The 46,782-nt window shown below is 66.8% G+C and carries 44 protein-coding genes and 2 tRNA genes; 26 read left to right on the top strand and 20 right to left on the bottom strand.

Translation table 11 applies throughout. The features are described from left to right. The first annotated feature begins 152 nt into the window (after window positions 1–152). Window positions 153–497, top strand: a complete 345-nt coding sequence (locus BST47_RS28200; protein ID WP_083129124.1) for a hypothetical protein — start codon at window positions 153–155, stop codon at window positions 495–497. Between the two features lie 21 nt (window positions 498–518). Here BST47_RS28200 and BST47_RS28195 read toward each other — a convergent pair whose 3' ends face one another. Next, window positions 519–1,124 (bottom strand): YqgE/AlgH family protein, encoded by a 606-nt coding sequence (locus BST47_RS28195; protein WP_083129123.1) that lies wholly within the window; start codon window positions 1,122–1,124, stop codon window positions 519–521. A gap of 137 nt (window positions 1,125–1,261) precedes the next feature. Between BST47_RS28195 and BST47_RS28190 the strand changes: the two genes are divergently transcribed. Both BST47_RS28190 and BST47_RS28185 read left to right on the top strand, forming a co-directional pair. Then, window positions 1,262–2,548, top strand: a complete 1,287-nt coding sequence (locus tag BST47_RS28190; RefSeq protein WP_083129122.1) for an MFS transporter — start codon at window positions 1,262–1,264, stop codon at window positions 2,546–2,548. A gap of 9 nt (window positions 2,549–2,557) precedes the next feature. Next, window positions 2,558–3,334 carry a TIGR03084 family metal-binding protein gene (locus tag BST47_RS28185; RefSeq protein WP_083129121.1) on the top strand — a complete coding sequence of 259 codons (777 nt, stop codon included), beginning with the start codon at window positions 2,558–2,560 and terminating at the stop codon, window positions 3,332–3,334. On the opposite strand, the gene BST47_RS28180 is transcribed toward BST47_RS28185, so the two are convergent. Both BST47_RS28180 and BST47_RS28175 read right to left on the bottom strand, forming a co-directional pair. Next, the gene (locus BST47_RS28180; RefSeq protein WP_083129128.1) at window positions 3,335–3,823 is read right to left on the bottom strand and encodes a pullulanase; all 489 of its coding nucleotides are present in this window, start codon (window positions 3,821–3,823) and stop codon (window positions 3,335–3,337) included. A gap of 5 nt (window positions 3,824–3,828) precedes the next feature. Beyond that, window positions 3,829–5,328, bottom strand: coding sequence for a CCA tRNA nucleotidyltransferase (locus BST47_RS28175; protein WP_083129120.1), 1,500 nt, complete (start codon window positions 5,326–5,328; stop codon window positions 3,829–3,831). Between the two features lie 54 nt (window positions 5,329–5,382). On the opposite strand from BST47_RS28175, the gene BST47_RS28170 reads away from it, so the two are divergent. From BST47_RS28170 to BST47_RS30820, 5 genes are all read left to right on the top strand, one after another. Next, on the top strand, window positions 5,383–6,162 hold the full coding sequence (locus tag BST47_RS28170; RefSeq protein WP_083129119.1) for an NUDIX hydrolase: 780 nt from the start codon (window positions 5,383–5,385) through the stop codon (window positions 6,160–6,162). Between the two features lie 17 nt (window positions 6,163–6,179). Beyond that, window positions 6,180–8,579, top strand: coding sequence for a DUF6049 family protein (locus tag BST47_RS28165; RefSeq protein ID WP_107529116.1), 2,400 nt, complete (start codon window positions 6,180–6,182; stop codon window positions 8,577–8,579). Beyond that, window positions 8,576–12,418 carry a murein biosynthesis integral membrane protein MurJ gene (murJ, locus tag BST47_RS28160; protein ID WP_083129118.1) on the top strand — a complete coding sequence of 1,281 codons (3,843 nt, stop codon included), beginning with the start codon at window positions 8,576–8,578 and terminating at the stop codon, window positions 12,416–12,418. The genes BST47_RS28165 and murJ overlap by 4 nt, the downstream gene beginning before the upstream one ends. A gap of 135 nt (window positions 12,419–12,553) precedes the next feature. After that, complete coding sequence (locus tag BST47_RS28155) at window positions 12,554–13,009, top strand: 3-keto-5-aminohexanoate cleavage protein (RefSeq protein ID WP_083129117.1); 456 nt, start codon at window positions 12,554–12,556, stop codon at window positions 13,007–13,009. 41 nt (window positions 13,010–13,050) lie between these two features. Next, the gene (locus BST47_RS30820) at window positions 13,051–13,281 is read left to right on the top strand and encodes a 3-keto-5-aminohexanoate cleavage protein (RefSeq protein ID WP_474623430.1); all 231 of its coding nucleotides are present in this window, start codon (window positions 13,051–13,053) and stop codon (window positions 13,279–13,281) included. On the opposite strand, the gene BST47_RS28145 is transcribed toward BST47_RS30820, so the two are convergent. Continuing rightward, window positions 13,278–13,706 (bottom strand): DUF5946 family protein, encoded by a 429-nt coding sequence (locus BST47_RS28145; RefSeq protein WP_165799857.1) that lies wholly within the window; start codon window positions 13,704–13,706, stop codon window positions 13,278–13,280. The two genes, BST47_RS30820 and BST47_RS28145, sit on opposite strands and share 4 nt — an antisense overlap. Before the next feature lie 139 nt (window positions 13,707–13,845). Between BST47_RS28145 and sigM the strand changes: the two genes are divergently transcribed. From sigM to BST47_RS28120, 5 genes are all read left to right on the top strand, one after another. After that, complete coding sequence (gene sigM / locus BST47_RS28140) at window positions 13,846–14,445, top strand: RNA polymerase sigma factor SigM (RefSeq protein WP_083129114.1); 600 nt, start codon at window positions 13,846–13,848, stop codon at window positions 14,443–14,445. A gap of 27 nt (window positions 14,446–14,472) precedes the next feature. Then, window positions 14,473–15,081 (top strand): RsmA family anti-sigma factor, encoded by a 609-nt coding sequence (locus BST47_RS28135; RefSeq protein WP_083129113.1) that lies wholly within the window; start codon window positions 14,473–14,475, stop codon window positions 15,079–15,081. Window positions 15,082–15,171: 90 nt separating this feature from the next. Continuing rightward, window positions 15,172–16,146 (top strand): thioredoxin-disulfide reductase, encoded by a 975-nt coding sequence (gene trxB, locus BST47_RS28130; RefSeq protein WP_083129112.1) that lies wholly within the window; start codon window positions 15,172–15,174, stop codon window positions 16,144–16,146. 11 nt (window positions 16,147–16,157) lie between these two features. Then, window positions 16,158–16,499, top strand: coding sequence for a thioredoxin (trxA, locus tag BST47_RS28125; protein WP_083129111.1), 342 nt, complete (start codon window positions 16,158–16,160; stop codon window positions 16,497–16,499). 226 nt (window positions 16,500–16,725) lie between these two features. Then, a complete protein-coding gene (locus tag BST47_RS28120; RefSeq protein ID WP_083129110.1) occupies window positions 16,726–17,922 on the top strand; it encodes an N-acetylmuramoyl-L-alanine amidase in 1,197 nt (398 codons plus the stop codon). Between the two features lie 14 nt (window positions 17,923–17,936). Here BST47_RS28120 and BST47_RS28115 read toward each other — a convergent pair whose 3' ends face one another. From BST47_RS28115 to rpmH, 9 genes are all read right to left on the bottom strand, one after another. Continuing rightward, window positions 17,937–18,689 (bottom strand): acetyltransferase, encoded by a 753-nt coding sequence (locus BST47_RS28115; protein ID WP_083129109.1) that lies wholly within the window; start codon window positions 18,687–18,689, stop codon window positions 17,937–17,939. A 217-nt stretch (window positions 18,690–18,906) separates the two neighbouring features. Next, window positions 18,907–19,869, bottom strand: a complete 963-nt coding sequence (locus tag BST47_RS28110) for a ParB/RepB/Spo0J family partition protein (protein WP_083129108.1) — start codon at window positions 19,867–19,869, stop codon at window positions 18,907–18,909. A 108-nt stretch (window positions 19,870–19,977) separates the two neighbouring features. Beyond that, window positions 19,978–20,976, bottom strand: a complete 999-nt coding sequence (locus BST47_RS28105; RefSeq protein WP_083129107.1) for a ParA family protein — start codon at window positions 20,974–20,976, stop codon at window positions 19,978–19,980. Beyond that, the gene (rsmG, locus tag BST47_RS28100) at window positions 20,973–21,659 is read right to left on the bottom strand and encodes a 16S rRNA (guanine(527)-N(7))-methyltransferase RsmG (RefSeq protein ID WP_083129126.1); all 687 of its coding nucleotides are present in this window, start codon (window positions 21,657–21,659) and stop codon (window positions 20,973–20,975) included. Before rsmG ends, BST47_RS28105 begins: the two co-directional genes overlap by 4 nt. Before the next feature lie 70 nt (window positions 21,660–21,729). Then, entirely contained in the window at window positions 21,730–22,275 is a 546-nt protein-coding gene (locus BST47_RS28095; protein WP_083129106.1) for a Jag family protein, read from the bottom strand. 100 nt (window positions 22,276–22,375) lie between these two features. Next, complete coding sequence (gene yidC, locus BST47_RS28090; protein ID WP_083129105.1) at window positions 22,376–23,485, bottom strand: membrane protein insertase YidC; 1,110 nt, start codon at window positions 23,483–23,485, stop codon at window positions 22,376–22,378. Then, on the bottom strand, window positions 23,478–23,819 hold the full coding sequence (gene yidD / locus BST47_RS28085) for a membrane protein insertion efficiency factor YidD (protein WP_083129104.1): 342 nt from the start codon (window positions 23,817–23,819) through the stop codon (window positions 23,478–23,480). Before yidD ends, yidC begins: the two co-directional genes overlap by 8 nt. Then, the gene (gene rnpA, locus BST47_RS28080; RefSeq protein ID WP_083129103.1) at window positions 23,816–24,172 is read right to left on the bottom strand and encodes a ribonuclease P protein component; all 357 of its coding nucleotides are present in this window, start codon (window positions 24,170–24,172) and stop codon (window positions 23,816–23,818) included. Before rnpA ends, yidD begins: the two co-directional genes overlap by 4 nt. A 19-nt stretch (window positions 24,173–24,191) precedes the next feature. Further along, window positions 24,192–24,335: a 50S ribosomal protein L34 gene (gene rpmH / locus BST47_RS28075; protein WP_083129102.1), complete on the bottom strand. Its 144-nt coding sequence runs from the start codon at window positions 24,333–24,335 to the stop codon at window positions 24,192–24,194. Between the two features lie 566 nt (window positions 24,336–24,901). On the opposite strand from rpmH, the gene dnaA reads away from it, so the two are divergent. From dnaA to BST47_RS28025, 10 genes are all read left to right on the top strand, one after another. After that, window positions 24,902–26,398: a chromosomal replication initiator protein DnaA gene (gene dnaA, locus BST47_RS28070; protein ID WP_083129101.1), complete on the top strand. Its 1,497-nt coding sequence runs from the start codon at window positions 24,902–24,904 to the stop codon at window positions 26,396–26,398. 561 nt (window positions 26,399–26,959) lie between these two features. Further along, window positions 26,960–28,153, top strand: coding sequence for a DNA polymerase III subunit beta (gene dnaN, locus BST47_RS28065; RefSeq protein WP_207568718.1), 1,194 nt, complete (start codon window positions 26,960–26,962; stop codon window positions 28,151–28,153). Window positions 28,154–28,181: 28 nt separating this feature from the next. Further along, window positions 28,182–29,075: a phosphogluconate dehydrogenase (NAD(+)-dependent, decarboxylating) gene (gene gnd / locus BST47_RS28060; protein WP_083129099.1), complete on the top strand. Its 894-nt coding sequence runs from the start codon at window positions 28,182–28,184 to the stop codon at window positions 29,073–29,075. Then, window positions 29,076–30,257, top strand: coding sequence for a DNA replication/repair protein RecF (gene recF / locus BST47_RS28055; protein WP_083129098.1), 1,182 nt, complete (start codon window positions 29,076–29,078; stop codon window positions 30,255–30,257). It begins immediately after the preceding gene. Then, window positions 30,254–30,802, top strand: a complete 549-nt coding sequence (locus BST47_RS28050; RefSeq protein WP_083129097.1) for a DUF721 family protein — start codon at window positions 30,254–30,256, stop codon at window positions 30,800–30,802. Before recF ends, BST47_RS28050 begins: the two co-directional genes overlap by 4 nt. 219 nt (window positions 30,803–31,021) lie before the next feature. Further along, window positions 31,022–33,049: a DNA topoisomerase (ATP-hydrolyzing) subunit B gene (gene gyrB / locus BST47_RS28045; protein ID WP_083129096.1), complete on the top strand. Its 2,028-nt coding sequence runs from the start codon at window positions 31,022–31,024 to the stop codon at window positions 33,047–33,049. Window positions 33,050–33,083: 34 nt separating this feature from the next. After that, the gene (gyrA, locus tag BST47_RS28040) at window positions 33,084–35,591 is read left to right on the top strand and encodes a DNA gyrase subunit A (RefSeq protein WP_083129095.1); all 2,508 of its coding nucleotides are present in this window, start codon (window positions 33,084–33,086) and stop codon (window positions 35,589–35,591) included. 41 nt (window positions 35,592–35,632) lie between these two features. Then, window positions 35,633–36,679 carry a DUF3566 domain-containing protein gene (locus BST47_RS28035; RefSeq protein ID WP_083129094.1) on the top strand — a complete coding sequence of 349 codons (1,047 nt, stop codon included), beginning with the start codon at window positions 35,633–35,635 and terminating at the stop codon, window positions 36,677–36,679. A 159-nt stretch (window positions 36,680–36,838) separates the two neighbouring features. Then, window positions 36,839–36,912 (top strand) — tRNA-Ile (locus BST47_RS28030). 141 nt (window positions 36,913–37,053) lie between these two features. After that, window positions 37,054–37,126: transfer RNA gene (locus tag BST47_RS28025), tRNA-Ala, on the top strand. Window positions 37,127–37,159: 33 nt separating this feature from the next. On the opposite strand, the gene cwsA is transcribed toward BST47_RS28025, so the two are convergent. Further along, window positions 37,160–37,591 carry a cell wall synthesis protein CwsA gene (gene cwsA, locus BST47_RS28020; RefSeq protein ID WP_083129093.1) on the bottom strand — a complete coding sequence of 144 codons (432 nt, stop codon included), beginning with the start codon at window positions 37,589–37,591 and terminating at the stop codon, window positions 37,160–37,162. 107 nt (window positions 37,592–37,698) lie between these two features. Between cwsA and BST47_RS28015 the strand changes: the two genes are divergently transcribed. Further along, window positions 37,699–38,226, top strand: a complete 528-nt coding sequence (locus tag BST47_RS28015; RefSeq protein ID WP_083129125.1) for a peptidylprolyl isomerase — start codon at window positions 37,699–37,701, stop codon at window positions 38,224–38,226. A 3-nt stretch (window positions 38,227–38,229) separates the two neighbouring features. On the opposite strand, the gene BST47_RS28010 is transcribed toward BST47_RS28015, so the two are convergent. Together BST47_RS28010 and crgA are read right to left on the bottom strand one after the other, a co-directional pair. Further along, window positions 38,230–38,646, bottom strand: coding sequence for a PH domain-containing protein (locus BST47_RS28010; protein WP_083129092.1), 417 nt, complete (start codon window positions 38,644–38,646; stop codon window positions 38,230–38,232). A gap of 155 nt (window positions 38,647–38,801) precedes the next feature. Then, entirely contained in the window at window positions 38,802–39,065 is a 264-nt protein-coding gene (gene crgA, locus BST47_RS28005; RefSeq protein WP_083129091.1) for a cell division protein CrgA, read from the bottom strand. 82 nt (window positions 39,066–39,147) lie between these two features. On the opposite strand from crgA, the gene BST47_RS28000 reads away from it, so the two are divergent. Together BST47_RS28000 and BST47_RS27995 are read left to right on the top strand one after the other, a co-directional pair. Next, the gene (locus BST47_RS28000; RefSeq protein ID WP_083129090.1) at window positions 39,148–39,897 is read left to right on the top strand and encodes a DUF881 domain-containing protein; all 750 of its coding nucleotides are present in this window, start codon (window positions 39,148–39,150) and stop codon (window positions 39,895–39,897) included. A gap of 28 nt (window positions 39,898–39,925) precedes the next feature. After that, window positions 39,926–40,600 (top strand): aminodeoxychorismate/anthranilate synthase component II, encoded by a 675-nt coding sequence (locus BST47_RS27995; protein WP_083129089.1) that lies wholly within the window; start codon window positions 39,926–39,928, stop codon window positions 40,598–40,600. On the opposite strand, the gene pknB is transcribed toward BST47_RS27995, so the two are convergent. From pknB to BST47_RS27975, 4 genes are read right to left on the bottom strand one after another with little or no spacing between them, the layout of a single operon-like run. After that, window positions 40,578–42,452, bottom strand: a complete 1,875-nt coding sequence (pknB, locus tag BST47_RS27990) for a Stk1 family PASTA domain-containing Ser/Thr kinase (protein ID WP_083129088.1) — start codon at window positions 42,450–42,452, stop codon at window positions 40,578–40,580. The two genes, BST47_RS27995 and pknB, sit on opposite strands and share 23 nt — an antisense overlap. Beyond that, entirely contained in the window at window positions 42,449–43,798 is a 1,350-nt protein-coding gene (locus BST47_RS27985; protein ID WP_083129087.1) for a protein kinase domain-containing protein, read from the bottom strand. The genes pknB and BST47_RS27985 overlap by 4 nt, the downstream gene beginning before the upstream one ends. Window positions 43,799–43,820: 22 nt before the next feature. Further along, entirely contained in the window at window positions 43,821–45,296 is a 1,476-nt protein-coding gene (gene pbpA, locus BST47_RS27980; protein WP_083129086.1) for a D,D-transpeptidase PbpA, read from the bottom strand. Beyond that, window positions 45,293–46,705, bottom strand: coding sequence for a peptidoglycan glycosyltransferase RodA (locus tag BST47_RS27975; RefSeq protein ID WP_083129085.1), 1,413 nt, complete (start codon window positions 46,703–46,705; stop codon window positions 45,293–45,295). Before BST47_RS27975 ends, pbpA begins: the two co-directional genes overlap by 4 nt. Window positions 46,706–46,782: the final 77 nt, after the last annotated feature.

The following is a 46,782-nucleotide window of genomic DNA, read 5'->3' as shown; positions in this document are numbered from 1 at the left end:
CGCTCCCGCCCCGCAAGGTCAGCCGGCGGCGCCCGCCCCCACGGCTCCGGCCACTGGACCAACTGGATAAAAGGGCCTGTTCCCCCGGGCGAAGCCTGGCGCCCGGGGGGACGCCCAAAAACCGCTAACCGCCGCCTCGTATTCTGTGGCGCATGTTCATCGTCGCGGTGTTGTGCCTGTGCGCCGCGGTCGCGATCGCGGGTCTCGGTGTTTGGCTGCTGGCCCGGCCACGGTCGGCGGATCCGATCCAATCTGTGCTCCGCGGGGTAGCCCCGACCCAGCTCGCCGCCGCGGCGATGCTGGCCGCCGCCGGCACCGTGGCGCTGTCAAGCCACCCCGACACCGCGCTCGTCGTGGTCGTCGTCTGCGTGGTCGGTGCCGTGAGCACCGTCGCGGCCGGCTGCTGGCAGGCGGCCAAGGTCATCGCAAGCCGAGAGGCGGTCGGTGCCGACGCTTGCGCTGGTGCCTGCGCGACATGCACGCTGTCCTGCAGCTGAACGGTTGCCGCGCAGCGCTTTTCAGTTGCGGCTGATATCGACCGGGTGTGTCGCGAGTAGCGACAGCGGCAGCGGCTGACGGCGCAGGACCCGGGCCCACAAATCCATCCGGGGCTCGGAGAGCACGTCAGTTGGCAACGCGGACAGCACAATCCAGTCGTCGCGCTCGATCTCACCCTCCAGCTGACCGATGGTCCACCCCGAGTAACCGGCGAAAATCCGCACCCCTTCGACCACTGGTGCGATCGAATCGGGGTCGGCGTCGAGATCCACCATCACCATGCGGCCCTGCACGTGCCGCAGCCCGGGCAGGCCGGTCGGGTCCATACCGACCCGCAGGGTCGCCAGGCACAGTGCGGCGTCGCGCTTGACCGGTCCCCCGATGAACATGGTCTTCGGTTTGGTGGCCAGCTTCGCCCACTGCGGCAGCACGTTGTAGACCGCGGTCTCGCTGGGCCGGTTCAGCACCACACCGAGCGTGCCGCCGTCGTTGTGCTCGACGATGTAGATGACACTGCGCCGGAACGTCGGCTCGAGCAGGTCGGTGTTGGCGAGCAGCAGTGTGCCCGCGCGGACCCGGTGTTTCGCAGGCGCTATGAAGTCCTCCGGGTCCTCTGAGTGCGCCATCACACCATCATCGCATCAGCAACCAGCGAACGTGGCGAACAAAGCCGGTCCGGCGGGATATTTGTACTGTGGGTCGGGGGGCCGCCGAACATCGATCGCCGCAAGCCGCCCGGCGATGCAACAGGGACGGGATTGTCGTGGTCGAGGCACGTTCGCCGCTCGCCCTGTGGCATTCGGTACGCGCCCTTCCCGAGTTTCGACGCCTGCTCGAGCTTCGGCTCGTCAGTCAGTTCGGTGACGGTCTGTTCGCCGCCGGCCTGGCGGGCGGGCTGCTGTTCAGCACCGAACGGGCCGCGACGCCGTGGGCCATCGCCGGTTCATTCGCCGTGCTCTATCTGCCGTACTCGCTGCTCGGCCCGTTCGCAGGCGCGCTGCTGGACCGCTGGGACCGCCGCCTGGTGCTCATTGGCGCCAACATCGGGCGCCTGCTCACGGTGGTGGTCGTCGCCGCGCTGCTCGCGGCCAGCGCTCACGATCTGGCGATTCTGGTGGCCGCGCTGATCGTCAACGGCTTCACCCGATTCGTCTCCTCGGGTCTGTCGGCGGCGCTGCCGCACGTGGTGCCGCGAGAGCAGGTGGTGTCCATGAACTCGGTCGCCACCGCGACCGGCGGGGCCGCCGCCTTCCTCGGCGCCATCTTCATGCTCCTGCCGCGCTGGCTCTTCGGGGCAAACGACGTCGGCGCCTCGACGATCATCTTCATCGTCGCGGTGCCGGTGGCGTTTGCGCTGTGGCTGTCGTGGCGCTTCCCGCCGCATCTGCTCGGTCCCGACGACAGCAAACGCGCGGTCCACGGATCGATCGTGTACGCGGTGGCCACCGGTTGGGGACATGGCGCCCGCACCGTCGCGGCGGTGCCGTCGGTGGCCGCAACGCTCGCGGGGCTGGCGGCGCACCGCATGGTGCTCGGCATCAACAGCCTCCTGGTGCTCGTCCTCGTCCGGCATGCCGACGTCGATGTGCCGGACGTCGCGGGTCTGGGGACGACGGCGTTGTTCTTCGCGGCCGTCGGCACCGGACAGTTCCTGGCCGCCGCGGTCATGCCGGTCGCCGTCGCGCGGTGGGGCCGATACGCGACGGCCAACGGGGCGTTGGCGATCGCCGCGGTGATTCAGGTACTGGGCTCAGGCCTGCATCTGCCGGTGATGATGGTGTGCGGCTTCCTCATCGGACTGGCGGGCCAGGTGGTCAAGCTCTGCGCCGACAGCGCGATGCAGCTGGACGTCGACGACGCGCTACGCGGCCACGTGTTCACCGTCCAGGATGCGCTGTTCTGGATCGCATTCATCCTCGCGGTGACGGCGTGCGCCGCGGTGATTCCTCCCGGCGGTCACCAACCGGCGCTGGCCCTCGCGGGTGCCGGCATCTACCTGCTCGGATTGGCCGCGCACGCCACGCTCGGGCGGAGCCGACGCCAAGGCTAAGGTGACGGCATGGCTGGTGCCGAGCCTATGGTCGCTGACCTGCGCGCCGAGAGCGACGAACTCGACGCGCTCGTGGCCGACCTTCCCGCCGCACGTTGGAGCGAGTCCACACCGTCGCCGGGATGGACCATCGCCCATCAGATCGCGCACCTGTTGTGGACCGATCGCGTCGCACTCACCGCCGTCACGGACGAAGCCGGATTCGCCGCCGTATTGGAGGAGGCGTCGAAGGACCCGTCGGGATTCGTCGATGCGGGCGCCGAAGAGCTGGCGTTGACGCCGCCGGACGCCCTGCTGGCCGATTGGCGCCGCACCCGCAGCCGTCTGCACGACGAGCTGTTGACGGTGGCCGACGGACGTAAGCTGCCGTGGTTCGGTCCGCCGATGAGCGCCCCGTCGATGGCTACCGCACGGCTGATGGAGACGTGGGCGCATGGTCTCGACGTCGCCGACGCCCTCGGTGTCGACCGGCCCGCCACCGCACGCCTGAAGTCGATCGCCCACATCGGCGTGCGGACCCGCGATTTCGCCTTCGCCGTCAATGGCCTTGCGCCACCGGCAGATCCGTTCCTCGTCGAGCTGAGCGCCCCGGACGGGTCGACGTGGTCGTGGGGGCCGGGCGACGCGGCGCAACGAGTCACCGGCTCGGCGCAGGACTTCTGCATGCTGGTCACGCAGCGCCGGCCACGGTCGCAGCTCGATGTGACGGCCACCGGTGCGGACGCCGAGCGGTGGCTCGGCATCGCGCAGGCGTTCGCCGGACCACCCGGGCCCGGGCGGGCGTGATCAGAGCTCGTCGGCTCCATCGGCCTTGCCGTCGGCATCACCGTCGCTCAGCTTGATGTCCCACCGGCCGTCGCCGTCGGTGTCGACGAAGGCGTGCTCGACGCTCACCGCGCGGTCGGCCAAGCCGTCGCCGTTGAAGTCCACTAGCCGGTCGTCGACCTCACCGTCGGCGTCGACGTCGACCACCAAACCCCCGGCGTGCTCAACCCCGTCGAGCCCGAACCACCTCAACGACCCGGCCCGGTCCAGGCTCACCGCCCAGGTTCCGGTGCCGTCGTCGGTGAAGTACGCCGCGTCGGACAGGTGATCGCGCACCAGCTGATCGGCCACGCCGTCGGCATCCAGGTCGGCCATCGCATCGTCGAGCAGACCGTCCCCGTCGAAGTCCAGACCGACGGCGTCGAGCGCACCATCGCTGTTCAGGTCGACATCCGGGGCAGCGCTCCAGATGGTGGCCGACCCGTCACCGTCGCCGAGGCAGTACTCCATACCGATCAGACGGTCTGGTCGCCCCGCGCGTTCCACCATCTGGTCAATTCCTCGACGGCTTCGTCATGTGACAGCGGGCCGCGGTCGAGTCGGAGCTCCTTGAGATACCGCCACGCCTCGCCGACCTGTGGCCCGGCCGGGATGTCGAGTAGCCGCATGATCTCGTTGCCGTCCAGATCCGGCCGCACGCGCGCCAGATCCTCCTTTGCGGCAAGCTCGGCGATGCGCGCCTCGAGATCGTCGTAGGCCGCCTGCAGGCGCGCCGCGCGCCGCTTGTTGCGGGTCGTGCAGTCGGCGCGAACCAGCTTGTGCAGTCTCGGCAACAACGGGCCGGCGTCGGTGACGTAGCGCCGCACTGCCGAATCGCTCCACCTGCCTGTCCCATTGCCGTCGGCGTAACCGTGGAACCGCAGGTGCAGATAGACCAGCTGCGAGACGTCCTCGATCATCTGCTTGGAGTACTTCAGCGCGCGCATCCGCTTGCGCGCCATCTTGGCGCCCACCACCTCGTGGTGGTGAAAGCTCACCCCGCCGTCGGCTTCGTGCCTGCGCGTGGACGGCTTGCCGATGTCGTGCAGCAGCGCTGCCCAGCGCAACACCAGATCTGGGCCGTCCGATTCCAGGTCGATCGCCTGCCGCAGCACCGTCAACGAATGCCAGTAGACGTCTTTGTGCTGATGGTGTTCGTCGATCGCCATCCGCATGCCGCCGACCTCCGGCAGCACCACGTCGCCAAGCCCGCTCTGCACCATCAGGTCGATACCGGCGACCGGGTCCGCGCCCAGCAGCAGCTTGTCCAGTTCGGCGGCCACGCGTTCGGCGGAGATGCGCTGCAACTGAGGTGCCATCTCGACGAGCGCCTCCACTACCCTCGGCGCAACGGTGAACCCGAGCTGCGAGACGAACCGGGCCGCGCGCAGCATCCGCAGCGGGTCGTCCCCGAACGAGATCTCCGGCGCCGCAGGCGTATCCAAAACCTTGGCCTGCACCGCCGCCAGGCCGCCGAGGGGATCGTGAAATTGTCCAAGACCGCCTGGGCCATTGGGGTCGATGCGCACGGCCATCGCGTTCGACGTGAAATCGCGGCGTACCAGATCGTCCTCGAGGCGGTCGCCGAACCGCACCTCCGGGTTGCGTGACACCTGGTCGTAGGTGTCGGCACGAAACGTGGTGATCTCCAGGCGGTCGTCGCCCTTGCCGACCCCGATCGTTCCGAACTCGATGCCGGTGTCCCATAGCGCGTCGGCCCACCCGCGCAGCATCGCCTGCAGCTGCTCCGGCCGCGCATCGGTGGTGAAGTCGAGGTCGTTGCCCAGACGGCCCAGCAAGGCATCGCGCACGCTGCCGCCGACGAGGAAGAGTTCGTGCCCCGCGTCAGCGAACACCCGGCCCAGCTGGCGCAGGACATCGCCATGCCGGTTCAGCGCAACTTGCGCCGCGGCAAGCAGTTCAGCATCAGCACCCGATCCGGCCACGTTCGGACACCCTAATAGCAACGGGTCCATCACGACCGGTGAGTGTGGCGGGAGCGATACTGCGTGGCAGCTACTATCGCTTGGGTGTCGGACGGCGAACATGCAAGACCACGACGGCGCCGCGGGCGACGTCGCGGCCGCCGCGCGGCAGGCCCTCCCGAGTCCGCTCCCCAGCCCGCCGAACACCACAACAACTCGTCCGGCGCGGCCATCGCTGGCGCGAAGGACCAGGTAAACGCCCAGCCCAAGCCGCAGAAGTCACGTCCGCGCCGGCCACCGGACCGGTTGCGCACCGTCCACGAGACCTCGGCGGGCGGGCTCGTCATCGACGGCATCGACGGGCCCAAAGACGGCCAGGTAGCCGCCCTCATCGGGCGCACCGACCGGCGCGGCCGGATGCTCTGGTCGCTGCCGAAAGGCCATATCGAACTCGGTGAGACCGCCGAACAGACCGCCATTCGCGAGGTCGCCGAAGAGACCGGAATCCAGGGCAGCGTGCTGGCCGCGCTGGGCAGCATCGACTACTGGTTTGTCACCGAGGGCCGCCGAGTGCACAAAACCGTGCACCATTACCTGATGCGATTCCTCGAAGGAGAGCTGTCCGACGAGGACGTCGAGGTCAGCGAGGTGGCCTGGGTGCCACTGAAGGAGCTGCCGTCGCGGCTGGCCTACGCCGACGAACGCCGCCTCGCCGAGGTCGCCGGTGAGCTCATCGACAGATTGCACGCGGACGGGCCCGCCGCGTTGCCGCCGCTGCCACGGACCTCACCGCGGCGACGGGCCCAGACGCACTCGCACACCCGCAACCGTCGTCCCGACGAAAAGACAACTCGGCGGACGAACGGCTGCGGCCAAGGGCCGTGATCACGGCGGGGCCGCGCATGTCCACTGTGGCGGTGGCGCGCCTGTTGCTCGCGGTCGGGATGTTGGCGATGTTCGTCGTGCCACTGGCGATCCCCCTCGCCGCCGCCGGTGAACCCGGCTCGACGCCGTTCCTGACGGTGCGCATCGACCGCGTCACCCCCGAGGTCGTCACCACGACCAGCGAACCCGTCGTGACCGTCGCCGGCATCGTGGAGAACGTCGGCGACCGTCCCGTGCGTGACGTGATGGTGCGCCTCGAGGACGCCGCGGCCGTCACGTCATCGGCGGGGCTGCGCACCAACCTCGCAGGCAACGTCGATCAGTTCGAGCCTGTGGCCCAATTCGTCACTCTTGCACCAGAATTGGCGCGTGGGGGCGCTGTCCCGTTCACGCTGTCCTACCCGCTGCGGTCCGCGGAGCAACCATCGCTCGGCATCGAGCGGCCCGGCGTCTACCCAGTGATGGTGAACGTCAACGGGACGCCCGACTACGGGTCGCCCGCACGCCTCGACGACGCCCGGTTCCTGCTGCCGGTGCTCGGCGTCCCGCCCGATCCGGCCGCCGACACCGACGACGCGCTGACGGCGGTGGTCCCGCCGGACACCTCCAAACCGGTCGGCCTGACCCTGCTGTGGCCCATCGCCGACCGGCCGCGGCTGGCCGCGGGCGCCCCCGGTGGCACCACGCCGATCCGGTTCATCGACGACGACCTCGCGACGTCCCTGGCACCCGGTGGACGGCTCGACACCCTGCTGTCGGCCGTCGAGTTCGCCACCGGCCCGCAGGTCGATCCCGAGGGGAACGTCCGCCTCGCGACGTGTCTGGCCGTCGACCCCGACTTGCTCGTCACCGTCAACGCCATGACGGGCGGCTACGTCGTCAACGACGGTCCCGACGCCGGGCCGGGCACCCCGACGCATCCCGGCAACGGCCAGGACGCCGCCGTGGCCTGGCTCAACCGGCTCCGCGGCCTCGCGCAGCGCATGTGCGTCGTCTCGACCACCTACGCGCAGGCCGACCTGGACGCGCTGCACCGGGTCGGTGATCCCGGACTGTCCACCATCGCGGTGAAGTCCGCGGGCGACATCGTCGACCAGATCCTCGGGATCGCGTCGGTCCGGGGCGCCAGCCTCATCGGCGACGGGCCCCTCACCGGGCCGGCGGTGCAGCTGCTGTCCGCCTTGGGCCCACGCCCGCAGGGCAGCGGAGAGCAGACCGTCGCGATCGGCGCCGCCGAGGTCGCGGCCTCGGATTCCGACGGCGCGAACGCCGCTCCAGAACCCGCCGAACTACGGCCGGTGCGCTACGCGCCGAACGTCGTCGCGGCGCCGTTCGACCCCGCGGTGGGCGCGGCGCTGGCCGGGGCGGGTTCCGAACCGGTCGCACCGTCATACCTCGACCCTTCACTGGACGTCCCGCTGCACCACGGTTCGGACGTGGCGCGCAGGCAAGACGCCGTCGGCGCGATGATGTGGCGAGCACTGCAGCCCGACATCGAGCCGCGCACCGAGATCCTGATGCCGCCGATGGCGTGGAGCCCACAGCCGGCGGACGCACAGGCGATCCTCACCGCGGCGGCCACCATGATCAACGCCGGGATGGCGCGGCCGCGCCCGTTGACCCAGGTGATCACCGACGGCAATGCCGTACCGCCGCAGCGCATCGCGCCGCTGCCCGAAGCCAACCTCGGGGATTCGCGCGGGCGGTTCGACGACGCCGTGGTGTCCGGCATCGCGGCGGTGACGGCCCGGCTGTGGGGTCTGACGACCGCACTGACCACCGACGAACGCACGGGCCTCACCGGCTACGGCTACACGGCGCCGCTGCGTGAGGACTCGCTGCGCGCGCTGAGCCAGTCGGTGCGACCGGATGCGCGCAACGGCCTTGCACAGCAACGGCTTACGACGGTGAGCCGCACAGTCGAAGACCTGTTCAACGCCGTCACCATCGTCAACCCCGGCGGCTCCTACACGCTGGCGACCGAACGCAGCCCCCTCCCCCTCGCCGTGCGCAACAACCTTCCCGTGCCGATCCGGGTGCGGCTGGACGTCGATGCGCCGCCGGGCATGACCGTGACCGACATCGGCGAGATCGTGGCGCCGCCCGGCTTCCTGCCGCTCAAGGTTCCGATCGAGGTGCACTTCACCCAGCGCGTCGCCGTCGACGTCGCACTGCGCACCGCCGACGGTCTACCACTCGGCGAACCCGTGCGGCTTTCAGTGCACTCCAACGCATACGGCAAGGTGCTGTTCTTCATCACGCTGACCGGCGGCGCGATCCTCGCGCTGCTTGTCGGCAGAAGGCTCTGGCACCGATTCCGCGGCCAGCCCGACCGCGCCGACCTCGACAGACCCGATCCCCTCGAGGTCGCGATGCGCTTCGACGAGGACACGGTTGCTCAGACCGGGGAGAAATGAGTCCCGTCCCCGGCGGCCCCCCGACGCCACCATCGCGAACCGGGCCGCCGCGGCCGGTCGGCGCCCGCAATCCGGTGCCCGGTCCCCCACCGCCGCCGCCTCGCAGGGGTTCGGCCCCACCGCCACGGCTGCCCCGCGGCCCCGCACCCAGGCGTCGCGCCGGACGCCCCGAATTGTCGGACGCCGCGGTCGTTTCGCGCTCGTGGGGCATGGCGTTCGCGACCCTGATCAGTCGGCTCACCGGATTCGCCCGCATCGTGCTGATCGCCACCATCCTCGGCGCCGCGCTGTCCAGTGCGTTCTCGGTGGCCTATCAACTGCCGAACCTCATCGCCGCGCTGGTGCTGGAGGCGACGTTCACCGCGATCTTCGTGCCCGTGCTCGCCCGCGCCGAACGCGACGACCCCGACGGCGGAACGGCGTTCGTGCGCCGGCTGGTCACCCTGGCGACCACGCTGCTGCTGCTCACCACCGCGCTGGCCATCGTGTCGGCGCCGCTGCTGGTGGAGCTGATGCTCGGCGCCGACCCTCTGGTGAACCGCGACCTCACCAAGGCGTTCGCATATCTGCTGCTGCCGCAGGTGCTGTTCTACGGGCTTTCCTCGGTGTTCATGGCGATCCTCAACACCCGCAACGTGTTCGGGCCGCCCGCGTGGGCCCCGGTGTGCAACAACGTCGTCGCGATCGCGACGCTTGGCCTCTATCTCGTTGTGCCTGGCGAGCTTTCGGTGGATCCGGTTCAAATGGGCAATGCGAAGCTGCTTGTCCTCGGCATCGGCATGACGCTGGGGACGGTGACGCAGGTGGTGGTGCTGCTCGTCGCGTTGCGGCGCGAGCGGGTCAGCCTGCGTCCGTTGTGGGGCATTGATGACCGGTTGAAGCAGTTCGGGGCGATGGCGTCGGCGATGGTGCTCTACGTGCTGATCAGTCAGATCGGCCTGATCGTCGGCAACCGAATCGCCAGTGGCGCTGCGGCTTCCGGCCCGGCGATCTACAACTACACCTGGCTCGTCCTGATGCTGCCGTTCGGCATGATCGGGGTGACGGTGTTGACGGTGGTGATGCCGCGGCTGAGCCGCAACGCCGCGGCCAACGACAATCCGGCGGTGCTGGCCGACCTGTCGTTGGCCACCCGGCTGACGATGGTGACGCTCATTCCGATCGTGGCGATGATGACGGTCGGCGGTCCGGCCATCGGCAGCGCGCTGTTCGCCTACGGGAACTTCGGCGATGTCGACGCCGGCTACCTCGGCATGGCGATCACGCTGTCGGCGTTCACGTTGATCCCGTATGCCCTGGTGCTGCTTCAGCTTCGCGTGTTCTACGCCCGGGAGCAGCCGTGGACGCCGATCGCTCTCATCGTTGTGATCACCGTCGTCAAGATCGCGGCGTCGGTGGCCGCGCCGCACCTCACCGATGATCCGGACCTGGTGGCCGGCTATCTCGGCCTGGCCAACGGGCTGGGGTTCCTCGTCGGCGCGATAGTCGGCTACTTTCTGCTGCGCGCGAACCTCAACCCGCCCGGTGGACGGCTCATCGGCCTGCAGGTGGTCCGCACCATCCTCGTCACGATCTGCGCGTCGCTGATCGCCGGCCTGATCGCCCACGTCGTCGACCAGCTGTTCGGTCTCGAGTCGCTGACCACCAATTGGGGTGGCGCCGGGTCGTTGCTGCGGCTGCTGGTGCTCGGCCTGATCATGGTGCCGACGATCGCCGGTGTGCTTCTCGCGGCCAAGGTGCCGGAAGCAGAGGCCGCCCTCGCTGCGGTGAGTCGCCGCCTGGGCCGCCCCCGACCTGTGCCCGAGACCCTGGGCCCACGTCTGGAGGGCAGGGGAGGGAGGGAGGCCTCACCACCGAGAATGCTGCCCGACCAGCCTCCGCCGGGCACTCCCCTCACGTACGCTCGTCAGAGGAATTCGTCCGCGTCAATACGGCGCCCGGCACCGCCGGTCGGAAGGCGGGAACCCTCGGGGGAGGTTGTCAGGGATGGAATGGGGAAAGGACCAGCGGTGAGCAACGAACCCGCAGGCGGCTCCGGGCCCGACAACACCGCCACGGCGAAGATCCCGGTACCGCCGCCCCCGAACGACCGCGAATCCCCGGTGTCCGCCGACGACTTCCAGCCCGACGTGCCGACTCCTGATGTCCCCGCCGCCCCGTCGCCCGCCGATTTCAAGGCGACCGTGCAGGAGCCCGTCGACTTCGGCGCAACGGCCCGCCTTTCGACGGCGGAACCCAACGGCACCGCGCCGATCCCGGCATCCGGCCGGCCGCCGTCGGACTACGGCGGCGATCCGACCCGCGAATCGCTGCCCTTCGACGTGCCGCGCGAGCCGCCGATTGAGGCAGCGACGTCTGATGAGGATGTCCATCTGATCCCCGGCGCGGTGATCGGCGGCGGCCGGTATCGGTTGCTCGTCTTCCACGGCGGACCCCCGACGCTGCAGTTCTGGCAGGCGCTCGACACCGCGCTCGATCGCCAGGTGGCGCTGACATTCGTCGACCCGGACGCGACGCTGCCCGACGAGCAGTTGCAGAAGATCCTGGCCGCCACCCTCAAGCTGAGCCGCTTGGACATGCCCGGTGTGGCCCGGGTGCTCGACGTGGCGAACACCGGTTCGGGTGGTCTGGTGGTTTCGGAGTGGATCCGGGGCGGGTCCCTGGCCGAGGTGGCCGAGACGTCGCCCTCCCCGATTGGTGGCGCGCGGGCGATTCAATCGCTGGCGGCCGCCGCTGAGGCGGCGCACCGGGCGGGTGTCGCGATGTCGATCGATCACCCCAGCCGCGTACGGGTGAGCATCGAGGGCGACGTCGCGCTGGCGTTTCCGGCGACGCTGCCCGATGCCACCCCGGAAGATGACATCCGCGGTATCGGCGCCGCGCTGTACGCGCTGCTGATCAACAAGTGGCCATTGCCCGAGACGGGCGTGCGCAGCGGTTTGGAGTCCGCCGAACTCGATCCCGCGGGACAGCCGGTCGAACCGCGCTCGGTCGACCGTCAGATTCCGTTCCAGATCTCGGCGGCGGCGGCGCGCGCGGTGCAGGAGGGCGGCGGGATCCGTAGTGCGCCGACGCTGCTGAACCTGCTGCAGCAGGCCACCGCGGTCGCCGATCGCACCGAGCTCATCGAGCCCGTCGACGACCCGGTGGCTGCGCCTGCGCCGCAACGGTTGCGCGAGCGAGACCCCGAGGATCCCGACGCACAAGCCCGCCGCCGCAAGGCTCTGCTGATCGGGCTCAGCGTCGGCGGCGCGATCCTCATCGTCGCGCTGGTGGTGCTCGGCACCGTGCTGACCCGGATCTTCGGCGACGTCGGCGATGGACTCGGCGGTGACGAACTGGGGCTCAATGCGCCCGGTACGTCGGAGGCCGGCGACGGCGGTACCGGGGAAAGCGTGAAACCCGTTTCGGCGACGGTCTTTTCGCCCGAGGGCGAGGCGGACGCACCCGCCGAGGCCGGCCTCGCGATCGACGGCAACCCGACGACCGTGTGGCCGATCGACACCTACACCGACCCGGTGCCGTTCCCGAACTTCAAGAACGGTGTCGGGCTCATTCTGCAACTGCCCGAGCCCACCAAGGTCGGCGAGGTCGACATCGACCTCAACAGCACGGGCACGGCCGTGGAGATCCGGTCGGCGCAGTCGCAGACACCGGCCTCGCTGACCGACACGACCGTGCTGAAGTCGGCCACCTCGCTGCAGCCCGGTCAGAACACCATCAAGCTCGACAACGCCGAACCGACGTCCTACCTGTTGGTCTGGGTGTCGACCCTGGGCACCGTCGACGGCGAGAACCGTTCGGACATCGCAGAGATCACGCTGAAGGCGGCGGGGTAACCGAGCTATCCAAAGCCCGGTAAAGATGACGGCGGGGCCCCTGCTCGCCGTGCACTCGCGGCCACCCGCCGCTCGGACAAGCCTGAGACACAAGATGATTCGGTGAGCCGGACCTGACTCGAGAAAGTTGACTTGATGTTGCAGGTATGCCCTAACGGTCCTCACGATCGACGACACCATCCTCACGTGCCCATAACAGTGGCCGACGTCGTTGCCAGCGTCGAGACATCGCTCGAAGCCGGGGCGAGTGAAGTCCACGTGCACCCGAAGGATGGCGGGGGGCGAGACAGTCTCGATCCCGTGCACGTCGATCCGCTGGTCGAGGCGTTGCGCGCACGGTGTGGCGCGGTGCCCGTCGGAGTCACCACCGGAATCTGGGCGGTCACCGACCACCGACAACGTATGCAGTACGTCGAGCAATGGGGCAGTCACCCCGATTACGCGTCGGTCAACTGGCACGAGCCCGGTGCCGCGGAACTCGCAGACCTCCTTCTCGACAAGGGAATCGGCGTGGAGGCCGGCCTCTGGTATCAGGATGCGGCGGAATCATTTCGCGATACACGCGGGCGCGCGAATGCACGAGGATTCTGATCGAAGGCACAAACCCAGACGCGGACGCGGCCATTGACGAGGTGGAGCAGATGATCGACTGTGTCGCCGATCTTGGGCTGCCAATCCTGCTTCACGGTGAGGGGACGAACGCCTGGCCGCTGCTCAGGCTTGCAATGGACAACAATTTGGACTCGCGGATCGGTCTAGAAGACACCTTCACACTTCCTGATGGCCGCACCGCCGACACCAACGCTGAGCTGGTTCGCGCTGCGCTATCGGGCAGCTGCCGTCCGAAGCCCAACCCCTGCTAACTGCCCGGCAATGGATCGCGAAGCTCGAGGATTTGGTCAGCCACCGACTTTGCCCATCTCCGAACTGTGCGGCGATATGTGTGCTCACTCGAGGTGTCGACATCGCGGATCGTGTACGGCCACTCCCTCTGTAGCCGTTGGCTGGTCGCCGAGTCCGGGCTTACCACTTTGGTCGCGCCGTCGGTATGCCTCCTGAGTTCTTTCATGGTGTACGGATCGGGAGGACGGTCGATGTGCCGGATGATGAACCGGGCGGCATCGGCAGTGACACCGTCCGCATAAATCCCGTGCTGCAGCATGTATGTCGCCACGGTCAGGTGGTGCACCGTCCCGTACCGGGAATCGCTGTAGTCCAGCACCAAGCACGCGTCAAAGGCGGCGCGGCAGTCGCACGCACCGCATCGCGGGCAACAAGGCGCCGTCATCCGTTTCAGCATAGGACCGCTCGCGCCGTCGACACCGTTGGACGCGAACGCACGTCGTTGAGCGGCGGGGTAACCGAGCTATCCCCAGCCCCGCAAAGATGTGTCGGAAGGGCCCCTGCGGGCCGTTTAGTGTTCGGCTGTGGGGACCTTCGGCGACAGCGGCCGCACCGATGCAGAGTTGCTCGCCGCGCACGTCGCAGGCGAGCAATACGCGTTCGAGGAGCTGTTCCGCCGCCATCACCGCCAGCTGTACCGGCTCGCCCAGCTGACCAGCCGCAACCCGGACGACGCCGCCGACGCCATGCAGGACGCGATGCTGTCGGCGCACCGCACCGCTCCGGCCTTCCGCCATGACGCCGCCGTCAGCAGTTGGTTGTATCGCATCGTGGTCAACGCCTGCTTGGATCGGTTGCGCCGCAACAAGACCCGTCCGACCACCACACTGCTCGACGACACCTGCCACGCCGGCGATCCCATGCCGCACGTGGACACTGCGATCGTGGTCGAGCGCGCGCTGATGCGGTTGCCCGTCGAACAACGCGCGGCCGTGGTTGCGGTCGACATGCAGGGCTACTCCGTGGTCGAGACGGCTCGGATGCTCGGTGTCGCCGAGGGGACCGTGAAGAGCCGCTGTTCGCGCGCCCGGCGCAAGCTCGCCGAGACGCTGGATTATTTCGCGCTCGATGGAACCGCAGCGGCCTCGTCATCGTCTAATCCCCCGGTGATGGAGACTGGCTGACGTCAGGGCAACCGGCGGGAGCACGCGATGGACAACGGCACCGAGGACGACCTCGATCCCGCGGTGGTCGAGCGTGTCCGTCGCGATCTCACCGAGCTGGGGTCGGATGAAGCTTCGGCGCCCGACGTGCCGCCGGAGGTGACGGAGCGCGTCCTCGCCGCCCTACGCGCCGAACCCGCCCACACGGTCGCGCGGCCACTGCTGCGGCGGCTGCAGGTCATCGGGCTCGTCGCCGGCCTCGGCGCCGCGGTGACCGCCGTCATCGTCGGTGCCGTGATGTTGAACCGCCCCGAGTCACCCACGTTTCCCACCGGTCCGACCGCCAAGATGATCACCGTCGAGCGGTCCACCGCGATACCGCTGCCTCACCCGCAGATCATCGAGCTGCTGTCACGGACCCCGGACTACGGGCCGCTGACCGACCCCGGGCGCCGCGGCTCCTGCCTCGGGGGACTGGGCTATCCCCCGGGAACGACGGTGCTGGGCGCCCGGCCACTGGACATGCGGGGACAGCCCGGGGTACTGCTGCTGCTTCCCGGCGATTCAGCCGACGATGTCGTGGCCGTCGTGGTCGAGCCGGGTTGCAGCGGGGCTCACACCGGCCTGTTGGCGAAGTCCTTGGTCAGTCGGACGTAATCTGTCCACCAGACCGGGCGGGAACACCCACGCCTAGGCTGGTGTTACACCCGTGCCGGTTGCGAATCGGCAGAAAGGCGAAAGGCGCTCATGACCTCCAACCCCACGGTTCATGACCTGATCGTCATCGGATCCGGGCCCGCGGGCTACACCGCGGCCATTTACGCGGCGCGCGCCCAGCTGGCCCCGCTCGTATTCGAGGGCATCCAGTTCGGCGGCGCTCTGATGACCACCACCGAGGTAGAGAACTACCCCGGCTTCCGCGACGGCATCACCGGTCCCGAACTGATGGACCAGATGCGTGAACAGGCGCTGCGCTTCGGCGCCGATCTGCGGATGGAGGACGTGGACTCCGTCTCGCTGGAGGGCCCCATCAAGACCGTCACCGTCGGTGACGAGACCTATCAAGCGCGCGCCGTCATTCTCGCGATGGGCGCGCAAGCCCGCCACCTGGGAGTTCCCGGTGAGGAAGCCCTGATCGGCATGGGTGTCAGCACCTGTGCCACGTGCGACGGCTTCTTCTTCCGCGACGAGGACATCGTCGTGGTCGGCGGCGGCGACTCCGCGATGGAGGAGGCGACGTTCCTCACCCGCTTCGCCCGCAGCGTGACGATCGTGCACCGCCGCGAGGAGTTCCGCGCATCCCGCATCATGCTGGAGCGCGCTCGCGCCAACGAGAAGATCACCTTCCTGACCAACACCCAGGTCGTCGCGATCGAGGGCGATCCCAAGGTCAGCGGTGTGCGGCTGCGCAGTACCGTGACCGGCGAGGAATCCAAGCTCGACGTGACCGGCGTGTTCGTCGCCGTGGGCCACGATCCTCGCTCGGAGTTGGTGCGCGGACAGGTCGACCTGGACGAAGACGGCTACGTGCAGGTCAAGCAGCACAGCACCGCGACCTCTGTGGAAGGCGTCTTCGCCGCGGGCGACCTCGTCGATCACATCTACCGACAGGCCATCACCGCAGCGGGCACGGGCTGCTCGGCGTCGATCGACGCAGAGCGTTGGCTCGCCGAAATCGGTTCTGCCCCAAGCGATGAAGCAACCGCCACCCCCGTACGTTAGGAGTTGTACCCATGACTGAGACCTCGGCCGGAAAGGCCACCGTCACCGTCACCGACGATTCGTTCTCCAGCGATGTGCTGTCGAGCAGTACCCCTGTGCTGGTGGACTTCTGGGCCACCTGGTGTGGTCCGTGCAAGATGATCGCCCCCGTGCTCGAGGAGATCGCCGGCGAGAACGCCGGTCAGTTGACCGTCGCCAAACTCGACGTCGACGCGAATCCCGCGACCGCACGTGATTTTCAGGTGGTCTCGATTCCGACGTTGATCCTGTTCAAGGATGGTGCGCCGGTGAAGCGGATCGTCGGCGCAAAAGGCAAGGCAGCCTTGCTGCGCGAACTCGCTGACGTGGTGTAACGCCCCCTAGCTTCGCTGTGGGCCCGACCCCTAGCTTCGTCCCCTAGCTTCGTCCCCTAGCTTCGCTGTGGGCCCATGTGGGCCTTGGTGGGCCCCCAATCGGGCCCGGCGGATACCCGCCTGGCGTTTTCTCGATTCGCAGATCCGTCTGAGACAATGCTGTCTAGCTTTATTACGTCGTGTCGGCGTTGTGCGACCGCCGGCAACCGTGACCGAAAGGCCGCCTATGTCGAGTCTGCGTCGCGGTGACCGCGGAAGTGCGGTCACCGAGATCCGGGCTGCTTTGACGTCCTTGGGCATGGTCGAGAATCCCGACGACGACATCACCACCGGCCGACACGTCGCGCTCGACGTATTCGACGGCGAACTCGACCATGCGGTGCGCGCATTCCAACAGCACCGCGGCCTGTTGGTCGACGGGATCGTCGGTGAAGCGACGTACCGCGCGCTGAAAGAAGCCTCCTACCGCCTGGGCGCACGCACGCTCAACCATCAGTTCGGCGCTCCGATGTTCGGCGACGACGTTGCGACACTCCAGGCGCGGCTGCAGGATCTCGGCTTTTACACCGACATGGTCGACGGACATTTCGGACTGCACACGCATAACGCGCTGATGTCGTACCAGCGTGAGTACGGGCTGTATCCGGACGGCATCTGTGGCCCAGAAACGTTGCGCTCCTTGTACTTTCTGGGTTCACGCGTCACCGGTGGCTCTCCGCACGCGATCCGTGAAGAGGAGCTCGTTCGTAGCTCCGGTCCGCGGCTGTCAGGCAAGAGGATCATCATCGATCCGGGCCGCGGGGGCGACGACCACGGGTTGATCATGCAGAGCCCCGACGGTCCGATCAGCGAGGCCGACATCCTGTGGGATCTGGCGAGTCGGCTCGAGGGGCGCATGACCGCGATCGGTATGGAGACGTTCCTGTCTCGCCCCGTCAACCGTTCGCCGTTCGACGCCGCACGGGCCATGACCGCCAACACGGTGGGCGCTGACCTCATGATCAGCCTGCGCTGCGCCACCCAGCCGAGCCCGGCCGCCAACGGCGTCGCATCGTTTCACTTCGGCAACTCACACGGTTCGGTGTCCACCATCGGACGCAACCTCGCCGACTTCATTCAACGAGAAGTTGTGGCGCGCACCGGATTACGTGACTGCCGCACCCACGGGCGGACCTGGGATCTGCTGCGGCTCACCCGCATGCCCACGGTGCAGGTCGACGTCGGCTACGTGACCAATCCGCGCGACCGCGGACTGCTGGTCTCGAGCCATACCCGGGACTCGATCGCCGAGGGCATCCTGGCCGCGGTCAAGCGCCTGTACTTGCTCGGCAAGAACGATCGGCCTACTGGCACATTCACTTTCGCCGAACTGCTGGCGCACGAACTCTCCGTCGACCAGGCCGGGCGCGTCAGCCCGAGCTAGCGTTGGCACGCCCCCTAGCAGGGGCTGGCGCCCGCTCCGACCGGCTGTTGCAGCTGAGCGCTTTCCAGCAGGCGCTCCAGAGCCGCCTCGACATCGGCCTTCCAGCCCAATCCCTGTTCCAACTCCAGCCGCAGCCGCGGAAAGTACGGGTGCGGCGAGACAACCACGAAGCCGGCGTCCTGCAGCACGTCGACATCGAGCACACACTGGTCGACCGAACAGTCCCCCAGCACCTCGATGATCGGGCGCAGGATCGGCGACACCGCCTGCGGGTCGGTCAGATCGGACGCATCGGCGGTATGGCCGAACGCCTCGAGCGCGCGCACGCCACGACGTACGAGATCACCGACCACCGCCGCGATCAGAGTGCGCGGTAAGGCATCTGCGCCATCCCCGGGCTCCACTCCCAGGGTCGTCAGCAGTACCGCGTCGGCACTGACCGGACCGGACGGGAAATGCCGGGCCCGCGGCACCGCGCGCGGCGGCGCATAGAACGCGTAGCCCAGGCAGGCCTCGTCGCCGGTCGGCACGGCGTCGTCCCCCATCGAATCCGGACACTGCACCGCTATCTGCCCGCACGCACCCCATTCGAGCATGACCATCGAGAGCCACGCTTCCTTCTCGAACTCGGGGTCCCACAGCTGGTTCCCACCCGCTTGCGAACCCTGCAGGGTCGACGGATCGACCTCCCAGAACACGCAACGGCGAGCGTGCTTGGGCAGCTGCTCGAAAGCTTCGAGCCGCATGGGCGTGATACGTGGCGGCACTAGCCTCTCCGGGTTTCGCACGGGGTCGATGTGCACGGATGCCACTCCAGGATAGAAGGGCGCGGCGCAGATGGCGCCAGATCTGCGCTGAGAACCTCGAGCGGCCGTGGCATTGTCCAAAGCTGTTGATACACAGTCATTTCCACTCAGGGCCGACGGGCACGGGCACTCTCCCCAGGGTACGTGTCACAGTGACGTAACTGCCGCGGGTTAGGGGTCAGCGGTTGGACGCGCTCATTAGTTCAACTATGCGTTGTAGGTCCTCGACCGACCCGAACTCCACCACGATCTTGCCTTTGCGTTTGCCGAGAGCGACGGTGACGCGGGTGTCGAAGGCCGTCGACAGCCGCTCAGCAACATCCTGTAGCCCTGGCATGTGGATCGGCTTGCGCCGGGGCGCCGCGGGCGCCGCCGGGCCGGCGCTGTTGGCCAGCGTGACGGCCTCCTCCGTCGCGCGCACCGAAAGCCCCTCGGCGACAATGCGTGCGGCGAGTTCCTCCTGCTGCTCTGCTCCGCCCTCGAGCGAGAGCAGCGCGCGGGCGTGCCCAGCCGACAGCACGCCGGCCGCCACCCGCCGCTGCACCGCGATCGGCAGCCGCAACAGCCGGATCATGTTGCTGATGAGCGGACGCGAACGACCGATGCGTGAGGCAAGTTCATCGTGGGTGACGCCGAACTCGTCGAGCAGCTGCTGATACGCGGCGGCCTCTTCCAACGGGTTCAGTTGGACGCGATGGATGTTCTCGAGCAAGGCGTCGCGAAGCATGTTGTCGTCGCCGGTCTCCCGGACGATCGCCGGGATGGTCGCCAGCCCCGCCTCCTGCGCGGCCCGCCACCGGCGCTCCCCCATCACGATCTGATACTTCGGCGTGGCCGCGCCGGGCAACGCACGCACGACAATGGGTTGCATGAGGCCGAACTCGCGAATCGAGTGCACCAGTTCGGCGAGCGCTTCCTCATCAAAGACCTGGCGGGGCTGCTTTGGATTGGGTTCGATCGCCGACGGATCGATCTCGCGGTACACGGCGCCCGATACGTTGACCGGTCCACCGATCACCACATCGGCAGCGGCGTCACCCATCCGGCCGAGCGACGATTGTTCACCATCGGACGGACCGGTGGGGATGAGCGACGCCAGCCCGCGGCCCAGACCGCTGCGCTTGCCTTTGGGTTGAGTCATCCAGATCTCCTCATCGGTGGGTGGGCCCCCGCTTGCGTGGGGAGTGCCCTCGTCCCCTGTCCCCTGCTGACGCGTGGGCCCATGCGCGTGGGCCCACCGTGCAAGCGCTCATTGGCGTTCCGCGATCTCGCGGCTGGCGTCCAAGTAACTCATCGCACCTCGCGAGCCGGGGTCGTAGTCGAGGATCGTCATGCCGTAGCCGGGCGCTTCCGACACCTTGACGCTGCGTGGGATCACGGTCCGCAGGACCTTGTCACCGAAGTGGGCGCGCACATCGTCGGCTACCTGATCCGCCAGCCGCGTGCGCCCGTCGTACATCGTCAGGATCACCGTGGTGACGTTGAGTTCCGGATTGAGGTGGGCCTTGACCATCTCGATGTTGCGCAACAGCTGACCCACACCCTCGAGGGCGTAGTACTCGCACTGAATAGGGATCAGCACCTCCGGCGCCGCGACGAGAGCGTTGATGGTGAGCAGCCCCAACGACGGGGGGCAGTCGATGAAGACGTAGTCGAAGTTGTGGTTCTTGAGACTGGCGAGCGCACCGCGCAGCCGCCCTTCGCGCGCCACCATGCTGACCAACTCGATCTCGGCACCGGCCAGATCGATGGTGGCCGGCAAGCAGTAGAGCCGCTCGCTGTGCGGGCTGCGCTGAAGGGCGGCCTCCAGCGGGATCTCGCCGATCAGTACTTCGTACGACGACGGTGTGCCCTCCCGGTGCTCCACCCCGAGCGCGGTGCTGGCATTGCCCTGCGGGTCGAGATCGATCACCAGAACTTGGAGCCCTTGCAGCGCGAGCGCAGCGGCGATGTTGACGGCCGTGGTCGTCTTCCCTACGCCGCCCTTCTGGTTCGCGATGGTGAAGACGCGTTGCCGTTGCGGACGCGGTAGCCCGCCTTTGGCGGCGGCGTGCAGCAGGCGCACGGCGCGTTCGGCTTCCGCCCCGATCGGCGTATCCACCGCGGGCGGATCCGGCCACGGTTCGGCCTGCGCGGGCGCGCCCTCCCATGTTTCACGTGAAACATGGGTTGGGTTCGTTTCACGTGAAACATCGCGGTGCGGCAGCGGGCCGGCATCCGGCCGCGTCGACGCCGGAACGGAACTCATACTCGGCTCCCGTCCCCCGGCCCCGGCCTGTGGTCGGCCGGACTCCGCCGGCGCGCCACGACGACGGTCGCGGGAGGATCCAAGACGTCCGCGCAGCATTTAATCACCCTCACATCGATGGCTCCCAGAGACGCCAGCACACGCCGGTGTTCCCGGGCCTCCTCTTCGGCACGCTCTCCTTTGATGGCCAACATCTCGCCACCCGGACGCAGCAGCGGCATGCTCCACTTCGCGACCTTGTCCAGTGACGCCACCGCCCTGGAGGCCACCGCGTCCACTTCCCCTACCTCTTCTCGCACGGTCCGCTCCTCTGCCCTGCCGCGTACCACCGTCACGTCGATCTCGAGTTCGTCGATGACCTCGCGAAGGAAATCGCTGCGGCGCAGCAGGGGTTCGATCAGCGTCACCCGAAGATCGGGGCGAGCCAACGCCAACGGTATCCCGGGCAGGCCCGCGCCACTACCGATGTCGGCAACCCGAGCGTTCCGGGGTAACAACTCGACGATCGCGGCGCTGTTGAGGAGGTGGCGATCCCACAGTCGGTCGACCTCGCGGGGCCCGATCAACCCGCGTTCGACGCCGGCGCCGGCCAAGATCGCAGCGTAGCGCCGTGCTCCGTCCAACCCGGGACCGAACAAGGTGTCGGCGGCTTGTGGCGCTGCCGACACCTCGTCATGTTTCACGTGAAACATCCTCCGGATCATCGCGGGGCCGACTGGTCCGCCGAGGCGAACTACACAGATGTAACTCTTGTCAGTCGGCAAGAATGACGACGCGGCGCGACGGCTCAACGCCCTCGCTCTCGCTGTGCACACCGTCGACCGCGGCGACCGCGTCGTGCACGATCTTGCGCTCGAACGGCGTCATCGGCGACAGCTCCTCGCGCTCGCCTGACTCCAACACCCGCCGCGCGACCTTGTCGCCCAATGCCGCCAACTCGTCGCGGCGGCGCCGGCGCCAGCGCGCGATGTCGAGCATCAGCCGGCTCCGTTCGCCGGTCTTCTGATGCACCGCCAGGCGCGTCAACTCCTGCAGCGCGTCAAGCGCCTCGCCCTTGCGGCCGACGAGCTTGTTGAGATCGCTGCCGCCGTCGATGCTCACGATGGCGCGGTCGCCCTCGACGTCCAGATCGATGTCGCCGTCGAAGTCCAGCAGATCCAACAACTCCTCGAGGTAGTCGCCGGCGATCTCGCCCTCGGCGACCAACCGCTCCTCGAGGTCCTCTGAACCTGTGCGCTCTTCGGCGACTTCGTCGCCGGCCAACTCCTCGCTGCGCTCGGTCGTATCAGCGTCGGTCATGTTTGTGTCTCTCCCTCATCTACGGTCTGCACCGGTCGTCTTCGGGTGCACCCGCAGCCACCCGGCCACAGGTACCCCAGCGCTTCTCACCGTGGGCCGGTCAGCGCTTACGTTTTTTGGGCCGTGCTCCCGGCCGCGGGGTCGCGCCCGGCCGCGGCGTTCGGCTGCCGGTGCCCGACGCGGTCTTGCCCGGGCTCGTCCCGGTCGCCTTGCCGTCGGACGATCCGTTCTCCGTCGCCTTGCCGTCCATCTCCACACCGTCGCTCGTCGTGATCTCGGCCGGTTCGGCGGCGGCCTTGGACTGCTTCTTGGGCTTGGCCCCGGGCGGTGGTGCGTTCTGTGCGCGGCGTTCCTTCGCCTCGAGCTTCTTCGCCTCTTCTTCTTTCTCGATCATTCCGAACACGTAGTGCTGCTGTCCGAACGTCCAGATGTTGTTGGCGAGCCAGTACATGATGATCGCCAGCGGCAGGAACGGGCCGCCGGCGACGACGCCGAGCGGGAAGACGTAGAGCGCCAGCTTGTTCATCATCGCCGTCTGTGGATTGGCCGCCGCCTCCGGACTTTGGCGGGCCACCGATGCGCGGCTGTTGAAGTACGTGGCGATGCCGGCCAGGATCATCATCGGCACGCCGACCCCGATGACCGCCACGCGGTTGAATTCGGTGAACGCCTCCAGGCCGTGCTGCTGGATCATCGTGGCACCCAGCGGCGCACCCAACAGGTTCGCATCCAGGAAGTGCCGGACGTCCTCGGCGCTGAACACGTAGTTGCCGAGCTGAGCGTTCTCCTCCACTGACAGCCCAAGCCGGCCGATGCCGGTCTGGGTCCGGTTGAAGGACATCAGCACGTGATAGAGCCCGAGGAACACCGGCAGCTGGGCGAGCATCGGCAGACAGCCGAGAATCGGATTGAAGCCGTGCTCGCGCTGGAGCTTCTGCATCTCCAACGCCATCCGCTGGCGATCTTTGCCGTACTTCTTCTGCAGCGCCTTGATCTGAGGCTGCAGTTCCTGCATCTGCCGCGTGGTGCGGATCTGCTTGACGAACGGCTTGTAGAGAATCGCGCGCAGGGTGAACACCAGGAACATCACCGACAGTCCCCAGGCGAAGAAGTTCGTCGGCCCGAGAATGAAGGCGAACGCCTTGTACCAGACCCACATGATCGCCGACACCGGGTAGTAGATGATGTCGAGGCTGAACCAGTTAAACACGCGTCTCGCTCTCTGCTCGCGATGTCTGGGTGCCCCACACATCGTCGGCTGCGTCCGGACCTATCCGGTGCTCGTCTGCGCCGGCGCACGAGTCATGCGCGTCGCCGCCACGTTCCGGTATCGGGTCCCATCCTCCCTTATGCCACGGCCCGCATTTCAGCAACCGCATCACCGCCAGCCATCCGCCCTTGACGACGCCGTACTCAGTGAGCGCGTCGACGGCGTACTGACTACAGGTGGGCATGAAGCGACAGGATGCCGGTCGCAGCGGAGACACCATGTGCCGGTACAGCTGGATCACGTAGATGAGAGCCCGCGCAATCGATCGCGTCATCGCGGCGCCCCGCTCTTCGGGAGCGCACGACCCAGCGCGGTCCGCAATTCTTGTTCGAGTCGTGCCGAGACTGCCGACCGGCTGCCGGGTAGTGCTCGGATCACCACACGGTCGGTCGGCTGAAGGTCGTCGATCACGGTGCGAGCCACGTGACGCAGCCGTCGGGCCACTCGGTGCCGTTCCACGGCGTTGCCCACGGATTTGGATACGACGAGTCCGATGCGGGGCCCGTCGTCGTCGACATCATGGCGCATGGTGTGCACGACAAGGTCGGGCTGCACCGCCCGCACCCCTTGATTGACCGTGGCACCGAACTCGGACGAACGCGTCATCCGGTACCGCGCCGGAAGCACTGCTAGATCCCGAGTCGGGTTACGCAGTCAGCTTGCGGCGACCCTTGGAACGCCGGCCCGACACGATGGCCCGGCCTGCCCGGGTACGCATCCGCAGGCGGAATCCGTGCACACGTGCCCGGCGCCGGTTGTTCGGCTGAAAAGTCCGCTTGCCCTTGGCCACGGCTGTCTCTCCTCGTTTCCGTCGGCATCAACGCCCACACCGGTACTCACGTCATGCCGGTGGAACGCGGTTGCCCGTTGGTAAGCTCGTCCGTCTCGCTTAGCCGGCGCGGTCTCCACAACATCTGGGTCGCAGCCGTGCCGCCACGTGCGGGCGACTGTTCGAGGGTACTGACGAGATTTCCCTAGGTCAAACCACCCTATCCCCCGCCATGACCGGTCTGAAAATCTTTACAAACGCCTCAGCCGTCACGACGTCGCCGCGCCGCGAAAGTAACCCACACGCAATGTTGCAGAACGGTTGGCACCCGCGAAGAAAACTGTTAGCTTCTGCCAGTGTCGTTTCGATAACGAAACGACGACAGACAACGAAGCGGGGATGCCCACCAAGTCGCGAGCCCACAGACCGCACCACTGCTGTGACGAGCCCCGGCCAGCGGCGTTCCAGCCCGTAGACAACCGAACGAAGACGACTGTCCTGTTTCCACAACCTGTGGATAACCATGTGGACAGTTCGTCATCGTTACTTTGGCCTTCCCTGAAACGGCCGCAAGGGGGTACGCATCATTGACTGCTGACCCCGATCCACCATTCGTGGCCGTATGGAACACGGTCGTGGCCGAGCTCAACGGCGACATCGAAGCGGTCGGAGTGGCGAACGGTGATGCGGGCCCGGTCCTCACCCCCCAGCAAAGGGCGTGGCTGAAGCTGGTCAAGCCGCTGGTCATCACCGAGGGATTTGCCCTCCTGTCGGTTCCGACACCTTTCGTTCAGAACGAGATCGAACGTCATCTCCGCGAGCCGATCATCAGCGCGCTGAGCCGACAACTCGGTCAACGAGTGGAACTCGGTGTCCGCATCGCCGCTCCGGAAAGCGACGAACCCGACGAGTCCCACAACGGGCTGGCCGCCTCGGTCGTCGACCTCGACGAAGACATCGACGAAGACCAGGCGGCACTGGCAAGCGCCGAGGAAAGCTGGCCCAGCTATTTCTCCAACCGGGTCCAGAATTCCGCGGACGAGGATTCCACCGCCGTCAACCTGAACCGCCGCTACACCTTCGACACCTTCGTCATCGGTGCGTCCAACAGATTTGCTCACGCCGCGTCGCTTGCCATCGCCGAGGCACCGGCCCGCGCCTACAACCCACTCTTCATCTGGGGTGAGTCCGGCCTCGGCAAAACGCATCTTCTACACGCCGCAGGAAACTACGCCCAGCGTCTCTTCCCCGGGATGCGAGTCAAGTACGTCTCGACTGAGGAATTCACCAACGACTTCATCAACTCGTTGCGCGACGATCGCAAGGCCTCGTTCAAGCGCAGCTACCGCGACATCGACGTGCTGCTGGTGGATGACATCCAGTTCATCGAGGGCAAGGAAGGTATCCAGGAGGAGTTCTTCCACACCTTCAACACCTTGCACAACGCCAACAAGCAGATCGTCATCTCCTCCGACCGGCCGCCCAAACAGCTGGCCACCCTCGAAGATCGCCTGCGCACCCGGTTCGAGTGGGGGCTGATCACCGACGTTCAGCCTCCTGAACTCGAAACCCGCATCGCGATTCTGCGCAAGAAGGCCCAGATGGACCGCCTCGATGTTCCCGGTGATGTCCTCGAGCTGATCGCCAGCAGCATCGAACGCAATATCCGCGAGCTCGAGGGTGCGCTCATTCGGGTCACCGCGTTCGCGTCGCTGAACAAGACGACGATCGACAAGTCACTGGCCGAGATCGTGCTGCGTGATCTGATCTCCGACGCGAGCACGATGCAGATCAGCACCGCCGCGATCATGGCCGCGACCGCCGAGTACTTCGAGACCACCGTCGAGGAACTGCGCGGTCCCGGTAAGACGCGGGCGCTCGCGCAGTCCCGACAGATCGCGATGTATTTGTGCCGCGAGCTCACCGACCTGTCTCTTCCGAAGATCGGCCAGGCGTTCGGACGTGACCACACGACCGTGATGTACGCCGAGAAGAAGATCCGCGGCGAGATGGCGGAACGTCGCGAGGTCTTCGATCACGTCAAGGAACTCACGACCCGGATCCGTCAACGCTCCAAGCGCTGACCCCTCGACTCCCCCTCACGCGCGACCAACCCGGTTGCTTTTCACCGAATCACCCATGCGCGCCGAAAATTTCTCCAAAAAACTTCCGCACCGTCGGTATCACTTGTCACAGGCCGGCGCTGTGCACACCGATGTGGACAACTTGGGATCAACCGCCGAATGACCGGCCGCTTGTTTCACAGCCGCGGCCGTTTCCACAGCCGCCGAACATTCACCTCCCAACGATCCACAGGTACCCCACAGCGATCCACCGCCGGCACGCAGCACCGACGCCCGTTCATCCCCAGCGTCCACAGGCCCTATTACTGTTGCTTGTATATCTACCTAGAAAGTTCTTAGAAGAAGCCTGCTGGGGAACACTTGAAATCCAGTTCTCCGAGCCGGTTCACCGAAGCCCATGTCGGCGCGATCGATTAGCTTTCAAGTTGGGGCCGAAAGCTCTACGGTGGTTCAGCGACAGCCGTTACGGTCGTCCCTACGCATCGTTTCGAGGCGTGTTGAGACACCAGGAAATCGCTGCTTAGCGCTTGTTGTGTTTTTGATCGAAGGGACTGTATGGACGTGGCGACAACAACCGTTGGTGTCACCGATTTGAAGTTCCGTCTGGTGCGTGAAGACTTCGCCGACGCCGTGGCTTGGGTAGCTCGTAATCTGCCGAACCGGCCGACGGTCCCGGTCCTGGCGGGTGTGCTGCTCACCGGTTCTGAAGACGGTTTGACGATCTCGGGATTCGACTACGAGGTATCGGCAGAAGTACAGGTGGCGGCTGAAATCGCTTCGCCTGGAAGCGTTTTGGTGTCGGGGCGGCTGTTGTCTGACATCACCCGGGCGCTGCCGGCCAAACCGGTGGATGTCAGCGTGGAGGGCACTCGGGTGTCATTGACCTGCGGAAGCGCAAGGTTCTCGCTGCCGACCATGGCGGTCGAGGATTACCCGACGTTGCCGACCCTGCCCGACGAGACCGGTGTCGTTTCGGCCGACCTGTTCGCCGAGGCGATCGGTCAGGTGGCTGTGGCGGCCGGGCGTGACGATACGTTGCCGATGCTCACCGGCATTCGCGTCGAGATTTCGGGCGAGAACGTCATTTTGGCGGCGACCGACCGGTTCCGGCTCGCGGTTCGGGAGCTGACGTGGTCGACAGCATCGGCCGACATGGAGGCCGCGGTGTTGGTTCCGGCCAAGACCTTGGCCGAAGCGGCCAAGGCCGGTGCCGACGGTTCGGATGTGCACCTGTCGTTGGGTTCGGGTGCCGAGGTCGGCAAGGAAGGCTTGCTGGGTATCCGCAGCAACGGCAAGCGCAGCACCACGCGCCTGCTCGACGCGGAGTTCCCGAAGTTCCGTCAGCTGCTCCCGACTGAGCACACCGCGATCGCGACGATCAATGTCGCCGAGCTCACCGAAGCCATCAAACGTGTGGCCCTGGTCGCCGATCGCGGCGCGCAGGTGCGGATGGAGTTCGCCGACGACGTGCTGCGGTTGTCCGCCGGCGCGGACGACGTCGGACGCGCGGAAGAGGATCTGCCCGTCACCTTCGCGGGTGAGCCGTTGACCATCGCGTTCAACCCGACGTATCTCACCGACGGGTTGAGTTCGTTGCACTCCGAACGCGTGACATTTGGTTTCACGACACCCAGCCGCCCCGCAGTGTTGCGTCCGGCGGGTGAAGATGACGGCAGCGTCGGCGACACGGGGCCGTTCCCCGCGGCGCAGACCGATTATGTCTACCTTCTGATGCCGGTCCGGCTTCCTGGCTGACCGGCCCGACGCCACGACGGGGGCGCACATGCAATTGGGTTTGGTCGGCCTGGGTAAAATGGGCTTCAACATGCGCGAACGCCTGCGCGAGGGCGGGCACGAGGTCATCGGCTTCGATCCGCGCCCGGAGGTCACCGACGTGCCGACGTTGGCGGCGCTCGCGGAAGCCCTCGACGCGCCGCGTGTGGTCTGGGTGATGGTGCCGTCCGGGCACATCACCGACGAGACCATCGTGTCGCTCGCCGACGTGTTGAGCCCCGGTGACCTGGTTATCGACGGCGGCAACTCCCGCTACACCGAGGACGGACCGCACGCGAAGCTGTTGGACGACAAGGGAATTGCGTTCATCGATGCCGGGGTGTCCGGGGGCATCTGGGGTTTGACCGAGGGCTACGGCCTCATGGTGGGCGGCAGCAAGGGAGACGTCGCGCGGGTCATGCCGATCTTCGAAACCCTGCGTCCGCCCGGAGACCGGGCCGACGGATTCGTCCATGCCGGGCCCGTCGGTGCAGGTCACTACGCCAAGATGGTCCACAACGGCATCGAATACGGGCTGATGATGGCCTACGCCGAAGGCTACGAACTGTTGGCCGCCGAGGAGCTGATCGAAGACACCCAGGCGGTCATTCAGGCGTGGACCAACGGCACGGTGGTGCGGTCGTGGCTGCAGCAGTTGCTGGCCAAGGCGCTGAAAGAAGATCCTAAATTCACGGATATCACCGGATACACCGAGGACTCCGGTGAAGGTCGCTGGACGGTGGAGGAAGCCATCAGCCACCGAGTGCCGATGCCGGTGATCGCGGCGTCGCTGTTCGCCCGGTTCGCTTCGCGCCAGGAAGATTCCCCCACCATGAAGGCAGTGTCGGCGCTGCGCAACCAGTTCGGCGGCCATGCCGTGCAGAGGATCAGCGAGTCTGGATAGTTGTACGTCAGAAACCTTGCGCTTACCGATTTCCGGTCCTGGGCACGGATCGAGATCGACCTCGATCCCGGCCGAACCGTATTCGTGGGGTCCAATGGTTTTGGCAAAACGAATCTGATTGAGGCGCTGTGGTATTCGTCGACATTGGGTTCACATCGGGTGGGCACCGACGCGCCGCTGATCCGGGCCGGCGCCCAACGCGCGGTGGTCTCGACGATCGTGGTGAACGACGGGCGTGAACTCGCAGTCGACCTGGAGATCAACCCGGGCCGTGCCAACAAAGCACGGCTGAACCGCTCCCCCGTTCGCAGCGCGCGCGAAATTCTGGGCGCCCTGCGGGCGGTGTTGTTCGCTCCCGAGGACCTTGCGTTGGTGCGCGGCGATCCGGGAGAACGACGGAGGTACCTCGACGAGCTGGCCACCACCCGGCGTCCGCGAGTCGCCGGTATCCGTGCCGATTACGACAAAGTCCTCAAACAGCGGACGGCGCTGTTGAAGTCAGCGGCCGGGGCGAGGTACCGGGGTGATCGCAGCGTGCTCGACACCCTGGATGTGTGGGACGGACACCTCGCCGCCCACGGTGCGCAACTCATCGCGGCGCGGGTCGATCTGGTGAACCAACTGGCGCCCGAGGTGGAGAAGGCCTATCAACTGTTGGCGCCCGCATCGCGGCCGGCGGCCATCCGGTACCGCAGCGGCGTGGAGGTCATCCAAAGCGAAGCCGACGCCGGAACCGGAAGCGCCGAATTGTTCGAAGCGGCCCTGCTCGACGACCTGGCCAGACGCCGCGACGCCGAACTGGAACGCGGCGTTTGTCTCGTGGGTCCGCACCGCGACGATCTGGAGTTGCGCCTCGGCGACCAACTCGCGAAAGGCTTTGCAAGCCATGGTGAATCGTGGTCAATGGCGTTGTCGCTGCGGCTGGCGGCGTACGAATTGTTGCGTGCGGAAGGCAGCGACCCGGTACTGCTCCTCGATGACGTCTTCGCCGAACTCGACACCGCGCGCAGGCAGGCGCTCGCCAACGTCGCGGCGTCCGCGGAACAGGTTTTGGTCACCGCGGCCGTCCACGAGGACATCCCGCAGGACTGGGATGCGACCAGGATCGAAATCGTCATGACCGACGACGACACCGGCCGGATTTCAGGAGTACGTGACAGAACCGGTGGGGACGGGAAATGACCGACGACGTGGAACCGCCTGCGCACCTGGCGCATCTAAAAGGTATGGATCTGGTCAGGCGGACCCTGGAGGAAGCTCGCGGCGCCGCCCGCAGTCAAGGGAAGGATGTCGGCCGCGGCCGCAGCACGCAGCCGCGCAAGAAGGTCGCGGGCACCAGTCGGCGACGGTGGTCGGGTCCGGGCCCGGATTCGCGCGACCCGCAGTTGCTCGGATCCCTCACCCGCGACCTCGCCCGCAACCGCGGCTGGTCGGATCGGGTGGCCGAAGGTGCGGTGTTCGGTCGTTGGTCGGCGGTCGTCGGTGAGCAGATCGCGGCCCACGCGACGCCGACGTCTCTTCAGGAGGGTGTGCTCACTGTTTCGGCGGAGTCGACGGCCTGGGCCACCCAGCTGAGAATGGTGCAGGCGCAACTCCTCGCGAAGATCGCGGCAGCAGTCGGCGACGGCGTGGTGAAATCGATGAAAATCGTCGGTCCGGTCGCTCCCTCCTGGCGCAAGGGGCGATATCACATCGCCGGGCGAGGACCCCGCGACACGTACGGATAGAAGCGATATTTCTGTTGCCTGAGAGCCGCCAGAACACAGAAAGCGACGTTCTCAAGCGTCATGAGGCACCTCGGAGCGAGAAATTCAGCAGACGGCGCAAATAGGTATGTGAAAACGCCGCCTCAGAGTCGGTCCCGACGGTAGTTGACGGTAGACTGGTCGAGGATCCGCGAGAGTCGTCATCTCTCGCTATGCAAACCCCAAGGAGACGCGTCCAACGTGGCTGCCCAGAAGAAGAGTGCACCGAAAGAATACGGTGCCGATTCGATCAAGGTTCTCGAAGGCTTGGAGGCGGTCCGCAAACGCCCCGGCATGTACATCGGCTCCACGGGTGAGCGCGGTTTGCACCACCTGGTCTGGGAGGTGGTGGACAACGCCGTCGACGAGGCGATGGCCGGCTTCGCGACCAAGGTCGATGTGCGGCTGCTCGAGAACGGCGGTGTGCAGGTCACCGACGACGGCCGAGGCATCCCCGTCGCCATGCACTCGACGGGCATCCCCACCGTCGATGTCGTCATGACGGTTCTGCACGCGGGCGGAAAGTTCGAAGAGGGCGCCTACCAGGTGTCCGGCGGTCTGCACGGGGTGGGTGTCTCCGTGGTGAACGCGTTGTCCACCCGGCTCGAGGCGGACATCTCGAAAGACGGCTACGAGTGGTTCCAGACCTACGACCGCTCGGTTCCGGGCAGCCTCAAGCAGGGTGAGAAGACGAAAAAAACCGGTACCACCATCCGGTTCTGGGCCGACCCCGACATCTTCGAGACCACCAGCTATGACTTCGAGACGATCGCGCGGCGGCTACAGGAAATGGCATTCCTGAACAAGGGACTGACCATCGAGTTGACCGATGAGCGGGTGACGGCCGAGGAGGTCGTCGACGAGGTCGTCAGCGACCAGGCCGAAGCGCCGAAGTCGGCGGAGGAAAAGGCCGCCGAGGCCGCCGCTCCCCACAAGGTCAAGCACCGCACCTTCCACTACCCCGGCGGTCTGGTCGATTTCGTCAAGCACATCAACCGGACGAAGTCCCCGATCCAGCAGAGCGTGATCGACTTCGAGGGCAAGGGTGTCGGCCACGAGGTCGAGATCGCGATGCAGTGGAACGCCGGCTACTCCGAGTCGGTGCACACGTTCGCCAACACCATCAACACCCACGAGGGTGGCACCCACGAAGAGGGTTTCCGTGCCGCGCTGACCTCCGTGGTCAACAAGTACGCCAAAGACAAGAAGCTGCTGAAGGACAAGGACCCCAACCTGACCGGCGACGACATCCGCGAAGGTCTTGCGGCGGTCATTTCGGTCAAGGTGGGCCAGCCGCAGTTCGAAGGTCAGACGAAGACCAAGCTCGGCAACACCGAAGTCAAGTCGTTCGTACAGAAGATCTGCAACGAGGAATTGCAGCATTGGTTCGACGCCAACCCGGCCGAAGCGAAAATTGTTGTGAATAAGGCGGTGTCGTCGGCCCAGGCGCGGATGGCGGCACGCAAGGCACGCGAGTTGGTGCGCCGCAAGAGCGCCACCGACATCGGCGGACTGCCCGGCAAGCTCGCGGACTGCCGTTCCACAGATCCGAAGAAGTCGGAACTGTATGTGGTGGAGGGTGATTCGGCGGGTGGCTCGGCCAAGAGCGGCCGCGACTCGATGTTCCAGGCGATTCTTCCGCTGCGCGGCAAGATCATCAACGTCGAGAAGGCGCGCATCGACCGCGTGCTGAAGAACACCGAAGTCCAGGCCATCATCACCGCGCTGGGCACCGGCATCCACGACGAGTTCGACATCGCCAAACTGCGCTATCACAAGATCGTGTTGATGGCCGACGCCGACGTCGACGGCCAGCACATCTCGACGCTGCTGCTGACGCTGCTGTTCCGGTTCATGAAGCCGCTGGTCGAAAACGGCCACATCTTCCTGGCGCAACCCCCGCTGTACAAGCTGAAATGGCAACGCAGCGAACCGGAATTCGCCTACTCCGACCGTGAGCGCGACGGGCTGCTCGAGGCCGGCAAGAAGGCGGGCAAGCGGATCAACGTCGATGACGGCATCCAGCGTTACAAGGGTCTGGGTGAGATGGACGCCAAGGAGTTGTGGGAAACCACGATGGACCCGTCGGTGCGCGTGCTGCGCCAGGTGACCCTCGACGACGCAGCGGCCGCCGATGAGCTGTTCTCGATTCTGATGGGCGAGGACGTCGAAGCGCGCCGCAGCTTCATCACGCGGAACGCGAAAGATGTTCGCTTCCTAGATGTTTGATTCGCGACGTATCGAAAAATAGGGCTGAAAAAACATGACTGATACCACGTTGCCGCCAGGCGATGCAGCAGGCGACCGCATCGAGCCGGTCGACATCCAGCAGGAGATGCAGCGCAGCTACATCGACTACGCGATGAGCGTGATCGTCGGCCGCGCACTGCCCGAGGTCCGCGACGGCCTCAAGCCGGTGCACCGCCGCGTGCTGTACGCGATGTTCGACTCGGGCTTCCGGCCGGACCGCGGCCATGCGAAGTCGGCCCGATCGGTCGCCGAGACGATGGGTAACTACCACCCCCACGGCGACTCGTCGATCTACGACACCCTGGTCCGGATGGCACAGCCGTGGTCGCTGCGGTACCCGCTGGTGGACGGTCAGGGCAACTTCGGCTCGCCGGGCAATGACCCACCGGCCGCCATGCGCTACACGGAAGCGCGTCTGACGCCGCTGGCGATGGAGATGCTGCGCGAAATCGACGAGGAGACGGTCGATTTCATCCCAAACTACGACGGCCGTGTCCAAGAGCCGACGGTTCTGCCGAGCCGGTTCCCCAACCTGCTTGCCAACGGCTCGGGCGGCATCGCCGTCGGTATGGCCACCAACATGCCCCCGCACAACCTGCGCGAGCTCGGCGAGGCAGTGTTCTGGTGCCTGGAGAACTTCGAAGCCGACGAAGAAGCCACCCTCGAGGCGGTCTGCGAACGCGTCAAGGGTCCCGACTTCCCCACCTACGGCCTCATCGTCGGATCGCAGGGCATCTCCGACACGTACCGGACCGGCCGGGGGTCGGTTCGCATGCGCGGAGTCTGCGAGATCGAAGAAGACAGCAGGGGACGCACCGGGATCGTCATCACCGAGCTGCCGTATCAGGTCAACCACGACAACTTCATCACCTCGATCGCCGAGCAGGTGCGCGACGGCAAGCTGGCCGGTATCTCGAACATCGAGGACCAGTCCAGCGACCGCGTCGGGCTGCGAATTGTGGTGGAGCTCAAGCGAGATGCCGTCGCGAAGGTCGTGCTGAACAACCTCTACAAGCACACCCAGCTGCAGACCAGCTTCGGCGCCAACATGCTGTCCATCGTCGACGGCGTGCCGCGCACGTTGCGCCTCGATCAGCTGATCCGTCACTACGTCAACCATCAGCTCGACGTGATCGTGCGGCGCACCACCTACCGGTTGCGCAAGGCCAACGAGCGGGCCCACATTCTGCGCGGTTTGGTCAAAGCGCTCGACGCGCTCGACGAGGTCATCGCATTGATCCGCGCGTCGGAGACCGTCGAGGTCGCGCGGGCAGGCCTGATCGAGCTGCTCGACATCGACGAGATCCAGTCGCAGGCCATTCTCGATATGCAGCTGCGCCGCTTGGCGGCCCTTGAGCGTCAACGCATCGTCGACGACCTGCAGAAGATCGAGGCCGAGATCGCCGACCTCGAGGACATCCTGGCCAAGCCGGAGCGCCAACGCGCCATCGTGCGCGACGAGCTCAAGGAACTTGTCGACAAGTTCGGCGACGATCGTCGCACCCGCATCATCGCCGCCGACGGTGACGTCGCCGACGAGGATCTGATCGCCCGCGAAGAGGTCGTCGTCACGATCACCGAAACCGGCTACGCCAAGCGGACCAAGTCCGACCTCTACCGCAGCCAGAAGCGCGGCGGCAAGGGTGTGCAGGGCGCGGGGCTGAAGCAGGACGACATCGTCAACCACTTCTTCGTCTGCTCCACGCACGACTGGATCCTGTTCTTCACCACTCAGGGCCGGGTGTATCGCGCGAAGGCGTACGACCTGCCCGAGGCGTCGCGTACGGCGCGCGGCCAGCACGTCGCCAACCTGCTGGCATTCCAGCCGGAGGAGCGCATCGCGCAGGTCATCCAGATCAAGACGTACGAGGATGCGCCGTATCTGGTGCTGGCGACGCGTAACGGTCTGGTGAAGAAGTCCAAGCTCACCGACTTCGACTCCAACCGCACCGGCGGCATCGTCGCGGTCAACCTGCGTGACGGTGACGAGTTGGTTGGCGCGGTGCTGTGCTCGGCGGACGAGGACCTGCTGCTGGTCTCCGCCAAGGGGCAGTCGATCCGCTTCTCAGCAACCGATGAGGCACTGCGTCCGATGGGCCGCGCCACCTCCGGTGTGCAGGGAATGCGGTTCAACACCGACGACGAGCTGCTGTCGCTGAATGTCGTGCGCGACGACACGTATCTGCTGGTCGCGACCGCCGGCGGATACGCCAAGCGCACCGCCATCGAGGAGTACCCGGTCCAGGGTCGCGGTGGCAAAGGGGTGTTGACGATTCAGTTCGACAAGCGACGTGGCAGTCTGGTCGGAGCGTTGATCGTCGATGACGACACAGAGTTGTACGCCATCACCTCGGGTGGGGGTGTCATCCGGACGGCGGCTCGCCAGGTGCGCAAGGCCGGGCGGCAGACCAAGGGCGTTCGGTTGATGAACCTGGGTGCGGGCACGACACTGATAGCCATCGCGCGCAACGCGGAGGAAGGCGACAGTACCGACGAGGTGAACACCGACGTCGGCGAGTAGCTCATCAGGCGTGACCTGTAGTGGCCAGTTAGGAGCCGTAGGTGACTTCACCGAACGAGCCCGGGTATCCCCGCGCGACTGACGGGGGTGGGAACGGCTCCGGCACGGGTCCCGATGGCGGCTCGGTGAGCGGACCGGCGCCGCGGGGTCCGGTGACCAGTGGATCCGGGCCGGAACGTATCTCCGACGCGGCCGACGTCCCGCCCTGGCAGCGCGGCCGGCAAGCCGGCCCGACGAACCGGGGTCCCGATGCCCCGGGACGGCCGGACTCGCCGGCCCCCGGTCCAGATGCACCGCGTCGCGGCAATGGCGGCGCGACGGGCCAGACCGCCGGGATCGACGCGCGGCTGAACCGGTTCCTGGCCGGCGGCTCGTCGACAGCGCCCCAGGAGGCCGACGCGTCGGGCTGGGCAGACCCGCCCGAGCCGACGCCGCGACCCGAGCCGACCTCGCGACCCGAGCCGACGCCCCGTCCGGAACCCGCGCCCCGACCCGAGCCGACGCCCCGTCCGGAGCCCGCGCCCCGGCCGGAAGCCCCCCGTCCCGAGCAGCCGCGTCCCGAGCAATACGCCAGTGAGATTCCCGATCTGTCGGGTGCGGCGCCGCGGTCGGGACCGCGCAAGCCCGGCAGTCCGGAACGTCCAGAGCGGCCGGGGCAGGAGCCTGCGGGCCGTCCCGCTCGCCCAGGCGGGCGGCTTCAGGCGGCGGCCAGTCGCCATCAGGGTCCGGTGCGCGCCAGCATGCAGATCCGCCGGGTGGACCCGTGGAGTGTGCTGAAGGTCTCCGCGGTCTTGTCGGTCGCGCTGTTCTTCGTGTGGATGATCGCGGTCGCGTTCCTGTACCTGGTACTCGGCGGCATGGGTGTGTGGAGCAAGCTGAACAGCAACGTCGGCGACCTGCTGACCAGTGCGAGCGGTAGCTCCGGCGGCGAGCTCGTCTCCAGCGGAACGATATTCGGCGGCGCCGCATTGATCGGGTTGGTCAACATCGTGCTGCTGACGGCGATGGCCACCATCGGTGCCTTCATCTACAACCTGACCACCGACATCGTCGGCGGTGTGGAAGTCACCCTCGCCGACAGGGACTGACCGCCGATCTTCGTTGAGTCTGCGCCCATGGCGTAGCAGTCGGCGAGTCGACGTCCCTCAGCGCAGGGTCGACCCCTCGCGTGCGGCTCCTCGCGTTCGCGGTTTGGGCGGGAGCTTACGATTGCGGTAGTCTCGTCGCTCGGCCGTACCGGCACAAACGGGGCTATAGCTCAGGCGGTTAGAGCGCTTCGCTGATAACGAAGAGGTCGGAGGTTCGAGTCCTCCTAGCCCCACGGAAAGGTTCACACCATGAGGGTTGTGGTGCTGCTCGCCACGGCGGTCGCCGCGGTTGTCGCCGTGGCGATCTGGCGGTCACGGCACGGCGTGGAGGTGTGGCACGCGGCGGCCGACGTGCCGGCCTGAAGTTTCCCCGAGGGGCCTTAGCTCAGTTGGTAGAGCGCTGCCTTTGCAAGGCAGATGTCAGGAGTTCGAATCTCCTAGGCTCCACTCAGACTGCCGATACCCCACGCGCACAACCGGTTAAGGCCTGGGCGTGACCGGCACACTCGGCTGCAGCGTCGGCGGCTCCTCCGTTGGTGGACGCCGCAGGATCGAGAACGCCACCGCTCCCCCGGCCAGTACCCCCACCCCGAGCACGGCGAGCAGCACGGGGCGCCGACGACGACGGCCGCGCGCCTTTTGCAGCGCCTCCGGCAGGTTGGCCACCACCTCCTGGGCGGCGGCGAGTTCGGACGCGATGGTGTCCTGAGCGGCCGCCAGCTCTTGTCGGAGCTGATCCTTGAGCCGGCTGCGGCGATAGACGTCGCCGATCCACGCGGCCGAGTGCTGCGCTCCGTCTACGCCTAGACCCAACGCTCCCCTGGTGACGTCGACCGGACCCACCGCCGAATACTTGAGGCCGCGGGACAACCGCTGCCCGGGGGTCAGGCGGATCTCGGTCTTCGCGCGCATGGTGCACCTCTCTGGCGGCCTGAACGGGAGTCGTTACCAGACTGCCATGCAGCGCTACCCAGCGGTGCCCGTTGAGCGTTCATGGCGGCGTGGCACACTGGCATCCCGTGACGAGCCCCATACAGACAGCGACCGCGACGCTGCACACCAACCGTGGTGACATCAAAATCGCGCTGTTCGGAAATCACGCACCCAAGACCGTCGCCAACTTCGTGGGACTGGCGCAGGGCACCAAGGACTACAGCACCGGTAACGCCTCAGGCGGATCGTCGGGACCGTTCTACGACGGCATGGTCTTCCACCGGGTCATCGACGGGTTCATGATCCAGGGCGGCGATCCGGAGGGCAGCGGCCGCGGCGGCCCGGGCTACGAGTTCGCCGACGAGTTTCACCCCGAGTTGCAGTTCGACAAGCCGTACCTGCTCGCCATGGCGAACCGGGGCCCGGGGACCAACGGCTCGCAGTTCTTCATCACGGTCGGCAAGACGCCGCACCTGAACCGCAAGCACACCATCTTTGGTGAGGTCGTGGATGCGGAGTCGCAGAAGGTGGTCGACGCGATCGCGACGACAGCCACGGATCAGCGCGACCGGCCGACCGATCCAGTGGTCGTCGAGTCCATCACCATCGCCTGAGCGTCAGGAGCCGGCGAAGCCGGCCGCTGTCAGTGCGTCCAGCACGTGCAGCGGGTCGGTGCCCAGGTCCCACCGGGTGAACACGAGTAGCCGGTCATCGACCGTGTCGATCTCCAGCAGCCGCGTTTTACGCCCGATGCGGCGGAACTCCGTGATCCGGATCAGCTTAATATCGGCCTGCCGCAGCTCGGTTTCACCCATTAGACCGCGGGTAACGAGGGCGCCATTTTTGATTGCCAGCTTGGGCCGCGCCCGCCACGACAAGCTTGCAAACACAATTAACCCGACCGCGGCAATGCCGACTAGGACACGTCCAGGAGGGTCTGTGATCAGCGTCACAGCGCCCACAGCCAAGATAAGGCCGCCTACGCCAAGGGCTGCGATGCCGAGCGTGGGCGGACTCCACTCAGTTTGCTGCACGACGCGCTAACACCCTTTTACCGTGGCTAATGAAGTTATCCACAAGTGCTATCCCCAATGGGGATGAATAACAACCGTGTGATCTGGTGGCCGGAAGGTTGCTAAACGGGTAACGCGCGGAAGCGTGGATGAATTCATACCGCTTGTTGTATTGCTCAGCGCCAGCGCATCGTGAGCAACAGCCCACTGATCATGAAGGCAAACGCGATCGCGTAGTTCCACGGGCCGAGATCCGCCAGGAAGGGAATCGCGGAGGACGCCAACTGGAACACCAGCAGCCACGCCAGCCCGATCAGCATCAGGCCGACGAAAAACACGACGAACCAGGTGCTCGACGGTCCGGCCTTGACCTTGACCGGGGTCCGGCTCACCGGCTTGATCGTGAAGTCGTTCTTCTTGCGAACCTTGGACTTGGGCATGCGTACCTTCGGGACAGACGGCGTCACACGGTGCGACGATGTACCTAGCCTATCGCAGGCACCACCTCCAGGAGACACGCCAATGGCGCCCAGGTCGAAGTCCGTATGGCGGTTCGGCGTGCCCGTGGTCTGCCTGTTGGCCGGGCTTCTGCTGGCTGCGACGCACAATGTGTCCGACGGCGGCGAGATCAGACGCAGCGACGCGCCCCGGTTGGTCGACCTGGTGCGCGAGGCACAACAGTCGGTGGATCGGCTGGCCGCAGAACGTGACTCGCTGGCTAACACCCTCGACTCCCATCACGGCGGCTCGCCGGGGGCAGACGCAGCATTGGCCGCCATCACCAAGCGGTCTGCCCAGCTGGCCGTCGAGGCCGGCCTGGAACCGATGCGCGGCCCCGGCCTGGTGGTGACGCTGAACGACGCGCAGCGCGACGCTGAGGGCCGTTTCCCCCGCGACGCAACCCCAGACGACCTCGTGGTGCACCAGCAGGACATCGACGCCGTGCTCAATGCGCTGTGGAGCGCAGGGGCCGAGGGCATCCAGATGCAGGACCAGCGGATCATCGGCACCTCGGCGCCGCGCTGTGTGGGCAACACGCTGCTCCTCAACGGACGGACCTACAGCCCGCCGTACGTCGTCACCGCGATCGGCGACGCGGAAGTCATGCAGGCCGCACTGGCCGCCGCACCGTTGGTCACGCTGTACCGGCAGTACGTGGTCCGGTTCGGGCTCGGCTACACCGAGGAGCCCCGGACGCAGGTCGAGCTGGTGGGTTACCGCGAGCCGGTGCGGATGAAGTTCGCCAAGCCCGCGGGACCCGTCGGCTACTGACCCGGAGAAAGACCGGTAACCTGGCCTTATGCGTGTCCTCGTCGTCGACAACTACGACAGCTTCGTGTTCAACCTCGTCCAGTATCTGGGCCAGCTCGGGGTGAACGCCGAAGTCTGGCGCAACGACGACGACCGCCTGGGCACCGAGGACGACATCGCCGATGTGGCGGCGACGTTCGACGGGGTGCTCCTCTCCCCCGGCCCCGGTACCCCCGAACGCGCGGGCGCGTCGATCCCCCTCGTGAAGGCCTGCGCGGCGGCCGCGACGCCGCTGCTCGGCGTGTGCCTGGGTCACCAGGCCATCGGCGTGGCGTTCGGTGGCACCGTCGACCGTGCGCCCGAACTGCTGCATGGCAAGACCAGCACGGTGCACCACTCCAATAGCGGTGTGCTGCAAGGTCTTCCGGATCCGTTCACCGCCACGCGCTATCACTCGCTGACCATTCTCCCCGAGACGATGCCGGCCGAACTCGAAGTGATCGCCCGCACCGAGGGTGGCGTCGTCATGGGCGTGCGACACGTCGAATTGCCCATTCACGGTGTGCAATTCCACCCCGAGTCGATCCTGACCGAGGGCGGGCACCGCATGCTGGCCAACTGGTTGGGCTACTGCGGCGCCGCGCCGGCCGAGACCCTCGTCAGTCGGCTGGAGGACGAAGTTGCGACCGCGGTCGCCGCGGCTACGACGCGAAGCTCAGCGTGATCCGGCTGTCGTAGTTCACACCGGTCCCGGCTGACGGGCTCTGAGTCACCACCGCGTTGGTGCGCTGACCGCTGTTCTGCACGTCGCCGCCACGGTCCAGCACGCCCGTCCAGCCGAGGGCACGCAGTCGCGGCTCGGCGTCGGTCCAGAACTGGCCTCGGAGGTCCGGCATGATGAACTGGTTACCCCGCGAGACCTGTACCTGGATCACCGTATCGACCGGAACGGTTTGTCCCGCAGGCGGATTGGTTCCGATCGATTGACCGGCCGGAAGGGTGCTGTCCACCTGCACCGGGACGGTAGTGGTGAAGCCCGACGCGGTGAGGATCTGTACAGCGCTCTCCTGCGATTGGTCTTTCACGTCAGGGACGGGACGCGTCTCGGGGCCCGCGCCCAGCACGATCGTGATCTCGTTGGTGATCGCCGACGTCTGGTTGACCGGCGGATTGGTGCCGAGCACCTTGTCCTTCATCTCCGGTGTCGACGGCGACGACGACGGCCGGAAGTTCTCGAAGCCGGCGTCGGCGAGCTTCTCGACGGCGTCGTCGTAGCTGAGGTTCCTGACGTCGGGGATCTCACGCTGCTCGGGGCCGGTGGACACATTGATGGTGATCTCGTCACCGGCGTCGACCGACGCGTTGGCGGCCGGGTCGGTGCCGATGACGTGGTCGGGAGGCACGTTGGAATCGGGCTTCTGCAGCGAACGAGTTCTGAACCCGCGGTTCTGCAGCTCGGCGATCGCGTCGGCCGACACCTTGCCGCTCACGTCGGGCACCTGGACGGCGCGTGTGCTGCCGCCGAAGGTGTTGATCGCCAGCGTCACCAGCACCGTCAGCACGGCGAGCACCGCCACCGCGATCAGCCAGCGGCCGACCGAACCGCGCCGCTCCCGCTCGATGTACCGGGGCTGCGCTCGACCGACGGTGTCGATTTGCTCGGTCTGGTGGTCGCCCGGCGCGGCCGACATCAGCGAGCTGCGCTCGGCGTCGGTGAACACCTTGGGTGCGTCGGGTTGCTCTCCGCTGTGCACTTTCACCAGATCGGTGCGCATCTCCGCCGCCGTCTGATACCGGTTGTCAGGGTTTTTTGCGAGGGCCTTGAGGACGACGGCATCCAGCTCGGGGGAGATGCCTTCGTGGCGCTGCGAGGGGGGCACCGGGTCCTCGCGGACGTGTTGATAGGCCACGGCAACCGGTGAATCACCGACGAAAGGTGGTTCGCCAGTGAGGATTTCGTACAGGACGCAGCCCAGTGAGTAGACGTCGGAACGGGCGTCGACCTTCTCGCCGCGCGCCTGCTCGGGGGACAGGTACTGCGCGGTGCCGATCACGGCGGCGGTCTGGGTGACATTGTTGGCGTCGGCGAGCGCGCGTGCGATGCCGAAGTCCATCACCTTCACCGCGCCGGTGTTGCTGATCATGATGTTCGCGGGTTTGACGTCGCGGTGGATGATCCCGTGCTGGTGGCTGAAGTTCAGCGCCTGGCACGCATCGGCGATCACCTCGATGGCCCGGCGCGGCTCCATCGGCCCCTCGGTGTGGACGATGTCGCGCAGCGTGACGCCCTCGACATACTCCATCACGATGTAGGGCAGCGGGCCGTTGGGCGTCTCCGCCTCACCGGTGTCGTAGACCGCGACGATGGCGGGGTGGTTCAGCGCGGCGGCGTTCTGCGCCTCCCGTCGGAATCGGAGGTAGAAGCTCGGATCGCGGGCGAGATCTGCGCGCAGCACCTTGACGGCGACGTCGCGGTGCAACCGCTGATCGCGCGCCAAATGGACTTCGGACATGCCGCCGAAGCCCAGGATGTCGCCGAGTTCGTACCGGTCGGACAGGTGTTGCGGGGTTGTCATTGCAATGTCTGTTCTGGCGTCGATGAGGACCGTGTGCCCTGCGGCTCGGTGGGCGGACGCGTCACCTGCACCGTTGCCGGGGACGCGATCGCATTGAGTCGGGTTACCCCGAATTCTGCCCCACCATCACCCCCACCTGCCTGCCCGGGCCGTTCCGGCATCGCTGTCGGCGAGAAGGGCGTGGTCTCGGTGATCGTGTCGGTGATCGTCGGCTGCGGTGTCTGCTCCTGGTCCTTGCGGTCCTGAGCGTTGAGCACGATCAGAATCGCGATGACGATGGCCAGGGCACCGAGCACACCGGCCGCCCACAGCAGCGCTCGCTGGCCCGAGGAGAACGTGCCGCGAGACGGCGCTGGGGGAGGGCGATGACTTCCGGTGGCCGGACGGGGCCGGGCGGCGGTGGCGGGGGAGCGGGTGGTCAGATCCGCGGCGGCGCGAGCCTGGGCAGCCGAGGGCACGGCCGCGGGGGTGGCCCGGCCGAGTGTCGGCGCCTGGTTCGGCCGCGGGGGACGTCGGCCCGAGCGGACGGCGGCGACCGCGTCGGCGAACAGCCCGCCGGAGCGATACCGCATACCCGGATTCTTGACCAGGGTGATCTCGATCAGCTCGCGTACGTTGGGCGGCAGGTCGGCGGGCAGTGGCGGAGGCGTCTCCTTGATGTGCTTCATCGCGACGGTCAGCGCACCGTCTCCGGTGAAGGGCCGCTTGCCCGAAACAGACTCGTAGCCAACGACTCCCAGTGAGTACACGTCGCTGGCCGCGGTGGCGTCATGGCCGAGCGCCTGCTCGGGGGCGATGTACTGGGCGGTGCCCATCACCATCCCGGTCTGGGTGACCGGGGCGGCGTCGACGGCCTTCGCGATGCCGAAGTCGGTGAGTTTCACCTGACCGGTCGGCGTGATCAGGATGTTGCCCGGTTTGACGTCACGATGTACCAGCCCCGCGGTGTGGGCGACCTGCAGCGCCCGGCCGGTCTGCTCGAGCATGTCCAGCGCATGGCGCAGCGAGAGCCGGCCGGTGCGCTTGAGCACCGAGTTCAGCGGCTCGCCGTTGACGAGTTCCATCACCAGGTAGGCGGTGCGGCCCTCACCGTCCATGTCGGTTTCGCCGTAGTCGTACACACTGGCGATACCGGGGTGGTTGAGCATCGCCACGGTGCGCGCCTCGGCGCGGAACCGTTCGACGAACTCCGCGTCCTCGGAGTACTCGGCCTTGAGCACCTTGACCGCGACACGGCGGCCCAGCCGGGAGTCGATACCTTCCCAGACCTGGCCCATGCCGCCGGTGGCGATGAGCCGCTGCAGCCGGTAGCGGCCGGACAGCGTCACTCCAACTCTCGGGCTCATATCTCGCCTCCGGCTCGGGAGCTCATGTTCCCTCCCGCAGAGCTGCGGCGATGGTGGCCCGCCCAATCGGCGCGGCCAGCGTCCCTCCGGTGGCGGACAAGCGGTCGCCCCCGTCCTCGACCAGCACGGCGACGGCGACCTTGGGTGCCTGCGCCGGGGCGAATGCGATGTACCAGGCATGCGGTGGGGTGTTGCGCGGATCGGTACCGTGCTCCGCCGTGCCGGTCTTCGAAGCGATCTGCACGCCGGCGATGGCTCCCTTCTGCTGCGTGACCTGCTCAGCGGCGACCATCAGATCCGTCAGTGTATCGGCGACCTCCTGCGACACCGCTCGCCGCTCTTCCTGCGGCGCCGCCGACCCGATATTGCCAAGGTCGGGTCCCTTAAGGCTATCGACCAGGTACGGACGCATCGTCACCCCGTCGTTCGCGATGGTCGCGGCCACCAACGCGTTCTGCAACGGCGTCACCGCGACGTCCTTCTGCCCGATGCTCGACATGCCCAGCGCGGCGTCGTCGGGAATCGGTCCCACGGTCGACTCGACGACCTGCAGCGGGATCATCGAGGGAGGGGTGTCCATTCCGAAGGACTGCGCCGCGGATCGCACGGCATCCCTTCCCGCGTCCAAGCCGAGCTCGACGAATGCCGTGTTGCACGACTTCGCAAATGCCTGACGCAGCGTGGTCGTCGGGCCAGGACCACAAGTGGAGCCGTCGAAGTTCTCCAGGGTTGCGGTGCTGTCCGGCAACGGGATTCGCGCCGCGGTCGTCACCTGGGTGTTCTCGTTCGCACCGCTTTCGAGCGCGGCCGCGGTAGTGATGACCTTGAATGTCGAGCCGGGCGGGTAGGTTTCGGAGATCGCGCGGTTCAGCAGCGGTGCATCGGGATCGTCGCGCAGCCGCTGCCAGGCGGCCGACTGCTCCTCCAGATTGTGGGTGGCCAGCAGATTGGGATCGTAGGACGGCGACGACACCATTGCCAGGATCTTGCCGGTGGACGGCTCGAGTGCCACCACCGAGCCCTTGCACGGGCCGCCGCAGCCGTCCTTCATCGCGTCCCAGGCCGCTTGTTGCACTTGGGGTTTGATGGTGGTGTCGACATTCCCGCCACGCGGGTCACGACCGGTGAAGAAGTCGGCGAGCCGCCGCCCGAACAGGCGTTGATCCGACCCGTTGAGGACGGTGTCCTCGGCGCGCTCGAGTCCGGTGCTCGAGTACTGCAGTGAGTAGAACCCGGTGACGGGCGCATACGCGTACGGATTGGGATACACGCGAAGGAAGCGGAACCGGCCGTTGGTCGACACCGAATACGCCAGCAGCTGACCGCCCGCCGAGATCTGGCCGCGCTGACGCGAGTACTCGTCGAGCAACACCCGCTGATTGCGCGGATCCGACCGCAGGCCGTCCGCGGTGAACACCTGGGTGAGCGTGGCATTGGCCAGCAGGAGCACGACGAGGACCATGACCGAGACGGCGATGCGGCGCAGTGAGGTGTTCATACCTTCTCGATCACCTCGGTGCTCACCGCCGCGATCGGGGTCGCGGACTGCGGGCTGGTGACGATGGGGCGCCGCGCGGAGTGGGATATCCGGACCAGGATCGCCAGCAGCAGGTAGTTGGCCAGCAGTGACGAGCCGCCGTAGGACATCCACGGTGTGGTGAGACCGGTCAACGGGATCAGCTTCGTCACGCCGCCCACGACGATGAACAGCTGGATCGCCAGCGTCGACGCCAACCCGGCGGCCAGCAGCTTGCCGAAGCTGTCGCGCACCGCGATCGCCGTGCGAAGGCCACGGATGATCACGATCGTGTACAGCATCAGGACGGCTGCCAGGCCGACCAGACCGAGTTCCTCACCGATGGCTGCGATGATGAAGTCGGTCGACGCGGCGGGCACCGTGCCGGGCTGCCCGTTGCCCAGGCCGGTACCGAAAATCCCGCCCGTGGCGAAGCTGAACATCGACTGCACCATCTGGTAGCCGGCGCCATCGGGGTCGGCGAACGGATCCAGCCAGTTTTGCACGCGAACCTGGACGTGACCGAAAAGGTGATATGCCGCAACGCTTCCCGCGGCGAACAGTCCCAGGCCGATGACCACCCAGCTGAGCCGGTCGGTTGCGATGTAAACCATCACCAAGAACGACGCGTACAGCAGCAGCGAGGTGCCGAGGTCCTTCTCGAAGATCATCACGCCGATCGACGCGATCCATGCCGCCAGCAGCGGAGCGAGGTCGCGGGGCCGGGGCAGGTCCATGCCGAGGAAGTGCTTGCCGGCGCTGGTGAACACGCTGCGCTTGGACACCAGGACCGAGGCGAAGAAGACGAGCAGCAGGATCTTCGAGAACTCGGCCGGCTGAATGGAGAAGCCCGGCAACCGAATCCAGATCTTCGCGCCATTCTGCTCGGACATCGAGCTGGGCAGGACCGCCGGAATGATCAGCAGAACCAGGCCGGTGAGCCCACACACGTAGCCGTAGCGCGCGAGGATGCGGTGGTCCCGCAGGAAGATCACGACGAGCGAGAAGCCGATGACTCCGACGAGGGTCCACAGCATCTGCTGGTCGGCGGTGCCGCCGAGGCCCTGCTGGATGAGCACGCCCTCGGCGAGGTCCAGACGGTGAATCATCACCAGCCCCAACCCATTCAGCAGCGCGACGACAGGAAGCAGCAGCGGGTCGGCGTACGGCGCGAACCGTCGTATCGCGAGATGCGCGCCTGCGAAGAGCGCCAGATACGCGACGACGTACTGGGCCAGGTCCCAACGCAGGCCCTGTTCCTGATTGGCCTCGACGAGCAGCAGCGCGACCGTGGTGATGACCGCGGCGAAGCCGAGCAGGAACAGCTCGGCGTTGCGCCTGTTCGGAAGCGGGGGAGTGACGGCCACCGGTGACTGCGGCTGGGTGGTCATGACAATTCCCGGCAGTCCGTCCCGGGTACCTGCGGTGGCGGGGGGAGTGCGGTGACGGTCGGAGACGGAGGGGGTGG

The sequence above is a fragment of the Mycolicibacterium tusciae genome (assembly GCF_002086795.1).
Classification (GTDB): domain Bacteria; phylum Actinomycetota; class Actinomycetes; order Mycobacteriales; family Mycobacteriaceae; genus Mycobacterium; species Mycobacterium tusciae.
This window is presented reverse-complemented; position numbering and strand designations above follow the sequence as displayed.

Excerpts from the sequence above, each read along its gene's own strand:
- BST47_RS28200 (WP_083129124.1), top strand. The coding sequence starts at position 153 with ATGTTCATCGTCGCGGTGTTGTGCCTGTGCGCCGCGGTCGCGATCGCG.
- BST47_RS28195 (WP_083129123.1), bottom strand. The coding sequence starts at position 1,124 with ATGGCGCACTCAGAGGACCCGGAGGACTTCATAGCGCCTGCGAAACAC.
- BST47_RS28185 (WP_083129121.1), top strand. The coding sequence starts at position 2,558 with ATGGCTGGTGCCGAGCCTATGGTCGCTGACCTGCGCGCCGAGAGCGAC.
- BST47_RS28180 (WP_083129128.1), bottom strand. The coding sequence starts at position 3,823 with ATGGAGTACTGCCTCGGCGACGGTGACGGGTCGGCCACCATCTGGAGC.
- BST47_RS28175 (WP_083129120.1), bottom strand. The coding sequence starts at position 5,328 with ATGGACCCGTTGCTATTAGGGTGTCCGAACGTGGCCGGATCGGGTGCT.
- BST47_RS28165 (WP_107529116.1), top strand. The coding sequence starts at position 6,180 with ATGTCCACTGTGGCGGTGGCGCGCCTGTTGCTCGCGGTCGGGATGTTG.
- murJ (WP_083129118.1), top strand. The coding sequence starts at position 8,576 with ATGAGTCCCGTCCCCGGCGGCCCCCCGACGCCACCATCGCGAACCGGG.
- BST47_RS28155 (WP_083129117.1), top strand. The coding sequence starts at position 12,554 with ATGTTGCAGGTATGCCCTAACGGTCCTCACGATCGACGACACCATCCT.
- BST47_RS28145 (WP_165799857.1), bottom strand. The coding sequence starts at position 13,706 with ATGACGGCGCCTTGTTGCCCGCGATGCGGTGCGTGCGACTGCCGCGCC.
- BST47_RS28135 (WP_083129113.1), top strand. The coding sequence starts at position 14,473 with ATGGACAACGGCACCGAGGACGACCTCGATCCCGCGGTGGTCGAGCGT.
- trxB (WP_083129112.1), top strand. The coding sequence starts at position 15,172 with ATGACCTCCAACCCCACGGTTCATGACCTGATCGTCATCGGATCCGGG.
- trxA (WP_083129111.1), top strand. The coding sequence starts at position 16,158 with ATGACTGAGACCTCGGCCGGAAAGGCCACCGTCACCGTCACCGACGAT.
- BST47_RS28120 (WP_083129110.1), top strand. The coding sequence starts at position 16,726 with ATGTCGAGTCTGCGTCGCGGTGACCGCGGAAGTGCGGTCACCGAGATC.
- BST47_RS28110 (WP_083129108.1), bottom strand. The coding sequence starts at position 19,869 with ATGACTCAACCCAAAGGCAAGCGCAGCGGTCTGGGCCGCGGGCTGGCG.
- BST47_RS28105 (WP_083129107.1), bottom strand. The coding sequence starts at position 20,976 with ATGAGTTCCGTTCCGGCGTCGACGCGGCCGGATGCCGGCCCGCTGCCG.
- BST47_RS28095 (WP_083129106.1), bottom strand. The coding sequence starts at position 22,275 with ATGACCGACGCTGATACGACCGAGCGCAGCGAGGAGTTGGCCGGCGAC.
- yidD (WP_083129104.1), bottom strand. The coding sequence starts at position 23,819 with ATGACGCGATCGATTGCGCGGGCTCTCATCTACGTGATCCAGCTGTAC.
- gnd (WP_083129099.1), top strand. The coding sequence starts at position 28,182 with ATGCAATTGGGTTTGGTCGGCCTGGGTAAAATGGGCTTCAACATGCGC.
- BST47_RS28050 (WP_083129097.1), top strand. The coding sequence starts at position 30,254 with ATGACCGACGACGTGGAACCGCCTGCGCACCTGGCGCATCTAAAAGGT.
- gyrA (WP_083129095.1), top strand. The coding sequence starts at position 33,084 with ATGACTGATACCACGTTGCCGCCAGGCGATGCAGCAGGCGACCGCATC.
- cwsA (WP_083129093.1), bottom strand. The coding sequence starts at position 37,591 with ATGCGCGCGAAGACCGAGATCCGCCTGACCCCCGGGCAGCGGTTGTCC.
- crgA (WP_083129091.1), bottom strand. The coding sequence starts at position 39,065 with ATGCCCAAGTCCAAGGTTCGCAAGAAGAACGACTTCACGATCAAGCCG.
- BST47_RS28000 (WP_083129090.1), top strand. The coding sequence starts at position 39,148 with ATGGCGCCCAGGTCGAAGTCCGTATGGCGGTTCGGCGTGCCCGTGGTC.
- BST47_RS27995 (WP_083129089.1), top strand. The coding sequence starts at position 39,926 with ATGCGTGTCCTCGTCGTCGACAACTACGACAGCTTCGTGTTCAACCTC.
- pknB (WP_083129088.1), bottom strand. The coding sequence starts at position 42,452 with ATGACAACCCCGCAACACCTGTCCGACCGGTACGAACTCGGCGACATC.
- BST47_RS27985 (WP_083129087.1), bottom strand. The coding sequence starts at position 43,798 with ATGAGCCCGAGAGTTGGAGTGACGCTGTCCGGCCGCTACCGGCTGCAG.
- pbpA (WP_083129086.1), bottom strand. The coding sequence starts at position 45,296 with ATGAACACCTCACTGCGCCGCATCGCCGTCTCGGTCATGGTCCTCGTC.
- BST47_RS27975 (WP_083129085.1), bottom strand. The coding sequence starts at position 46,705 with ATGACCACCCAGCCGCAGTCACCGGTGGCCGTCACTCCCCCGCTTCCG.